Annotated in this window: 43 protein-coding genes and 1 tRNA gene; 26 read left to right on the top strand and 18 right to left on the bottom strand. The window is 38.2% G+C overall.

Annotated elements, in window-relative coordinates; translation table 11 throughout:
- Positions 1–85: 85 nt before the first annotated feature.
- The 4 genes from JHD79_RS15265 to JHD79_RS15280 all read right to left on the bottom strand — a co-directional run bounded on the left by JHD79_RS15265 (position 86) and on the right by JHD79_RS15280 (position 2,427).
- Positions 86–319, bottom strand: a complete 234-nt coding sequence (locus JHD79_RS15265; RefSeq protein WP_199120168.1) for a hypothetical protein — start codon at positions 317–319, stop codon at positions 86–88.
- Positions 320–500: 181 nt separating this feature from the next.
- Entirely contained in the window at positions 501–803 is a 303-nt protein-coding gene (locus tag JHD79_RS15270) for a 6-carboxytetrahydropterin synthase (RefSeq protein ID WP_199120169.1), read from the bottom strand.
- 88 nt (positions 804–891) lie between these two features.
- Positions 892–1,695 carry a ThiF family adenylyltransferase gene (locus JHD79_RS15275; RefSeq protein WP_199120170.1) on the bottom strand — a complete coding sequence of 268 codons (804 nt, stop codon included), beginning with the start codon at positions 1,693–1,695 and terminating at the stop codon, positions 892–894.
- 75 nt (positions 1,696–1,770) lie between these two features.
- Complete coding sequence (locus JHD79_RS15280) at positions 1,771–2,427, bottom strand: TatD family hydrolase (RefSeq protein WP_199120171.1); 657 nt, start codon at positions 2,425–2,427, stop codon at positions 1,771–1,773.
- Between the two features lie 118 nt (positions 2,428–2,545).
- On the opposite strand from JHD79_RS15280, the gene JHD79_RS15285 reads away from it, so the two are divergent.
- Positions 2,546–3,040 carry a thioredoxin family protein gene (locus JHD79_RS15285; RefSeq protein ID WP_199120172.1) on the top strand — a complete coding sequence of 165 codons (495 nt, stop codon included), beginning with the start codon at positions 2,546–2,548 and terminating at the stop codon, positions 3,038–3,040.
- Positions 3,041–3,167: 127 nt separating this feature from the next.
- Here JHD79_RS15285 and JHD79_RS15290 read toward each other — a convergent pair whose 3' ends face one another.
- Complete coding sequence (locus tag JHD79_RS15290) at positions 3,168–4,874, bottom strand: glycoside hydrolase family 3 protein (RefSeq protein ID WP_199120173.1); 1,707 nt, start codon at positions 4,872–4,874, stop codon at positions 3,168–3,170.
- 348 nt (positions 4,875–5,222) lie between these two features.
- Here JHD79_RS15290 and JHD79_RS15295 point away from each other — a divergent pair, with 348 nt between their 5' ends.
- The 4 genes from JHD79_RS15295 (at position 5,223) to JHD79_RS15310 (ending at position 8,027) form a co-directional block, all read left to right on the top strand.
- Positions 5,223–5,846: a porin family protein gene (locus JHD79_RS15295; protein ID WP_199120174.1), complete on the top strand. Its 624-nt coding sequence runs from the start codon at positions 5,223–5,225 to the stop codon at positions 5,844–5,846.
- Between the two features lie 272 nt (positions 5,847–6,118).
- A complete protein-coding gene (locus tag JHD79_RS15300) occupies positions 6,119–6,292 on the top strand; it encodes a hypothetical protein (RefSeq protein ID WP_199120175.1) in 174 nt (57 codons plus the stop codon).
- A gap of 155 nt (positions 6,293–6,447) precedes the next feature.
- On the top strand, positions 6,448–7,620 hold the full coding sequence (locus JHD79_RS15305; RefSeq protein WP_199120176.1) for a PQQ-dependent sugar dehydrogenase: 1,173 nt from the start codon (positions 6,448–6,450) through the stop codon (positions 7,618–7,620).
- Positions 7,621–7,625: 5 nt separating this feature from the next.
- Positions 7,626–8,027 carry a cytochrome c gene (locus JHD79_RS15310; RefSeq protein ID WP_199120177.1) on the top strand — a complete coding sequence of 134 codons (402 nt, stop codon included), beginning with the start codon at positions 7,626–7,628 and terminating at the stop codon, positions 8,025–8,027.
- Positions 8,028–8,192: 165 nt separating this feature from the next.
- On the opposite strand, the gene JHD79_RS15315 is transcribed toward JHD79_RS15310, so the two are convergent.
- Positions 8,193–8,606 (bottom strand): GreA/GreB family elongation factor, encoded by a 414-nt coding sequence (locus JHD79_RS15315; protein WP_199120178.1) that lies wholly within the window; start codon positions 8,604–8,606, stop codon positions 8,193–8,195.
- 557 nt (positions 8,607–9,163) lie between these two features.
- Here JHD79_RS15315 and JHD79_RS15320 point away from each other — a divergent pair.
- A complete protein-coding gene (locus JHD79_RS15320; RefSeq protein ID WP_233164732.1) occupies positions 9,164–9,370 on the top strand; it encodes a hypothetical protein in 207 nt (68 codons plus the stop codon).
- 64 nt (positions 9,371–9,434) lie between these two features.
- A complete protein-coding gene (locus JHD79_RS15325) occupies positions 9,435–10,148 on the top strand; it encodes a hypothetical protein (RefSeq protein ID WP_199120180.1) in 714 nt (237 codons plus the stop codon).
- Positions 10,149–10,333: 185 nt separating this feature from the next.
- On the opposite strand, the gene JHD79_RS15330 is transcribed toward JHD79_RS15325, so the two are convergent.
- Positions 10,334–12,667 (bottom strand): S9 family peptidase, encoded by a 2,334-nt coding sequence (locus JHD79_RS15330; RefSeq protein WP_199120181.1) that lies wholly within the window; start codon positions 12,665–12,667, stop codon positions 10,334–10,336.
- 250 nt (positions 12,668–12,917) lie between these two features.
- Here JHD79_RS15330 and JHD79_RS15335 point away from each other — a divergent pair, with 250 nt between their 5' ends.
- Positions 12,918–13,784 (top strand): urea transporter, encoded by an 867-nt coding sequence (locus tag JHD79_RS15335; protein ID WP_199120182.1) that lies wholly within the window; start codon positions 12,918–12,920, stop codon positions 13,782–13,784.
- 61 nt (positions 13,785–13,845) lie between these two features.
- On the opposite strand, the gene JHD79_RS15340 is transcribed toward JHD79_RS15335, so the two are convergent.
- A complete protein-coding gene (locus JHD79_RS15340) occupies positions 13,846–15,582 on the bottom strand; it encodes a thiamine pyrophosphate-dependent enzyme (protein ID WP_199120183.1) in 1,737 nt (578 codons plus the stop codon).
- Positions 15,583–15,764: 182 nt separating this feature from the next.
- On the opposite strand from JHD79_RS15340, the gene JHD79_RS15345 reads away from it, so the two are divergent.
- A complete protein-coding gene (locus JHD79_RS15345) occupies positions 15,765–17,162 on the top strand; it encodes a hypothetical protein (protein WP_199120184.1) in 1,398 nt (465 codons plus the stop codon).
- Between the two features lie 110 nt (positions 17,163–17,272).
- On the opposite strand, the gene JHD79_RS15350 is transcribed toward JHD79_RS15345, so the two are convergent.
- From JHD79_RS15350 to JHD79_RS15385, 8 genes are all read right to left on the bottom strand, one after another.
- Positions 17,273–20,386 (bottom strand): efflux RND transporter permease subunit, encoded by a 3,114-nt coding sequence (locus tag JHD79_RS15350; protein WP_199120185.1) that lies wholly within the window; start codon positions 20,384–20,386, stop codon positions 17,273–17,275.
- An 8-nt stretch (positions 20,387–20,394) separates the two neighbouring features.
- The gene (locus JHD79_RS15355; RefSeq protein WP_199120186.1) at positions 20,395–21,486 is read right to left on the bottom strand and encodes an efflux RND transporter periplasmic adaptor subunit; all 1,092 of its coding nucleotides are present in this window, start codon (positions 21,484–21,486) and stop codon (positions 20,395–20,397) included.
- A 14-nt stretch (positions 21,487–21,500) separates the two neighbouring features.
- Entirely contained in the window at positions 21,501–22,799 is a 1,299-nt protein-coding gene (locus JHD79_RS15360; protein WP_199120187.1) for a TolC family protein, read from the bottom strand.
- A 105-nt stretch (positions 22,800–22,904) separates the two neighbouring features.
- Entirely contained in the window at positions 22,905–24,269 is a 1,365-nt protein-coding gene (locus JHD79_RS23180) for a HAMP domain-containing sensor histidine kinase (RefSeq protein ID WP_199120188.1), read from the bottom strand.
- Positions 24,269–24,949 (bottom strand): response regulator transcription factor, encoded by a 681-nt coding sequence (locus JHD79_RS15370; protein ID WP_199120189.1) that lies wholly within the window; start codon positions 24,947–24,949, stop codon positions 24,269–24,271. Before JHD79_RS15370 ends, JHD79_RS23180 begins: the two co-directional genes overlap by 1 nt.
- A 385-nt stretch (positions 24,950–25,334) precedes the next feature.
- Positions 25,335–25,422: transfer RNA gene (locus tag JHD79_RS15375), tRNA-Ser, on the bottom strand.
- A gap of 95 nt (positions 25,423–25,517) precedes the next feature.
- Complete coding sequence (gene pyk, locus JHD79_RS15380; RefSeq protein WP_199120190.1) at positions 25,518–26,948, bottom strand: pyruvate kinase; 1,431 nt, start codon at positions 26,946–26,948, stop codon at positions 25,518–25,520.
- 135 nt (positions 26,949–27,083) lie between these two features.
- Positions 27,084–27,506, bottom strand: coding sequence for an IPExxxVDY family protein (locus JHD79_RS15385; RefSeq protein ID WP_199120191.1), 423 nt, complete (start codon positions 27,504–27,506; stop codon positions 27,084–27,086).
- A gap of 153 nt (positions 27,507–27,659) precedes the next feature.
- Here JHD79_RS15385 and JHD79_RS15390 point away from each other — a divergent pair, with 153 nt between their 5' ends.
- From JHD79_RS15390 to rnc, 3 genes are all read left to right on the top strand, one after another.
- On the top strand, positions 27,660–27,896 hold the full coding sequence (locus JHD79_RS15390) for an acyl carrier protein (RefSeq protein ID WP_008508386.1): 237 nt from the start codon (positions 27,660–27,662) through the stop codon (positions 27,894–27,896).
- Positions 27,897–27,924: 28 nt separating this feature from the next.
- The gene (gene fabF / locus JHD79_RS15395; protein WP_199120192.1) at positions 27,925–29,178 is read left to right on the top strand and encodes a beta-ketoacyl-ACP synthase II; all 1,254 of its coding nucleotides are present in this window, start codon (positions 27,925–27,927) and stop codon (positions 29,176–29,178) included.
- Positions 29,179–29,259: 81 nt separating this feature from the next.
- Complete coding sequence (gene rnc / locus JHD79_RS15400; RefSeq protein WP_199120193.1) at positions 29,260–29,988, top strand: ribonuclease III; 729 nt, start codon at positions 29,260–29,262, stop codon at positions 29,986–29,988.
- Here rnc and JHD79_RS15405 read toward each other — a convergent pair.
- Positions 29,985–30,695: a hypothetical protein gene (locus JHD79_RS15405; protein ID WP_199120194.1), complete on the bottom strand. Its 711-nt coding sequence runs from the start codon at positions 30,693–30,695 to the stop codon at positions 29,985–29,987. The two genes, rnc and JHD79_RS15405, sit on opposite strands and share 4 nt — an antisense overlap.
- Positions 30,696–30,766: 71 nt before the next feature.
- Here JHD79_RS15405 and JHD79_RS15410 point away from each other — a divergent pair, with 71 nt between their 5' ends.
- The 10 genes from JHD79_RS15410 (at position 30,767) to JHD79_RS15455 (ending at position 43,191) form a co-directional block, all read left to right on the top strand.
- Positions 30,767–31,525 (top strand): 1-acyl-sn-glycerol-3-phosphate acyltransferase, encoded by a 759-nt coding sequence (locus JHD79_RS15410; protein ID WP_199120195.1) that lies wholly within the window; start codon positions 30,767–30,769, stop codon positions 31,523–31,525.
- Between the two features lie 258 nt (positions 31,526–31,783).
- On the top strand, positions 31,784–32,647 hold the full coding sequence (locus JHD79_RS15415; protein ID WP_199120209.1) for a YicC/YloC family endoribonuclease: 864 nt from the start codon (positions 31,784–31,786) through the stop codon (positions 32,645–32,647).
- Between the two features lie 57 nt (positions 32,648–32,704).
- Positions 32,705–33,271 (top strand): guanylate kinase, encoded by a 567-nt coding sequence (gene gmk / locus JHD79_RS15420; protein ID WP_199120196.1) that lies wholly within the window; start codon positions 32,705–32,707, stop codon positions 33,269–33,271.
- Between the two features lie 30 nt (positions 33,272–33,301).
- The gene (gene nadD / locus JHD79_RS15425) at positions 33,302–33,871 is read left to right on the top strand and encodes a nicotinate (nicotinamide) nucleotide adenylyltransferase (RefSeq protein WP_199120197.1); all 570 of its coding nucleotides are present in this window, start codon (positions 33,302–33,304) and stop codon (positions 33,869–33,871) included.
- Positions 33,872–34,048: 177 nt separating this feature from the next.
- Positions 34,049–34,654 (top strand): RNA polymerase sigma factor, encoded by a 606-nt coding sequence (locus JHD79_RS15430; protein WP_199120198.1) that lies wholly within the window; start codon positions 34,049–34,051, stop codon positions 34,652–34,654.
- A 30-nt stretch (positions 34,655–34,684) separates the two neighbouring features.
- Positions 34,685–35,875 carry a FecR family protein gene (locus JHD79_RS15435; RefSeq protein ID WP_199120199.1) on the top strand — a complete coding sequence of 397 codons (1,191 nt, stop codon included), beginning with the start codon at positions 34,685–34,687 and terminating at the stop codon, positions 35,873–35,875.
- Between the two features lie 125 nt (positions 35,876–36,000).
- A complete protein-coding gene (locus tag JHD79_RS15440) occupies positions 36,001–39,693 on the top strand; it encodes a SusC/RagA family TonB-linked outer membrane protein (RefSeq protein ID WP_199120200.1) in 3,693 nt (1,230 codons plus the stop codon).
- A 3-nt stretch (positions 39,694–39,696) separates the two neighbouring features.
- Positions 39,697–41,166, top strand: a complete 1,470-nt coding sequence (locus tag JHD79_RS15445) for a RagB/SusD family nutrient uptake outer membrane protein (protein ID WP_199120201.1) — start codon at positions 39,697–39,699, stop codon at positions 41,164–41,166.
- A 13-nt stretch (positions 41,167–41,179) separates the two neighbouring features.
- Positions 41,180–42,127, top strand: coding sequence for a substrate import-associated zinc metallohydrolase lipoprotein (locus tag JHD79_RS15450; RefSeq protein WP_199120202.1), 948 nt, complete (start codon positions 41,180–41,182; stop codon positions 42,125–42,127).
- A 29-nt stretch (positions 42,128–42,156) separates the two neighbouring features.
- On the top strand, positions 42,157–43,191 hold the full coding sequence (locus tag JHD79_RS15455) for a hypothetical protein (RefSeq protein ID WP_199120203.1): 1,035 nt from the start codon (positions 42,157–42,159) through the stop codon (positions 43,189–43,191).
- A 71-nt stretch (positions 43,192–43,262) separates the two neighbouring features.
- Here the strand turns inward: JHD79_RS15455 and JHD79_RS15460 are convergent, their stop codons facing one another.
- Positions 43,263–44,912 (bottom strand): glutamine--tRNA ligase/YqeY domain fusion protein, encoded by a 1,650-nt coding sequence (locus JHD79_RS15460; protein ID WP_199120204.1) that lies wholly within the window; start codon positions 44,910–44,912, stop codon positions 43,263–43,265.
- Between the two features lie 193 nt (positions 44,913–45,105).
- On the opposite strand from JHD79_RS15460, the gene JHD79_RS15465 reads away from it, so the two are divergent.
- The 4 genes from JHD79_RS15465 to JHD79_RS15480 all read left to right on the top strand — a co-directional run bounded on the left by JHD79_RS15465 (position 45,106) and on the right by JHD79_RS15480 (position 48,613).
- Entirely contained in the window at positions 45,106–45,525 is a 420-nt protein-coding gene (locus JHD79_RS15465; RefSeq protein WP_199120205.1) for a cobalamin B12-binding domain-containing protein, read from the top strand.
- Positions 45,526–45,657: 132 nt separating this feature from the next.
- Positions 45,658–46,440 carry an enoyl-CoA hydratase/isomerase family protein gene (locus JHD79_RS15470; RefSeq protein WP_199120206.1) on the top strand — a complete coding sequence of 261 codons (783 nt, stop codon included), beginning with the start codon at positions 45,658–45,660 and terminating at the stop codon, positions 46,438–46,440.
- Positions 46,441–46,585: 145 nt separating this feature from the next.
- Positions 46,586–48,001, top strand: coding sequence for a sigma-54 dependent transcriptional regulator (locus tag JHD79_RS15475; RefSeq protein WP_199120207.1), 1,416 nt, complete (start codon positions 46,586–46,588; stop codon positions 47,999–48,001).
- An 84-nt stretch (positions 48,002–48,085) separates the two neighbouring features.
- The gene (locus JHD79_RS15480; protein ID WP_199120208.1) at positions 48,086–48,613 is read left to right on the top strand and encodes a hypothetical protein; all 528 of its coding nucleotides are present in this window, start codon (positions 48,086–48,088) and stop codon (positions 48,611–48,613) included.
- Positions 48,614–48,711 lie beyond the last annotated feature (98 nt).

Below are 48,711 nucleotides of genomic sequence, written 5' to 3' on the forward strand. Positions count from 1 at the left end.
TTATATCGCAGGTCAATTTCAAAGTTAAGATTGCTTAAACAAAATTTAGTCAATATATCTTTCATAATTCTATAAGTTTATCAAATTAAAAATGATGCAGTGGAAAAACGTCTTTTATCTCTCCGCTTTCTTTTCTCAAAATAGCAATATGGTCTTGTATTTCCAATGTACAGCTTGAGAAAATTCTGTCGTCAACATTTTTATCAAAAGAAACTTCTCCATGTAGTTCTTGTTCATTAGATTTAGTCGGTAGACTATAAATTTTTGTGAACTCATAAAAAGGCAAATCATCCTTGTGTTCCAACGCATTTATATTCATCAATTCAGCTCGTTTCTTTTCAATGAAATCGGTCAGGTTGTATAGCCGTTGTACGTTATAATCGATAAGGTGTCTAAAGTCTCCATATCCAAAACCATAGTGTCGTTTTCTTCAACATGATGATTAATCTCGGCAAGCTCCCCACCCATTGCCAAATTTAAAATTATTACCTGCAATTGGCCTATGAAACAAAATGCACTTTTTCGGTAATGGCATAACAACTGGCCCGCAAGGATGCAGGTATAGATTCATTCAATACCAAAGCATGATCATACTTTTCGATGATTTTTTCGAGCACTGTTTTCTTAAGCTGTCCAAAGTCAATCAACATTCCACATTTTACATGTTGAGGGTCCTGGTTGGCATAGCCCGCTACGGTAACCTGTAAGCGATAAGTGTGCCCATGGATATTTTTACAAGGTCCATCATAATTCAGTAGTGCATGAGCCATGTCGAATGTGAATTCCTTTGTAACCCGTATCATCTCATTTTGCATGCCACCAAATTAGCACGGTTAGGACAAGCGAAAAATGAGCTCCATCAGAAATAAAATTTATTTAGCACAAAAATAGTTAGGATTTCTTTTCAACTTTCTGCTTCGCCTTTGCAATGGATTTTTTACTGATTCTTTCTGGACGTTTCTCGATATCGACCTTATGGCCAAGCAAATCTCTGATGACTACCGAAGCACAAACACCACCGAAAGCTGCGGGCAAATAAGAAATGGTACCATAAGCAGACCGTTTAAAATTACTGCCATCGGTCATAATTAGCGATTCCTTCATGACTTCTTCAATAGAAAAAACAGCTTTAATGGTACTTGCATTAGCTAATTTCTTTAAGCGTTTTCGTACATATTGTGCGAAAACACATTGATAGGTGTCAGGAAGGTAAGTAATGCGCAGTTTGGTCGGATCAAGTTTTCCCCCGGCACCCATAGAACTTACAATGGGCAAATTGAATTGCAGTGCAGTAGACAACAGCGTTACTTTGGGCGTAACGCTATCTATACAATCCATCACATAATCAAATTTAGCAGCCAAAATTTCCCTACATTTTTGAGGGGTTAAAAAATCTTGTACCACGTGCAGCTTGAGTTCGGGATTGATTGCCAACAAACGTTCTTTCATGATCTCGGCTTTGCTAACCCCATGATTTGTGGCCAAGGCCGGCAATTGTCTGTTTCTATTGCTGGGATCTACCACATCACCATCTACAATGGTCATTTCACCAACACCACTACGACAAATAAATTCTGCTGCAAAAGAACCCACACCTCCCAAACCAATTACCAAGACATGCTTTTGTTGCAACAATTCAATTCCATCGTTGCCCACTAATAATGCAGAACGCGATAACCAAGCTAAATCAGACATCTTATAAAGTTAAAAGTCAAAAATAAAAAGTTAAAAGTGGCCTGCCAGATGTCAAAACAACCAAAAACAAGACAGCTAAAAAACTAATTGCTTCCAATTGGCAAAAATAACATCTTTTAATTCATCGACACTTATTTTCTTTATTTCGGCTACTCGTTCGTAAATCTCAACAATGTCAACATTCGAATCATCTGTTTCTAGGAAGAAGGGCCGATTAATTTCTTTTAGTACTCTTGCCATTTCATCGGACTTTAAAACTGCCGCACCAAAGGATAGACAGAAACCTTGCGCCATCAGTTGTTGTGCCATTTCATGCTTTTTATTAAAACCATGCAAAATCATTGGCACCTTGGCCCCTAGGCGTTTTTTTAAAGCAATCAACTCGTCAAAAGCCTTTACACAATGTAAAATTAGAGGTTTTTGCAGTTGTTCTGCAAGTAGAACCTGTGCTTCTAACATTTGTACCTGATGACCGATAGGCTCGCCCCTTAGCTTGTCCAAACCACATTCGCCAATCATTTTCACATTCGCCTGACGGGCCAGCACATTGAGGTATTTCATATTTTTAGCCAATTCATCTAATTTACCATACCAGGGGTGTATACCTATGGAAATTGGTTTTGTTTTGGGCATGGCCAAGAATAAACCCTCTGTTAAAGAAAGACTTTGAATGGCCTCAACCTCGTCATTCCTAGAGGCCTTATGTGTATGAATATCTAAAAACAAGCTCATTTTCAAACCCAAAGTTAAGGAAATCTACGCATCAAAAAATTTACCCCACAAAAACAGTAGACTTTATGATTTTATGTATGTTTGTCTACTTATTATTTTATTTAAATACATAAAACCGATGAAAAGGATATTATTTATGTTTATAGCCCTGAGTTTTGGCTTATCCAGTTTTGCCCAAAACGAATCTCAAGGGGTAAAAATCTATAATCCTACAGCCAATGCACAAGCAGATATTGATGCTGCTGTAGCCAAGGCAAAAAAAGAAAACAAACATGTTTTTATACAGGTTGGTGGCAATTGGTGTATATGGTGTATTCGTTTTCACGATCTGGTAAACAATACACCTGAGCTTAAAAACTACTTAAACACCAATTTTGAAACCGTCTTGGTTAACTATAGCCCTGAAAACAAGAATGAAGCCGTACTTAAAAAGCTGAAGAACCCAGGACGTTTTGGCTTTCCAGTATTTCTCATCTTAGATGGCAATGGAGAAGTTATCCATATTCAAAATTCCGCCTATTTGGAAGAAGGAAAGGGACATAGTGTAAAATTAATTACAGATTTTTTGAAGAACTGGACCTATAAAGCTGTAAACCCAACCGCAACAAAGTAAAAGACATAAAACATCCATCATTTCGATGAATAGGAGAGAAATCAATCTGTATCTTAACAATAAGATTTATTCCCTACCTACCTGCGCCAAACAGACATTCGAAATGACGGATGCTTTTTATAAGCGACTACAAACCATCGCTATATTTAAAGAAACTATTTACCGTAATGGGTAATTTACCTGTTGGCACCAGTTTTTTGGTAAACACTGCCGCAGCAGCTTTCTGCATAAAATCTTCTTTTTGATAAGCCACCACAATTGATCTGGCCATTTCTATCCCAGGCAAATTGGCCAGGTTATATGGATTTGCAAAAAAAGCAATCATAGCATTTCTGGCAGACAGGGTAGTCACCATATCTTTTACCTCTTTACCCAAAGGAATATTGTTATTCGGACGATTACGTGTGTCAACAATCGCCATTACAATCTGGTCATCGCCATTAATTTGTTTGATAATTTCAGCTATTGCACTTGCCGAAGCATTTTTATCTACGTTAAAGGTGATAGAATTTTTATAAAAGCCTGATATTTCTGTTTGGAACAAGGTAGGCTGTGCGGTACCCACATTGATAATTACGGTTCTTTTTTTAGGGGTCAAACTTGCTATGCCCTCTCTGCTTTTCAAAAGTGTCATACTGGCATCGGCCAACTGCTGAACCAAAGCGATGCTTTCTGGCCGATTTACGTCCTCTACTACATTGTTTTCCTCTATTACCGGCCTCACATTCAATCCCGCCCAATATTTTGCGGTCAATACCTTCTTCACACTTTCGTCTATACGTGCCATCGTAATGCGCTGGTCTTTAATAGCCTGTCTAACACTTTTAACCGCCACTTTTGTATTTTCAGATAGTTCAAGAATATCATTACCTGCAATAAGGCCCATTACATCAGCTTCCCCATCTTTAAAATACTTTGTTACTCCCTTCATATCCATGGCATCGGAAATAATCAGCCCTTTAAAACCCAGTTCATTTTTTAGTAGGCCGGTGATAATAGGTTGTGATAGGGTTGATGGCAAGTTAGGGGTAGCATCAAGGGAAGGAATATTCATATGGGCCACCATTACCCCTGCTGCACCCTGTTTAATCAGCTCTTTAAAAGGATAAAGCTCTAAAGTATCCAAACGTTCTTTACCAAACTTAAGTTGTGGTAGGTCATAGTGAGAATCAACATCGGTATCGCCATGGCCTGGGAAATGCTTAATACTGACCAACAACCCGCCTTCTTGCATTCCTTTCAGATAGGCGGCACTTTTCTCGGCAACGTTATATTTATTCTCTCCGAAAGACCTAAAATTGATAACAGGGTTTCTGGCATTGTTGTTTACGTCAACATCAGGCGCCAAGTTCATCTGCATGCCCAAACGTTTGAAATCTTTGGCTACTTCCAACCCCATCTTGTAGAGCAGTTCCTTATTCTGCACAGCGCCCAAAGCCATTTGGTAGGGATACGAAATGGTACTGTCCAAGCGCATGCCCAAGCCCCATTCACCATCTGAAGCGATGATTAAAGGCACTTTAGCCTTTTTTTGATATTTATTGGTTAAGACGACCTGCCTAACCGGTCCACCCTGAAAAAAAACCACTCCCCCAAGCTTTTCTTTCCTAATGACTTTTCCTACCGAGTCCTGATAAGCTTTACTTAGGTTGGTATGTGCCCTTACAAAAAATAGTTGCGCTATTTTTTGTTTAGTACTTAATTTATTAAATACCGAATCTACCCAATGAGGCTGCTGCTTTAATAGTTCGAGATAGGTTGGCTGCTGAGCCTTGGCTGTACCTATTACAGCACAGGATAAAATACCCAGCGCATAGAAAAATTTCTTGTTCATTTATGTGTTAAAATTTTGGTTTCCTAAGTAAAATCAAATTGCCTTTTCAGAAAATCTTTTAAAGATGCTGAAACAAACCGATTGTTACCAATAATTGAAGAGAGAAAATTAAAAAAGAAAACCTGTTAGCACTAAATTTAACCGTTCTGATTTTCAATTGTATTGAATTTAATACACTAGTAAAGCATTAGAAATTTGGATTAGGAACCGTTAAAAATTAGTTCTGAAGCATATCATTTCCCTGTTTTTCAGTCTTCAAACATCTTTTTGCCTCACTAGTTTTAAAAGGAGAAATAGATTTTGGCACATTTATTTGATGTAGGTAAACAAATCAAATTTTAGATAGTCATGAAAAAGATAGTTTTCCTAGCACTTGGTTTGTTCATTACAAGCCTTACAGTAAACGCGCAATCAACAGATCAACCAATTAGATTTGGTATTAAAGGGGGAGCCAGCTTCTCTAACATTATAAAAGATGATGGTAACAACGATTTTAAAACCGATTATCTAGTAGGTTTCAATGCAGGTGTTACATTAGACATCAAACTTTTACCTAATCTGGCATTTACCCCAGAAGTTTTATATGCCACAAAAGGTTATAAGCTAAAATCAACTTTTGGAGAGTTTACACAAACCACCCATTTCATCGACGTACCTATTTTGGCGAGCATTAAATTGGCAGAAGGTCTTAACTTAGTTGCCGGACCACAAGTTTCATTCTTATTATCTACAAACAATAAATTTGAAACCGGATTTGGAACTGCACAGCAACAAATTGTAGAAGATGAATCGAACCGCTTTAAAAAGAGCTTGTTAGGTGGTGTAATTGGAGCAAGATTTGATTTGAGCAATCAATTAGGCATCTATGGTCGTTATAGCTTAGATTTCCAAAAGAATAATGAAAATGGTTCCACCACTACTCCTGAATTCAAAAATCAAGGCTTTCAGGTTGGTATAGGCTTAAAATTCTAACCGAACCATTATTTAGGTAAAAAAGTTGCCCCAAAAATCTTACAGTCATTTCCTTAAAAACAAGATAGAAATGGCAGAAAAAGAGATTTTTGGGGCCTTCTTTTGTTCAATTTTCTACAAAAAGATCTTGCATTAGTACTAAGTTTTTATTGCCAGAGAAAAGTCTTACCTGATTTTCTTAAAGTCGGTTTTTTCATTTTTATAAAACAAAATCAAATTGACCAAGTTATTTTCATGGCGCTCTTTTAATCTTAAACTTAAAACTTTAGACCATGAAAGATGCAAATCTCCCCAAAAACAATGGCCACGTACAAGGTAGCAGCATTGCCGATAGAGCCAATTACAATGTAAAACTGGACAAGAAAAAAGTTGGCATTACCAATGCTGGCGGACAACGTTCGGACCAAACCTCTAACAAGGACAACGAAAGAAAAAGAGGTCAATAGTCAAATCTGATCATTCAAAAAAATCGTGTCATTCTGAGGTGCAGAAGACTCTGTTTGTCCCGCAGCATTTAGAATGACACGATTTTTTGTAAAGGAGTGTTTACAACACTTCGTCTTCATCTGAATTTAATATCTTTAAGAAAAATTGTCCCTTTATGAAACATCATTTCTTACTTAATTGGAAACCGTTAAGACTATTTTTAACCTTAGCCATTGCCGTTGCTTCGGGATTACTAATGAGCCACTGCAATATCAGCACAAGTCCAACAGATAGCACAGAAAAAGAACTAAAATCCGAAACCATTGTAACTGGGCTAAATATGCCATGGGCAATGGCCTTTTTGCCCGATGGACGAGTTTTGGTTACCGAAAGAGGGGGGAAACTCCGCTTGGTAAAAGGTGGTCAATTAGATCCCCAGGAAATCACCGGGATTCCTAAAGTTTATTATCGTGGGCAGGGGGGATTACTAGATGTGGTACTTCATCCCAACTACAAAGAAAATGGCTGGATCTACATGAGTTATTCATCTCCTAAAAAAGATGGTGAAACGGGTGATGATAACGGGGCAAATACCGCGCTCATGCGTGCAAAGTTAGAAGGACATACACTGACCAATATAGAACATTTATATAAGGCAAGCCCTAATGTAAAAGCTGGAGTTCACTTTGGAGGTAGAATTTTATTTGACAAAAAAGGGTATGTATTTCTATCATTGGGTGAACGCGGTCAAAAGGAAAACGCACAAAACCTGGGCAAGGCTCAAGGCAAAATAGTTCGTCTACATGAAGATGGAAGAATTCCAACGGATAATCCCTTTGTTAAGACCAAGGATGCCCTGCCCGAGATATGGAGCTATGGCCATAGAAACCCACAGGGGCTCGTCATGCACCCTACTACAGGCGTTATTTGGGAACATGAACATGGACCACAAGGGGGCGACGAACTTAATGTTATAGAAAAAGGCAAGAACTATGGTTGGCCGCTGATTACCTATGGCATTGACTATGATAATTCCATCATTTCCGATAAAACAGAAGCGCCAGGCATGGAGCAACCTGTTATACATTGGACGCCCTCCATTGCTCCATGCGGAATGACCTTTGTAGACAGCCCTAAATTCAAGGATTGGAATGGGGACCTACTGGTGGGATCCTTAAAATTTATGAACCTCGAGCATTTAACCGTAAAGGGAAATAAGGTGGTTAAAAAGGAAGTTATCTTTGACAAGATAGGACGAGTAAGAGATATTAAACAAGGGCCAGATGGAAATATTTACGTAGTTGTAGAAAGCACTGGCTCTATTGTGAAAATTAGCCCAAAAGCATAGTAACGATGAAAATAATTACCGCTGTAGGTTGTGGACTAATATATCTGCTGACTTTTTTGGCTAATCCGCAAGATGACTTAGCAAAAAGTATGACCAGAGGCAAAGCTATTTATATGGAAAGCTGTATTACGTGTCACCTAGGTAATGGTGAAGGTGTAAAAGGAACCTTTCCGCCGCTTGCAAAAGCCGATTTCTTACTGAAATATCCAGAAAAATCTATACATGCCATTAAATTTGGCATAAAAGGACCTATAAAGGTAAATGGCATTACCTATAACAACGCCATGCCCCCTGCTGGCTTAGAGAATGATGAGATTGCCGACGTAATGAACTATATCCAAAATTCATTTGGCAATAAAAACCCAAAATTGGTTAGCCCAAAAATGGTAGAGGCGATTAAAGAATAATAATCATATTGGTTCTAAAATTACAAGGGCCCCAAAAGTTTGAATGTGCCACCATATCCAATTCTATTGAGCATCTTAATTCCAATATAAGTATGGCATTAAGATAAGATCGATTTAGGCGAACAGACTTTTGGGGCCCTTGTAATTAAGAGAATATCTATCTTTTTAAGATACCAAATCGCCTATTTTCGATACCGTTAAGATTTCATAAGACTTTACACCTTCTGGCATTTCCCAATCTAACCTTGCCCCTTCTTTATAACCCAACATGGCAATACCTATTGGAGACAATATAGAGATGGTATTGTTTTTACGTTTTGCCCTTTGAGGCGATACCAGGTGATAGGTAAACTGTTTACCGCTTTCAATTTCCTTAACCTTAACGCTTTTATTAATATCGACAACAGTATCAGGAATATCTTTTCTCAATACCTGCTTCGCATATTTTAATTCGATTTCCAGTTTCATTTCATTGTGCCTGCTCAGCTTCTTCTTGTTCACATAGATTTTTAATAAGTCAAAAATACCCCTAGAAAGGATAATAGGATTTTGATTTGTTTTTATTTGTTGTTCGTTCATGTCTGCTGTTTTTAAGTTTTACATTATTTATTATAGAGCGTTATAAAACACATGCCCCAGCCTTATATGCCGAGGCCAGTACATCAAAATCAGTGGAACAAACAATATGGTATACGAAAAAACACATAGAAGGCTGAATAGGTGTGCAGCTAAAAACTTTATATTTTTATTTAAAACGGAGATTAAAAGCAATTAACATCAAATAGCTTGGCTATATCAGTCAATTAAATTTTGGAAAAATAAAAACATGGAAAAATCCCCAGACCTATACAGAAAAGGTTGGGGCAGGATAACTAAAATCCTTAAAGGCCGAAAATAGATACAACTTTGCCATCATCTATGAGAGTAGGAATAAGCATTTTAATGATTGGCTATTCCTACTTTACAAAGATAGCATTAAAAATGGCTATAAAAGCTTTTATCTCATCAATCGATATTGCCCTTAAAAAAGCAGGTTGCTGGCTAATCTCTACTCCCAAAAATCCATATTCGTAAAATGCTTATTATCTTTACCTAGAAAATATTAGATCATGCCCGAGTTACTTTTACTTTGTTTTATGTTAATTCCTCAATTAGTGGCAGGAATATATGCTAAAACTATAGGTAAGAGTTTTTGGTTTTGGTTCTTTATATCCTTTCTTATCCCTATTATCTCATTGATTATCCTATTAATATTAGATAGCAAAAAAGAGGAAACCAAACCCAAAAAAGGTTATCAACTGGCCGATCATGTTAAAAAAAACAAGGAGAATCAAAAAGAATAACTATTTTTATAAACACCTATAGATCAACACCATTACCATATCTTAAAATTAGCAAAACCAAGCAATGGGCAAAAAACTACTGTTCTTGTTTCTAATGGGATTCTTATCCTGCAAAAAATCTAAGATCAATATAAGTGATTCATCTTTAAAGCTCACTTTTTCCCAGCAGACCATAGCAATAGATAAAGTAGATTCTGTAGTAGTGACGCTTGCGCAACAAGGAAAAACAGATCTTGTAACCGAACGTCTGAACAAATTGGGCAATACTTATTTCTTAGAATATACAGCTACTAAAAATGTCGATAACATTATAAGTATAAGCATTTTTAGCACAGAAGATTCGCAAAGCAGAAGAAAGTATGTCTTAACAAAAGAGAATTTTAACGGCAATGAAATAGTGGCTGCCCCCATTATCGTTAAGCACGACAAATGGATCCCTTATATCTTATTACTGGACAAGGTAAGAGGTGTAGAACTTATGGTATCCGAAAGGCAGGAACATCCTTTGGTAGAGCTAAGCATTTCCAAAACAAAAGATTGGGACTATATCTATCTTAATAGACTTAGCCTGACAATGCTTAATGAAGTAGTAGATACAGAGACTTGGGAAACTTCTGGAAATTTCAAGGGAAAAATAAGCAACACCCACACCTTTTCAAGCTATAGTGAACGTATCAAAAATAAACTATGGCATAAAAGCGATGTGCTATTTATCTTGATGAATACTTTAACTGGCGAAGAATGTTTATTTTATTACATCTATAATCAACGTTACTGAACCGGGAGATTAAAAAGGAAGCTATACAAAAAGAAAGGGAGCAAAAACCTTCATTTGTCATTCAGCACACCTACCTACGGTAGACTGGCAACGAAGAAATCCATATATGGTAATCGTAACCATAGGTGCCTTCTCGTATCGGCATAACAAAACATACTAATTAAGGTCTTTTTGCTCCTTCTTATTTAGTTATTTTCCCTTGATAGTTGATTAGCTCCCCTCAAATTATATTCTTTTGGAGGTTCTGCACCCAATAAATATCTTACAAAATAATCCCACCTCCTGCGCATCATATAAGGATTATAAGGGCCAAAGCCATGCGAACTGTGAGGGAACAACACCAGATCGTAATCTTTATTGGCCCTATTCAAAGCATCGATCACCAGATAGGTATTGTAGGGAGGTACATTATTGTCCATCATACCATGCGCCAGCATTAGCTTACCTTTTAAATTTTTAGCATGGTTTTGATTGGCTTGTGCTTCATAATCTGAATTTTCCAGTAAACCGTTATAACGTTCACCCCAATCATCCTCGTAATTCCTATTTTCATGATTCCCTGCTTGCGAAACACCCACTTTAAAGAAATCAGGATAGCGGAACAATGCCGCAGCAGTGGCAAAACCGCCACCCGAATGTCCCCAAATGCCCACCTTATTGGTATCGATAGGATAAGTTTTTGAAAGTTGTCTAATCGCTGTGATCTGATCTGGCAAGGTGTTGTCTCCCATATTGCCATAATTCATATCATGAAAGCTTTTTGAACGATAAGGATTGCTTGTCCCTTCTATCATGACTACAATAAAGCCCAGTTCGGCCAAGGCCTGATGATCGCCCCTAGCTGCAGAGAATGACCAACTGCCTACGCTCCCACCCTGTGGCCCTGGATAGATATAGTCTACCACCGGATACTTTTTGTTAGGGTCTATTTTCGCAGGTGTAAATACCAATCCATAAAGGTCTGTTTTTCCATCGCGGGCCTTCACATTGACCACATCTGGCGCTTTCCAACCTGTGGCCACCAATCTCGAAATATCCGCTCTTCCCAATTCGGTGATCATTTTTCCTTTTATATCCCTTAGCAAGGTGACGCCCGGTACATTCGGCTGTGAATAAGTATCTACTATATAGTTAAAATCTGGAGAGAAGGATACTTGATGATTGCCCTCTTCCGGCGTTAACAAGGTCATGCCTTTACCGTCAAAACCTATCTTATAAAAATAGGCGAAATAGGGATTACCTTTCTCTTTACCATATCCGGTAAAATAAAGCATTCTGTTCTTTTCATCTACTTTTATCAGTTTGCCCACCAACCAGTTGCCTTTGGTAATCTGATTTTTCAGCTTACCCGTTTTGGCATCGTATAGATACATATGTCCCCAATCATCACGTTCCGAATACCATAAAATTTCGTTACTTTTAGGCAGATAACGCCAATTAATGGCATTTACCCCAGATTCGAAGTAGGTTTTTACCGTTTCTACAAATACCTCTCTTACCAATCCTGTATTGGCATCTGCAATTTGTAGCTTTGAAATTTTATGGTCTCTGGAGGTAGACAAGAAAGCAAACTCACTTCCATCCGCATTCCAATCTACATCTGCCAATTGGCCATTTTCTACAATATCGTCACTTAATGAGCTTCTGTGATCGTCCAATGGGATTTGTAGATCGACGACTTTAGCCTGCTCTACATCAACCACTACCCTGCGTAATTTAGCAACCTCTTTATCCCCTGGCAAAGGATATTTCCAAGCTTTTAAAGTTGGTGATCCTACATTGGTCGTGACCAGATACATATCTTTTAAATGTCGCTGGTCCTGCTGAAAGGTCGCAATCTTCTTCGAATCCGGAGACCAACGAACAATGGGCCTATCGCTCATCTTCCAGCCCGCATTATCTGTGGCGTAGCCATAATCTTTTTTACCATCAAAGGTAAGCTGTGTTTCCTTATTGGTCGCAATATCTTTTAGCCATAAATTCCAATCTTTGATGAAAACTGCTTTTTTACCATCTGGAGATAGCACTTCAAAACCTCTCGACATTCCACCTCTACCTATAGACGATGGCTTTTCTGCACTATGGGATTTCCCCTTACTCAGCTCATTGGTCTGCGAATGATAAGTCCATGGCTGGTCTTCAACCGAAAACTTGAACGTTTTTCCATCGGTTTCATAAGAAAGGTTCTGAAAAGGGAGCTTGCCAGCTTCATAAACCTTACCCGTGGCCTTACCGAGGACCACCGCAAGCCGCTCATGATCGAAAAGTGGCGCTTTAGTTTTCTTTACAGGATCTACCAATAAAAACTCATTGCCCTTATAAGTACTATTCAGGTACCAGAATTTTTCTCCAGCTATCCAATTAGGACGAACAAGCCCTCCATCCACATAGGGCTCTATATTATAATTCAAGAATTTCTCCGCTCTTGCGTAATCTTCTTTGGTTAGGGGCTGATGCTGTTGGGCGTTCACCGTGAAAACTGTTATAAGTACATTAATGGTCAGTAGATATCTCTTCATATGAATGAATTAACTTTTGACCTTAAAATTAATAGTGTTTTTCATATAATTGACTTAAAGTATTAAGAATAATACAGTAAGACAAGCCATTTCTTGATGGCTTGTTAAGCCTTATTTAGATTTTTCTATCCAAATCAAAAAGTTTTTGTACCCCTATCCCTCTCAGATAGCTTAATTTAAATATTTGAAGGCTCATAATTAGTGAAAAAATTCTTACATTATCTGATCATTTAACATTAACGCAGAACAAATGACCAAGCAAAATCTAAGTTTTTTAGATACCATAAAACCTTTCTTTAAAGGCATTGGGCAAATTATGCTGCAGAATAATGCCTGGACAGGCTTGCTTTTTATGGTTGGAATATGCTGTGGTTCCTACGTAATGGGGATTGCAGCCATATTTGCTGTTATTACCGGAACCACTACGGCCATGCTCCTAAAGTATCCCAATGATGAAATAAGTGATGGATTGTATGGCTTTAGTGCTGCGCTAGTGGGAGTCGCTTTAATTTGTTTCTTTCAACCAACTGTAGCCACCTGGGCTGCCATTCTTATCGGCTCGGTCCTCGCAACCGTAATACAACGTTTATTCATTGCAAAAAAGATCCCCGCCTTTACTTTTCCATTTATTTTGGTCACCTGGTTGTTTTTATGCCTTTTTCACTATTTTCCATCGCTCGTAAAACCTCAGCTCGCTTCTAACGATACCAATAATTATCTCACCTTATTTGCCCATGGTTTTGGACAAGTAATTTTTCAGGTTAACATTTGGGCCGGGATCCTTTTTATGATAGGTATTTTTATTAGTCGTCCAATTGCTGCAATCTATGCTATTGTGGGTATTGCATTAAGCAGTATGATCGCCTATCAGCTAAAAGAGCCTGTAAATGATATTTATCTTGGCCTATTAAGCTATAATGCGGTACTATGCGCCATTACTTTTGCGGGAAAAAAAAGAGAAGATCTTATAAGAGGGCTGATTGCGGTCATATTGTCCGTTCTGATCATGATCAAAATGAGGGACTTGAACCTGCCTGCCTTAACTTTTCCGTTTGTATTGGCCACCTGGCTCGTTCTAATCATAAAAATTATTCCGTTAAAAGCGAGCAACAAATAAACGCCCCTATCGAGGTAACACTTGGTTCTATTGGCGCTTTACCATGCGTTAAAAAGCAACGTCAAATTACATCCCAAAGATGTTTATAGTTAGATTTAATGGTATTCATCACCTCATCCATTCGGCCACCCAATATTAATTTACCCATTGTTATGGCATAACCTTTTGCCTGTTCCCACTCTATCTTAGGTGGCATCGCTAAGGCATTGGGATTGGTAAATATATTTACAAGTACTGGTCCGTCTTCCTTCACTGCTTGCCCTATGGCTTCCTTAACGTCTTGTTGATGATGAACATTAATGCCCTTAAAGCCCATGGCTTGCGCAACAAGGGCAAAGTCAGGATTCACCATGTCTGTTTCATTATCAGGCAGGCCACTTACCTCCATTTCCAGTTTTACCATTCCCAAGGCGCGATTATTAAATACAATTAGCTTTATTGGCAAATTATATTGCTTAATGGTAGCCAGATCCCCAAGCAACATAGACAGACCGCCATCACCACACAGTGCAATCACCTGTCTGCCTGGATAACATAAAGCTGCCCCAATCGCCATAGGCATTGCATTGGCCATTGAACCATGATTAAATGACCCGAGAAATTTTCGCTGTCCTGTTGCCTGTATATATCTGGCGCCCCATACACAGCTCATTCCTGTATCTAAAGTAAAAATAGCGTCTTTTGCAGCTATTTCATTAATTATCGACGCCACATATTCTGGCTGTATAAAATCTTCTTCACCAATATTGTCCACATAAGTTTGCAGGTGCTGCTTTACTTTATCATACAAGTTCAGCTGTGCTTTTAGAAAACTGTCATCTTCCTTTTGGTCAATCAGTGGCAATAATACTTCAACGGTATCTTTAATCTTCCCACACAAACCCAACTCTAGCTTTGCCCGCCTGCCTAGTTTATCAGGTTTTTCATCAATTTGTACAATCTTGTTTTTAACTGGCATGAAAGGGGTATAAGGAAAATCTGTGCCAAGCAACAGCACAATGTCCGCCTCATGCATACTATGATATGCAGATGGCAACCCCAATAGACCGGTCATTCCTACCTCATATGGATTGTCATATTGCATCCCCATTTTACCTCGAAAAGAATAACCTATGGGCGCTTGCAGTGCAGCGGCAAGTTTTAAGACCTCATCGTGTGCTTCACGTGCACCGTATCCACAAAATATGGTGACCTTAGGGTGTTTATTAAGTAGCTCTGCCAGGTTTTGCAATTCATGACCAGCAGGCCTTAAAACTGTTTCACAGCGAAAATTCTGCCGAGAGACATTACTTTCTTCAGCTGGCATGGCCGATACGTCGCCCGGTAGGCCAAATACAGCCACTCCCTTATGATGAATGGCATGTTGGATAGCTGCCTGGAACATACGAGGAGCCTGCTCTGGCGTACTTGCTACTTGGTTATAGCAGCTACAATCATCAAACAATTTTATGGTATTAGTACCCTGAAAATAATCTTGGCCAAATTCGGAGGTGTTTATAGTTGAGGCAATAGCAATGACCGGAACACCTGTACGGTGCGCATCATAAAGGCCATTGATTAAATGGACATGTCCGGGCCCACAACTTCCCGCACAACAGGCAAGCCCTTCCAGCTCTGCCTCTGCCGCCGCTGCATATGCACCTACCTCTTCATGTCTTACATGTATCCATTTTATTTTACCATTTCTCCTTACCGCATCGTTCAGGTGATTTAAGCTATCTCCAGTAACGGCATAAATCCTTTTTACCCCGTTCTCTACTAGCATTTCTACCAATTGATCTGCTACTTGTTTGCTCATGGCCTATAATTTTAGTGTTAAAAATGAAGTCCGATATAGACAATTTAATAAAATTTGTCCATAATATCATTAACCACAACCAACTATATTCTGAATAAGTTGTCAAAAATGCTCGCTCTATATAAACGCGAAACATTATTTATACTTAAGTGTTACATCTAATCGATCATACGATAAAAACTATGAAAACACCAATCAATTCACTTATAGACCTGATGATTGCCTTGGAAAGCCATACCCCTCAAGATTTAGAAATACAAACTTCCATACTTTGTCCATATTCCATTGTATTGCCCAAAGGTTTTGGTTTAAGCGGGATTAACCAAGAAAGTTGCATCATCAGTTTTAATAACGGTGATGGCATTGGTCTTACAGCCCATAATAAAGTGGCCAATCTTACCATTCAAGCCAATCCCAATAACAGGGCTATATACACATTAAGCAACCATCCCGATTTAGGTACCTTAACCCTAAAAAACCTGACTGTTTCAGGGCAGGTTCAAATACTGACCCGAGCGGGCACGAATAAAGCAAACCTAATTGCCGATAACATTGACATTGTAGCCTGCGATGCCCGCAGGTACTCAGAACAGCCACAGAAATACGGCGTGAATGTTTATCAAGGCGCTTTTACCGTTTATAATTTCAACAGTGATCCAGAAAGTGTGATCAATGCTACATTAACAAATATCAGCCTAGGTCGAAAAGGCGCTCCCGTAATAGGCACAGGCTTATTTATTTGCGGATTTGGAGACAATGGTGGTTGGGTAATTGCAGATACGATAACAACTGGCGATATTTACTCAAATGGAATGATCCCTTTCGGTCAGCCAGATATAATTACTGCCGGTGTTTTTATGGTAAATGGTACCAAAGTAAAAAACTTACGCCATCATGGTTCAGTAACTACCTATGGCGTAAATGATATGGTATTGGATACTTGGGGACATGTAGAAAAATGGATAGCTGAAAAACACATTACCTCATACGGACCAAGTGGTATCGGTTTCGTAAACTTTGGTACGGTTGATGAATTTGAAGCCCAAGAAAAAATCGAAACCTTTGGCTCGGGTGCACGGGGTTTTAACCAGTATGACGGCACTGTTAAAAAAGCAACTTTTCACTCTATTATTACCCATGGTAATGGTTCTATAGGCATGCAGTTTAGTAAGCCTGTTGGCAGTATCGAAGTAAAAAACGGCATTATTACCTATGGAGCCGTAGGCCAATCGCTTGTTAAAGGGGTAATTATGACTCTTCCCGCAGATGCCCTTAGTGTTAAACCTGGTGGAGAAATTGGGCAACTAAACATTTCGGGAGGGATTACAACTTATGGAGACAATGTACATTCTTATCATGTAGAAGGTGGAATTGTACGTAAATTGAATGTTGATGGAGATATCGTTGCTAATGGTGATCATTCCATTGCTATCGCAGTTACCGATAACGGCGAAACACCTCTAACCAATATCTCGGCGATATCGAAAAAAGGAATAGCTGTTCAGCTCGTTAAAGGAAAGGTGAATGACCGCCTTGGTCTCTCCGCCAAGGGAGCTCAGGGAGATATTGTAGAAGGTTGATGGATTTCTCCAGTTCCATAACCAATCAACCTTTGACAATTTGGGAAAAGAATACCAAAAAGGTAAATGAAATTAATAATCATTTACCTTTTGATCAGCACTAAGTTTAATTAAATATCCTTAACCATCAACTGCTTATCCTTCTTTCGATAGGCAAGATAAAATAATTGTGGAAGCACTAACAAACTCAAAATCATACATATCAACAGCCCTCCAACGATCATAATGGCCAAAGGTTTTTGAATTTCTGCACCTATACCCGATGATAATGCAGCGGGCAACAAGCCCAAGGATCCCATTACCGCAATCATAAAAACAGGCCTAATTCGCTCCTTTACGCCACTTGAAATAGCCTCTTTTAACTCTTTGCCACTTTCAAGGTATTGTTTCATTACCGTAATGAGGATAATACCATCTATGGTACCTACGCCAAATAAGATAATAAATCCAATTCCGGCTGATATACCAAATACAGTCTGTGTAACCAAAAGAGAAATAAAACCTCCTATAAACGCAAATGGAACCGTGACCAGCGAAAGTACCGTGTCCTTTAAATTGCCAAAATTGAGGTATAATAAGAAGCCGATGAGCAATAATGACAAGGGTACAATAAATGTCAATCTGGACATGGCCCTTTGTTGACTTTCAAATTCACCGGCCCACTCTAAACGATACGAGGCTGGAAGTTTCACTAGTTTTGCCACTTTTTTTTGGGCGTCTGCAATAGTTCCTCCCAAATCCCGGCCCCTGATTGAAAAACCAACGGCAATATATCGGCTACTGCCTTGCCTATAAATAAAAGCAGGGCCAGTATGAAAATCAATGGCGGCTATCTCTGAAAGGGGTATTTTTGCATCTCCCGCAGCCGGAACCAGAATATTACGAATTTCCTGATCTGATTTTCTATACCGATCTTCATAACGTACCCTAATATCAAACATACGGTCATCCTCATAAAATTTGGAGGCTGCTTTTCCACCAATGGCCATCTCTACTACTGCTTGCGCATCGGCTATGGTTACCCCATATCTTGCCATTTTGGTTTCACTGAGGCTAATCCTTAATTCTGGAAGACCGATATTTCGAAACACATTGACATCTTCTACACCTTTTATGCCTTTTATCACCTGTGCTATACTGTCGGCAGCTTCTTCAAGCTTTACCAGATCATCGCCATATACCTTGGCCACCAAAGAACTTTTTACACCCGCTACGTATTCTTCAACATTGTCCATTATAGGCTGGCTAAAGCCAAAAACTATGCCCGGATAAACATTTAAGGTATTTTGCATCTGTTTCAAAAGTTCATCTTTACTTATATTCGTTTGCCAATCTTCCTGATCTTTCAACTGCACATGAAATTCGATATTGAAGAACCCAGTTGGGTCGGTGCCATCATTTGGCCTACCCGTTTGGGTCAGCACAAAGCTTACGGGTTCAAACCTTCTCAATTTTGCCTTCATTTCATTGGCCAAACGGACTGATTCATTCAAATTGACACTATTGGGCAATGTGGCCCTAATGTAGATCGAACCTTCGTTAATTTTTGGAATAAACTCGGCCCCTATTTTACTAAAACCTATGCAACTTGCCAACAAAATTAACAAGAACAGTCCTATTGTAATCTTTTTACGATGACTGGCAAGCTGACATAATTTGTAAATACCATTCACAAACCATTCTGTTAGCGGATTATGACGGTCTACCACATTTTTTCTAAGCAATAATTTACACATGACAGGGACATAGGTCAAACTAAGCACCAAGGACCCCAATAGGGCATAGCCTAATGTAAATGCCAAAGGAGAAAACATTTTGCCTTCCACTTTCTGAAAAGTAAAAATGGGCAATAAGGCAACGATTAAGATAACTTGGGCAAACAATATCGATTTACCTACTGTTTTTGCCCTACTACCTATAAAATCATCTTTTTGCATGCTATTGAAAGCGGGCATCCCCATTTCTTTAGCTTTCTTATCCAAGCCAACGAAAACAAACTCGACAATGACCAAGGTACCTTCCAATAAAAGCCCAAAATCTACCGCACCAATAGAAATCAAATTGGCAGATAGGCCCTGCAAACGGAGCATGATCAGCGCAAAAAGAAAAGCAAGGGGAATTACGGTAGCTACGATCAAGGTAGTACGCCAATTAAACAGAAAAACGAATACAACAATAGATACCAATAATATACCTTCAATTAGATTATGGGTAACCGTATTAATGGTCTTGTCAACTAATGTGGTACGGTCTAGAAAAGGCACGATCTTCACATCTTTAGGCAAAATTCTATCGTTTAGGTCATTAATGCGTTCTCTTAAACGACCAATAACCTCATTTGGATTTTCACCTCGCAACATGATCACTATTCCCTGTACCAAGTTCTGATCATCGTTAAGGCCAACTTGGCCAAGCCTTGGTTTTCCTGTTATATTTACAGTAGCCACATTTTTGATTAGTACGGGTGTGCTTTTCACGTTTTTAATCAAAATGTTTTCTATGTCAGATACTTTATCCAATAAGCCAATTCCTCTAACGACATAGGCTTGGCTACCTTGTACAATGGCATCACCACCAACATTAATATTGCTTTTACTAACGGCCTCGAAAACATCCAGCGCCGACAGGTTGTAATTGGCAAGCTCAACAGGATTGACCTTGATCTCGTAACTCTTTTCCTCTCCACCAAAACTTACAATATCTGCTACGCCAGGCACAACTAGCAGCTCTCTTTCTATTACCCACTGCTGTAGGGCGGAAAGCTCACGAATTTCTTTATCTTTTGCTTTAATTACATATCTAAAGATCTCTCCCGTGGCTCCAGAGGGAGGTTCAATTTCAGAATCGGCACCTTCCGGAAGATCTACGTTTCGCATTCGATTTGCCGTATACTGTTGTGCATAAAAATCCGTAACTTCTTCTCCAAAATTCACGGTAACTACAGAAAGTCCAAACAGGGAAATGGAACGTATATCCGCCTTGCCCGGTATGGTGTTCATTTCTTTCGTAATGGGTAAGGTAACAAACTTCTCTATTTCTTCAGCACTCCTGCCAGGCCACTGGGTGATGATCCTTGACCTTGTGCTGGTAACATCGGGATAAGCTTCAATTAAGGTATGTTTTACTGCTACAATACCCGATACCATCAGCATAAAGACCATGAAAAGTACAATCACATGGTTCTTTAGCGAATACCTTACTATATTCTCTATTATTTTTGTCATGGCTGCCTTTATCTTTCTTTAATTTGATTATAGATGAGCAATTGATTTTGGCCAATTACAGTAGTTCCTTCGCCTATACTACCAGGTTCTACATAAAAATATTTCTTGTCTTTGGCAATTGGTGTGATGGCTATGCGCAATACAGCACAGTCTGTTTCATATTTCAATAGGTGGTAGCTATTATTATCGAATATCACAGCATGTTTAGGTATAGCTACAGCAAGTTGCTTAGTAGGCTGATAAACATTCACGTTAACCATCATAGAAGGTTTAAGTTCTAGTTTGCTATTATCTATTTCTATAATTGCCTTTAGCACCCTTTCTTCGGAATCGAAGGTGTTAGATAAACGTGTGACCTTACCTTTAAAAACTTTTTCTGGGTAAGCTGTCGATTCGATTTCTACCAATTGCCCAACCTTCACCTTTTCCAACTGCGTAACATATACATTGGCCATTACCCATACCTTTTTTAGATCAGAGATGACGAAAAGATCATCCTGACCAGTATCTATTTGTGTACCTTGGGTAACTTTTTTATCTACAATATATCCATTGGCTGGCGCCTTCACAATGACTAGAGACTTTTCAACGTTGGCCCCTTGTAATTTAAGTGTTTCTTCTAAGCGAATGACTTCTGCCTGTGCGGCCGCAAGCTCATTTTTAGCCTCTAAAAGTTCTCTTTCGGCAGCTACCCCATCATTATATAAATTTTGCGTTGCGCTAACTTTACGTTTCAAAAGTATAATTTCCGTCCTAGCCTTTAATAGCTCAGCTTTCTGGCCGCTTACTTCTGCAGTCCTTACGGTTAACAAAGGTTGACCCTTGTGCACATAGTCTCCCAATTTAAAATTAACGGCTTCTATTACACCACTTATCAACGACTGGTAACTATATAAATGGTCTTGATCATAAGCTACACTTCCAGTCAGCTCCAATTCCTGGTTAATAGGTATAGTTTTCAGTGTATCTAACTTGATCAATGGTTTTAGTTCTTTAGAAATAACACATCCCCGATCATCATCGTGCTGGGTTGGTTGCTCATTTTTACAAGCCGATAAAACTGCAATAAGTACAGTGAGGTAAACAGTATATTTTTTCATTTTTGAATGGTGTTTTAGAGTTCGCTACCAACCAGGTAGTTGAGGTCTTCTTTTTTAACATTGATATTTTTAATCGCTTCATAATACTTTTCCTTGCTTTCTCTAAAAGATTCAAAGAAGTCCAAGAATTCGATAAGGCTAATATTATGCTGTGAGAAGTTTTTAGCGATCGACTTTGTTAATGTATTAAGCTTATCTAGGTAATCTTTGTCAATGCTTTCATATAGGGCTATAGCTCGATTTAAATCGGTCCATGTTTTTACGATGGCATTATTCAGCTCGGAAACCTTATGTTTTTCCATCAGCATGCTTTTTTCTACCTCATATTGTGCAATGCGGATATTTCCCTTGTTTCTATTGAAAAATGGCAGGTCCATCGAAAACCCTAGCCCAACAAAATTTAACATTACGCTACCGTTTCTATCGTAATTGGCATTTAGCGTAATATCTGGTATACGGTTCGCCTTTTCAATAGCCAACTGCGCCTGGTTCACTTTTATCTGGGTACGGGCAGACTGTAACAAAGCATTATTTTCAGAAAGTGAAATGAGTTCTCGTAACCTGTAAGATTTCCATCTTTCAATAGATACATCATCTGTGTTATCTATAATGACAATGGCACTTTCAGGATTTATAAACATGAGTGTCTTCAAGGTTTTTTGAGCTTCGGTCAACTGTTCATTAAGCGAGTTTATTTCACCTTGCAAGGAAATCTGCAAGGCCTTTAACCTATATAGTTCTACCTCTGCTATATGGCCTTCTTTAAGTTGCGATTGCTGTGCCTTTAGCAGTTTATTGACCTCTAAAAGCTGGAATTCCCAGTTTTTTTGTACACCCTGAATGTATATTACCTCTGTAGCAGTTTGTCTGAACTCTGCTTTTAGTGCTTGCAACAAGTCTTTAAATGTATGTTGTGCCAGCTCTTTATTCTTGATTTCCAGGTCAATATTTTTCTTTCTTTTTCCTGCGGTATATATCAGCTGCTCCAATTGTAGGGTGAAATTTCTATCTCGCCAAAAATTGCCAAACAATGGGGGTATATCATCGGTTGTTGCATTTTTATATAGCTGTACTTCACCTAAGCTGAAGGTAGGGTTAGGCCAAACCTTTGCCTGTAATATTTTGGCATCGGCCTGATCTATATTTAATTTTTCTGCAAGCAATGGTAAGTTGTGCTGTAAGAATACCTGCTCTGCTTGTTTAATCGTATAGGCTAACGTATCCGTTTTTAACTGTCCCGTAGCTTTTACAGAACAAAATAATAAGCAGGTGACAGCAAGGCTCCAATGGCCAACTGTGCGATTTTTTTTCATGGTGTATCTAATCCTTTTGATGTCGCAAAGCTATCTTCCCAACATGAAAGCGATCTTCAACCCACATTAAAATATAATTAATTGAAAATAGCTAAGGGTAAATGGCTAAAATTGGGCAGGAAAGGAAAGTTTAAAAGTAGTCCCATGCCCTGGTACAGAATCAAGATGAAGATCAACATGGTGCATATCCAAAATCTGCTTTGTTAAATAAAGACCTATGCCATGGCCACCTATATTCATATGGGTGCTGTTCCTGTAAAACAATTTAAAAATATTTACCTGTTCATTAGGGCTCATTCCTATTCCCTTATCGATCACACTTATCACAAGTTTTTGAGAAACAGATTCGGCAGTAACCGTAATTGGAGCTGAATTGGAAAACTTTATGGCATTGTCTATAAGGTTACTGAAGGCCACAAACAACAAATCACGATTGCCCTTCACCAATAACAGCTGCTGCAGATCTTCAACAGATTTAAATACGATGGAGACCATGGTCTCTGGATATTCGATTTTCTTTTTATCCAATATATCCCATAATACTTCATCTACCCTTAGCTGTTTCATTTGTTGGTTTTCGGGAATTTCCAAGCTCGAAAGCATCAATAAACTATCCAATATTGATTTCAGGTGCAAAGCTTCATTTTTCAACGAAGCCAATATCTCTTTATATTTCAGGTTACTTCTATCCTGATGAAGTGCAATTTCTATATCTCCAATCAATACGGTTAAAGGGGTTTTCAATTCGTGCGAAACATGTTTAAGAAAATGTTGCTGTATACCCATGCTACTCTCTATCCGCTCTAAAAAATAATTGAAGGCATTGATCAGTTTTTTCTGTTCATTATTTCTACCGGGAGGCACATCCAATCTCATGCCCAAGTTATTAGGTCTGATGGCATTTACCGATTCGATGAGGCTGGCAAAGGGTCTAAAGGTCCTTTTAGCCAATAAATAAGTCATGAAAAAGTGAATAGACACCCCAAAGGCACAAAATGCCCCAAGCATCCAGCGCAAGGTCATCAGTTGCTGGCGGCCAATGGTATCTATCCCAGAAGCAATAATAATAAAATCACCTTCATTATCTTTATAGAAGAGGCCCAGAAATTGCCTCCCATTCTCTGTAAAGGTCTGCGTTCCATGTTTCGCTATTGCCTGAAGCCTATTCTTGGAGATCACAAAGTCTAAACTATCATTCACATAAACTGTCTTTGTATCAAAATGATAGAGCCGAATGGTTTCATTGGTGATTTTTCTATATCTCTTATCAATTTCCTTATATCTTTTTTCACTGAGCTCATCCTTTTCCAAGTAATAGTCGGCTGCCAAATTTGCTCTTTCATGTAACTTCTTGTTATACAGCTCTATTGTATTATAGCGAAAAAGCAAATAAGTACCAAAAGCCACAAAACCTAAGGTAATTGCAAAAATAAAAATTGATCTTAAGACGAGCTTTTGTTGAAGTTCCACTATTTTTCCTTTAACATATAACCTGTACCCTTTATGGTATGTATTAAGGGTTTGGCAAAACCTTTGTCAAGCTTCTTTCTTAGAAAATTAATGTATACATCAACAGTATTGGTCGTATAATCAAACTGTATGTTCCATACAGATTGGGCAATAGCTATCCTTGAAATCGCCTTTTCCCGATTCTTCATCAGAAATACCAATAGCTTAAACTCAAGTTGTGAGAGTTCTAGACTTTGCTCATCTCTCATGGCACTTTGTTCGTCCATATTTATGGTTACACCACCATATTTTTGAAATTCGACCACTCCCTTGCTAAATTCTATTCTTCTAATTTGGGCCTGTATCCTCGCTAAAAGTTCATCAAACAGGAATGGCTTTGAAAGATAATCATCTGCCCCACATTTCAGTCCCCTTACTTTTTCTTCAGGGCTATCTAGTGCACTTAAAAAAATGATTGGAATAATTATTTTTCTTTTTCTTAATAACTTACAGACCTCAAAGCCCTCCATACCGGGAAGCATGACATCTAAAATAATGAGATCATAATTATTGGCCATCGCCTCTTTTACACCGGTAAACCCTTCGCTTACCACCTTAACCTGAAAAAGATTTTCAATAAGTCCTTTTTCGATAAACGAAGCAACCCTTACATCATCTTCTATTAAAAGTATTTTAATCATGTCTTGTCTTTTTGGTACACATCATTTTCTATAATTATTAAATTGGATAGAACTGGAAAATCAAAATAGCCCCAGTGAAAAACGATTGACCAAAATTAATGCTACAAGATTAAAACCCGATTAAACTGACATTAAGATGCGATAGGTGCGATTTGGCAATGAGCATTAACATGATATATTTAAAAACTCATCTGATAAGATTACTGCTTTTCTTTAAGTAGCACCTTAAAATTAACCCAGTGTTGAAAAAAGAAAAATTTATGGATATCTCTATAAGATATAAACTAAAAAACCCGCAAATATTGAACTTGCGGGTTTCATCCTCCTGTAAAAGACTATCTTAATGATATAATTAACATGTTCAAAGGTTAATCTCAATCATCAGCGGAGAGAGAGGGATTCGAACCCTCGATACCCTTTTGGAGTATACACACTTTCCAGGCGTGCTCCTTCGACCACTCGGACACCTCTCCGTTTTATAGGGGCTGCAAAAATATACTTTTTATTCGTTTAACAAAAATGCCTTAGCAAAAAACTAAGGCATTCTTTAAAATTATATATTCAAGGATTACTCTATGACAGTAATTTTAAGCATATTCGTTTTGCTTCTTCTCTCTAAAGGAATAGCTGCCGTATTGATAATGACATCTCCTTTTTTGATCAATTTTTTCTTTTTCAAGAACTCATTTACCTCCGTTATGGTGTTATCTGTGCTCTCAAACTTATCATAATAGAAGCCCCTTACCCCCCAAACCAAACTTAAGGTATTCAAAAGAGATTCATTACTTGTAAAGATAAATATTGGTGCTTCTGGGCGGTGGCTAGCAATTTCGAAAGCAGTATAACCACTTAATGTCATGGATACGATACCTACCGCATTAGTTTGTTTTGCCAAGAAACAGGCCGAATCACATACTGCATCGCTCAAGAAACTTTCTGCCTTAGGCTTGATATATTTTTCGGCATTAAACGGATAATTATTTTCCTCAATATTGTTGATGATCTTCTGCATGGTCTCGATTACGATCAATGGAAACTCTCCTACCGAAGTCTCTCCACTAAGCATTACCGCATCTGCACCATCCAACACAGAGTTAGCTACGTCATTAACTTCGGCGCGGGTTGGACGTGGGGTAGTAATCATACTTTCCAACATCTGTGTAGCAATAATTACAGGTTTAGAGGCTGCTTTACATTTCTGAACGATCATTTTCTGTAGCAAAGGAACTTCCTCCATTGGCATTTCCACACCCAGATCTCCACGAGCCACCATAATGGCATCAGAAACAGCCACAATCTCATCTATGTTGGCTATCGCTTCTGGTTTTTCAATTTTTGCTACTACACGGGCGGTTTTACCTTTTTCCTTAATGATATCTTTTAGTTCAATAATATCTCCGGCATTACGAACGAATGATAAACCGATCCATTCTACGTCGCTTTCCAACACAAAATCAAGATTTTTTCTGTCTTCAAGAGTTAAAGATGGAATAGACACCTTTGTGTTTGGAAGGTTTACCCCTTTTCTAGAGGTCAATATGCCTCCATGTACCACTTCGCATACCACTTCATCTTTATAATTGGTTTCCAATACCCTCATCTGCAGCTTACCATCATCTAAAAGAATAATTTCGCCTGCTTTTACATCTTGTGGAAAATTTTCATAGGTGATGTAGATCCGTTCTTCATTACCTATACATTCTTGTGTAGTGATGACGGTTTTATTTCCGTTTACCAAGTGGATTCCTCCATCTTTTACCATGCCAATCCTAATTTTTGGACCTTGTAAATCGGCTAGGATGCCCACATTGTATTTATGTTTTTTGTTGATGTCCCTAATGGTATCGATCACAGCCTGGTGATCTGCTTGAGACCCGTGCGAAAAGTTTAACCTACATACGTCTAGGCCCGCATTGAACATACTATACAAAACATCTGGTTTGGCTGATGCCGGGCCCAAAGTGGCAACAATTTTAGTTCTGGAATGAAAAGGTTTCATTTATTATCTTTGTTATAATGCAAAACAAGTGCAGAAACTTACCGTAAACAACCTTGTCTCACCTAATTGTTTATATTATTTTCAGTTTGATTAAGATTCAAATATAGTGTATTTACTACACTAACAGTATAAAATTTACATTACCAAATTTTCCTTCGATTTTAATTTCCTTACATCGATCTGCGCAGCCACCTGTATATCAGGCATTTTATTAAGTCTTCCGATCACTAAATTTAAATCTTCCTTATCTATATATTGATGAATAACCATAAAAAAATCGACCTTGTTCATCTCTGGAATCAAAAAACCTTCACTATTTCTATTGCTCAATAAATAATATTCCAGCTCTCCCTCTTCCACAAAAAAGTAGTACTTTGAAAAGGACAAGGGCTCTTCGTCATCGGCATTAAGAAATATCTCGTGGTCATCGATCTTACATAGCTCAAAGTTAAGGGCATTATTAATTTTATGGCATAGTACATAATCTTTCAGAGATGCTGTTATGGCAATCAAAACAAAATCAAGGTCAAGTGAGAGTTTTAAATAAGTTTTGTTCAAAATGTATTTTTTTGTTAGGATTACGAAATTATAAAACTAATTTTACTTTAGGTTTTAAACACATTAAAATTGATTGAGAAATAAAAACATTTGAAATGTGTTAGAATTTATTTTTCTTTGCACAGAATTATTTAACCATTAAATTATAAAATTATGTCAGATATTGCTTCAAGAGTAAAGGCTATTATCGTAGAAAAACTAGGAGTTGACGAAAGTGAAGTTACGCCAGAAGCGTCTTTCACAAACGACTTAGGTGCAGATTCTTTGGATACTGTAGAATTAATTATGGAATTTGAAAAAGAATTCAACGTTGCAATTCCTGATGATCAAGCAGAAACTATCGGTACTGTTGGTCAAGCAATTGCTTATTTAGAGAAAAACGTTAAGTAGAAATACTTTTTCCGTACAATACGTATAAATGGGATTAAAAAGAGTAGTAGTTACTGGGTTGGGTGCGCTCACTCCTATTGGAAATAGTGTTCCCGAATTTTGGGAAGCATTGACAAACGGGGTGAGCGGCGCTGCGCCTATCAAGAGTTTTAATACTGAAAAATTCAAAACAAAGTTTGCCTGCGAGGTAAAAAACTTTAATCCAGAAGATTTTTTGGATAAAAAGGAAGCCCGCAAGTTAGACCCTTTTGTTCAGTATGCACTGGTTTCGACCGAAGAGGCTGTTAAAGATGGTGGATTTGATTTTTCCAAGCTTGACACAAGCCGCATTGGTGTAATTTGGGGTGCTGGAATTGGAGGATTAAAAACTTTCTTGGATGAAGTAACCAGCTTTGCAAAAGGTGATGGTACGCCCAGATACAATCCTTTTTTCATTCCTAAAATGATCATAGATATTGCTCCGGGGCACATCTCTATGAAATATGGCTTAAGAGGGCCAAACTTTGCCACTGTATCTGCCTGTGCATCATCAACCAATGCCATGATCGATGCCTTTAACTATATCCGTTTAGGCACTGCCGATATTATTATCAGCGGAGGGTCGGAAGCCATTATAAATGAAGCGGGCATGGGCGGTTTTAATGCCATGCATGCCTTATCTACCCGTAATGACGATCCTGCAACGGCATCTCGTCCATTTGACAAAGACCGCGATGGCTTTGTGGCGGGTGAGGGTGCTGGTACCATTATTCTCGAAGAATTAGAGCATGCTAAAGCACGTGGAGCTAAGATTTATGCTGAAATTGTAGGTGGTGGTATGAGTGCAGATGCACACCATATTACTGCCCCACATCCAGAAGGGCTTGGCGCTAAAATGGTAATGAGCAAAGCACTGGAAGATGCGCATCTAAAGCCTAGTGACATTGACTATATTAATGTTCACGGAACCTCTACTCCACTTGGAGATGTTCAAGAAGCTAAAGCCATTGTTGATCTATTTGGAGAAGACGCCTACAAATTAAACATCAGCTCCACTAAATCCATGACTGGTCATTTACTGGGTGCTGCTGGCGCAATTGAAGCTCTGGCTACGATCTTGGCGATTAAAAATGACTTGGTTCCACCAACCATTAATCATTTTACCGACGATCCTGAGTTTGATCCAAAATTAAACTTTACCTTTAACAAGGCTCAAAAGCGTACAGTAAGAGCTGCGTTAAGCAATACATTTGGTTTCGGTGGGCATAATGCATCAGTGATCTTCAAGAAATACGAAGAATAGTCTAATTTGTTTTATAAAGGTTTTTGTATCGTATAACAGATACAATTACTTTATCAGCGCTTAATTTTGTGAAGCTAATTAATGTCTTTGTTCAGCATTTATAAACTATACCTATCGCCACATAAAGAGTTTGTAAAAAAACTAAAAAATGTGCTTGGATTTGTTCCGGGCAATATTTCTCTTTATAAAATGGCATTTAGGCATAGGTCTGTGGCCAAAGTATTAAAGAATGGCAGCAGAAGTAGCAATGAAAGACTCGAGTTTTTAGGCGATGCCATTCTTGGCGCTGTAATAGCCGAACTGCTTTTCAAAAGTTATCCTTACAAAGAAGAAGGATTTTTGACCGAAATGCGGTCAAAAATTGTAAATAGGGCTAATTTAAATCAACTTGCCCGAAAAATGGGATTTGATCAACTGATTGTTTTTGATCATAAAACAGTAAATGTCCAATCCAAACATCATTCCATGTTGGGCGATGCCTTTGAAGCGTTAATAGGCGCTGTCTATTTAGACAAAGGCTATAATTTCACCAAAAACTTACTGCTTAAAAGAATTGTAAAACCCTACATAGACATCCATACGCTCGAAATTACTGAAACCAATTTTAAAAGCAGGCTAATCGAATGGTGCCAACGTCAAGGCAAGGATATTTCTTTTGATGTAGTGGAAAATGATGAAGGCGAAAGTGCCAAGCTATTTACCGTACACGTGATCATTGATAATGAGACCTACGGTGTGGGGAGAGATTACAATAAAAAGAATGCAGAGAAGTTGGCTGCAGAAAAGGCTTGTGAGGCTTTGGCCATCTAGTGTTTTATGGTATCCCTATATTTTTTATAAGAATCATTTATCCATTTTACGGCGTCATACTGCGTCCAGTTTTTGGCCTTTTCATAATCTGGTCTATAGTTGACCATAAAGTCTTCCAACTCCTTCCCTTCTAACCCTGTATATTTATTAATGGTGCTTTTGTTAAACAATTGGTCTACATAGCCATCCTGAAGTTCACTTCTATACATCCGATTAAATCTTCTGGCCTGTCTTGGGGTTTTACCGAACAGTTCATAGAAAAAAGTCAATGGACTACCAAACAGCGAACCTATAGGTGGCTTTCCTTCATAAAATGAACCTTTTCCCCTATAATCCTTTTTAAGTTCTTCTAAGGCCTGCCTCTTAGCTTGTCCAGTTACCACAACCTCATTTAAGGTAGCCCCCTTATTTAAGTACAGTACCAAGTCTTTATTGGTCTTTACGACCACTTCAAGATCATTAAAATTTCGCTTTGTGATAAGTAGGGTGTCTCCTATAATAGCTTTTATGCTGAAAATGCCCATATCGTTACTGCCCGTAGAAAATCCGGATCTTTTATTTTTTACTTCTGCCAATGCTATCCGTATTTTCGCTCCATTTTCAAAAAGCACACCGCTGAGCATAAAATCCTGCTGGGCAAGGACATCCTTACTAGTGCACAGCGTAACCATAAACAAAGAAAATATCACTGTAGCTTTACTCCACATTGCAGCATTATTTTTTAATTTGTAAACTTAACAAATGTTTCCGTAGCATATAGGTTAAAAAAAGTTAATTCATGTCTAAATTTTTATCTGCCATATACTTATTTTATGCCTCAATTATATTTATTGTGCTCATGTTTGTTGCACTGCCTTTTGTTCTTTTATTCTCTGCAGTTCTACCGCTATCCAAAGGCAAGAAGGCAATTCTATTTATTTTAAGAACCTGGGCCCTGTGCTTTAGTCTGTTCAGCTTCTTCTGGGTAACCACAAAGGGTAAAAAAAACATCAACACCTCAAGGTCGCACATTTATATTGGCAACCACGGATCTTACCTAGATGCGGTGGCAGTATGTTTAACCATTCCCCAGTACTTTAGTGCCCTTGGCAAAATAGAAATTACGAAAGTTCCTGTTTTTGGTCTTATTTATAAAAGAATTGTAGTGCTAATTGACCGTAGCAGCAAGGAAAGTAGGGATATATCTGTAATGGCATTAAAAAAAGACGTTGCAAATGGGCAGTCTATACTCATCTTTCCCGAAGGTACCATGAACCAAACAGAAAGCCCTTTAAGTGATTTTTTTGATGGTGCCTTTAGGATTGCCATTGAAACACAAACGCCTATCATTCCGTTTGTGATGGTCAACAACAAAAAATTATTGCCCCGAAAAAACCCATTAAAAGCGAGACCTGGATTAATTATTTCTATTTTATTACCCGAAGTAAGTGTAACCGGACTAAGCCTAGAAGATGTTCCCGCGTTAAAGAAGAAAGTTTACGATTTGATGGAGGAAGCTATCTTAACGAATAGTCCAGTTAACACAACCGCCATTTAGTACAGGTGATTGTGAATTAAACCTGATGGAAGCGAATATCCTTTTGGTTGTCCTGACTTTAAACTTCGTAAGTTTTAAAACTTACGAAGTTAGATTTGCATTTGCGTTCCCCAAAAGATAGCAGCGTACAGCAGGATTGCCCAAACAGCAGAACTACTGACCTACATTTTCAAATTAATTATAGGCCATAACTAAAACCTTAAGTCTTACTCCTTTCAGCTAAAATCCTTTTTATTATCTTTGCACATGATAAAATCAATGACAGGCTTTGGCTTGGCCTCTACAGATAATGCGAACATTAAATTTGCTGTGGAGATAAAATCACTTAATTCGAAGTTTTTAGAATTAAGCTTAAAAATTCCAAAGGCTTTTTCAGATAAGGAACTTTTATTGCGTAACCTATGCAATAAAGAAATTGAACGTGGCAAAGTTAGCATCGGCATCACCGTTGAAAGACCAGAAGAGCTACAAAAAGGAGCTTCAATAAATACGATTTTATTAACCAAGTACTATAAGCAGTTAGAAGAAATTAATGCCGCTTTGGGAGCCAATACCACCAACCTATTGCAAACTGCACTAAATTTTCCGGAAGTAATTGCCTATACGGAAGAAGAAGCAAGTGAGAGTGAGTGGGAAATTTTGAATGAAACCTTTTTAAGGGCACTCAAAAACCTTAACCAATTCAGGCTGGACGAAGGCAGGGTATTAAAAGCAGATCTAGAGCTTAGAATTAAAAATATATTGAGCTTTTTTGCCCAAGTTGAAGCTTTAGCCCCCCTAAGGGTGCCACAGGTCAAGGCTAGGTTGAGCCAATTTCTGGAAGAATCTGTAGGGAAGATAAATATAGATCAAAACCGTTTTGAACAGGAACTGATCTATTACATTGACAAGTTAGATATCACCGAAGAGCAGACCCGCTTAAAAAGTCATTGCAATTACTTCATTGAAACCCTAAAAGACAAAGATGCTAATGGTAAAAAGCTAGGGTTTATTTCACAAGAAATAGGACGGGAAATCAATACCATGGGAGCTAAAGCCAACGATGCGCAGATACAGCAGCTCGTAGTTGGTATGAAGGAAGAACTAGAAAAGATTAAAGAACAATTACTAAATGTGTTGTAGCGATAAGCGTTAGGCGATGAGCGCCCAACGCAGAACGCCCAACGCAAAACACATATTATGCAAGGCAAACTCATCATATTTTCTGCGCCATCAGGAGCTGGCAAAACCACCATTGTAAAGCATCTGCTTACTAAATTTCCCAATTTAAGCTTCTCCATTTCTGCTACAACAAGAGAACTGAGAGGTAGCGAAACCAATGAAAAAGACTATTACTTCATCAGCAAAGAAGAATTCCTGCACAAAGTAGCCCATCAGGAATTCGTAGAATTTGAAGAGGTATACAGCGGCACATTTTATGGTACTTTACGTTCAGAGATAGAACGAATTTGGAACGAAGGCAAGCACGTCATCTTCGACATCGATGTAGAAGGCGGCCTACGTTTAAAAAGAAAATTCGAAGAAGATGCACTGGCCATTTTTGTTCAGCCGCCTTCCTTAGAAGTGCTAAAAGAGAGGTTAACGGGCAGAGGGACCGATAGTGAAGAAAAACTACAGGAACGATTTGCCAAGGCAGAGAAAGAATTAAAATACGCAGATAAATTTGACGTTATCCTTAAAAACTTTGATTTAGAAACGGCCTGTGCCGAGGCAGAGCAATTAGTTGGCACGTTCCTGAAAGGCTAGAAAAATATTGAATTTTGACTTTTAACTTCTATGATTGGTCTTTTCTTTGGGTCATTTAATCCTATTCACATAGGTCACTTGGTAATTGCCAATTATATGGCTCATTACACCTCGCTTAAAGAAGTTTGGCTAGTTGTTTCGCCACACAATCCCTTAAAACAGAAAAGTGGCCTGGCCGATATGTATGACCGCTTGGAAATGGCTCGTTTAGCTACAGAAAACGCACCATACCTAAAGGTCAGTGATATTGAATTTAAACTTCCACAACCCTCCTATACGGTAGATACTCTCGCCTATCTGAAAGAAAAATACCCTGAAAAAGAATTTGCACTGATCATGGGAGCAGACAACCTTAGCTCTTTCAAAAAATGGAAGAATTATGAAGTATTGCTGAGCCATTATAAGATATTCGTCTACCCCCGTCCAAATGTAGATACGAGCGAATGGAATGACCATTCATCTATCGTATTTACCGATACTCCCCAAATGGACATTTCCTCCACGTTCATTAGAAATGCCATAAAGCAAGAAAAAAACATCCAGTTTATGGTGCCCGATTCTGTAATCGATTTTATGGATAAAAAAAGTCTGTACAAATAAACATTCGCTCTTTAGCATTTCCGATGATTTTAGAAGCCCTGTTCTGACATTACCGCTAAACACCTGTATAACAGCAAACTCGAATCAAGGCAAACTTATTAAAAGTTATAGCTTTTTTAAATTAATGTAATATATTTGAAACAAACACAACTATTACCCTAAACCTCACCGCTATTTATGCGCAATTTTTCTGACGACGAAAACTCGATTCAGCTGCTGAAAAGTGGAGATATAAAAGGATTCGATTTTTTATACAGAAAATACAGAGCTCACTTATTTGCCAACATCTACCGGCTTGTAAAAGATGTTGACCTTTCCTCAGATATTTTGCAGGATGTATTTATGACCATTTGGCAAAACAGGGAAAAAATAGACTTGGAGAAATCATTTCAAAGCCTGTTGTACAGTATTGCAAAAAATAAGGTCTATGATTTCTTCCGAAAAGCATCAAGAGATTTAAAGCTACAAGATCAGCTCCTCACTTCGTACAAGGAACATGAATATAATCCCCTGGAACAAGACCTGCATCTCAAAGAAGATATCAAGAACCTAAAAGAGGAAATTGAGAACCTGCCCGAAAAATGTAAAGAAGTCTTTAAACTCTGTAAGATAGAAGGCAGAAGCTATGAAGAGGTTTCCAAATTGTTGAATATTTCTTCTGCTACAGTGAACAATCACATCGTTAAAGCAACCAAAATCTTAAAGCAAAGATTTGCCAATTTCCATATTGTTTTATTTTTTTTATTTTTTTTTGAAGGAGAGATAGTTGATTTTATTCTTTAAAGCGTATTAGTATAAAGAAAGCACTTCTTTATGCAAGATATAGAACAACTATTTAAGCGTTATATACAAAACAAATGTTCAGCAGATGAAATCAGGACATTAATTGAATATTTCGGCAATAATGTAAACGAACTGGAACTAAAAACGCTCATAGAACAGCAGCTATTTACAGAAATTGATGAAAAATCAAACGAACAAATAAACAATAGCGGTATTTTTGACAAAACCGATCTTTTTTTCAAAAAAACCCTTTATCCAAAGCCATTTTTCTTAAAGCTGCCAGCAAACAGCCTATTCAAATATGCAGCCTCTATCGCCATATTTCTTGTTTCGGGATTTCTGCTCCTTAATTATCCAAAGAAAACAGTCAAAGATAGCAAAGCGAACCAGTTTGCCACAATTAGCCCGGGCAGCAATAAAGCAATATTAAAACTTTCTGATGGCTCTACCATATTACTTGATGGGCAGAATGAACAAGGGCTTATAGCCGATCTCAACTCTAAGATTCTAAAAGTTAAAGATGGCTTGCTCATGTATACTTCTTCTGCGGAAAAAGAAGATACTGAAGGATTACTTCTCAATGAGCTAACCATTCCTGCAGGCGGAAAATATGAAGTCATTTTATCTGATGGCACCAAAGTATTCCTGAACTCTCTTTCATCATTGAAATATCCAAAAAACTTCAATGACAAGGAACGAGTGGTTGAACTTAGTGGAGAAGCCTATTTTGAGGTTACAAAATTGTATAAGGGAAACAAAAAAGTTCCATTCATTGTAAAAACCCAAAAACAAACCATAGAAGTTGTAGGCACCAAGTTCAACATTAGCTCTTATGCCGATGATTCATTTCAAAAAACAACACTGATTAGTGGACATGTGAATGTGATCGACAATAAAAACCATCAAAAATACAGCTTGGAACCAGGCGATCAGGCCTTAACCGACAACAACGACCACATTAATGTTAGCCAGGTTAATGTAGAGCCTTCTATTGCCTGGACCCAAGGGAATTTTATGTTCGATGATGTTTATCTCAGGGAAATATTAAAACAACTGGCCAGATGGTACAATGTTCATGTAGATTATAACAACATTCCGGAAACCCGCTATAATATATTGCTATCAAAAGATGAAACCCTAAATAGCATCTTAAAAATACTAGAAGACACCGGAGAATTAAAATTCAAAATTGTAAATAATACCATTAAAATCATAAACTAAAGTAACCAGCCTATGTAACAACCTGAACCTATCAAAAAAGTTAACCGATTATGCGCCAACATAACCGGTTATGATTAAACAAACTTATTAATCCTAAACAAATTACATTTAATCTAAACAAAAGTATGAATTTAAAAATTCACACCAAATCTCTGTTTGATGATATACGGAGTCGTGTGGTTTACAGAAACCTCTTCTTTAAATTTACTTTAGCCATGAAGTTAACTACACTGTTAATATTTATTGCAAGTATACAGATATCTGCAAAATCGTTTTCACAAAAGATAACGCTCAATTTAAAAAAATCCTCATTGAATGAAGTGCTTCAGGAAATAAGGAAACAGAGCGGTTATAAATTGGTTTATAACACCGATTTGCTAGTTAAAGCAAAGCCGGTAAGTATTAATGTAAAGGAAGCGACGGTAGATGAAACATTGAAAATAGCCCTTACCAATCAACCTTTTAAATATAATATTCAAGGTGAAACTATTTTAATTAACCCAGATACCAAACCTGTTGAAAACAACTTGCCCAAAAACGAAGCGAAACAACTTATTCCGATATCCGGAAGAATTGTTGACGACAAAGGCGAGCCACTTCCCGGCGCCTCTGTGACTGAAAAAGGCACAAAAAATTACGCCATGGCCAATAATAATGGCGAGTTTAAAATCAATGTAACCCGAATCGGTGCTACCCTGATTTTCAGCAGTATAGGCTATATTAGCCATGAAGCGGCCGCTGAAGCTAGTATGAAGGTTGCCCTAAAAAGTAATGTGCAAAGCTTAAGTGATGTGGTAATTACAGGTTATCAGCAGATCAAAAAGGAATCTTTAACCGGATCGGTAACCAAAATAAAAGCATCAGACATTCAGGTAGCCAGTATGGGTACTCTTGACAAGATGCTTCAAGGCCAAGTAGCCGGTGTAGCGGTGGAAACTGCTTCTGCAGTATTTGGAACAGCTCCTAAAATCCGTGTACGCGGAAGTTCGTCGCTATCAGGTATAAATGAACCTTTATGGGTTTTGGATGGCGTACCACTGGAGGCCCCCTTAAACATTGCACCCTCAGAACTATATTCAGGTGGAGCTAGAAACCTATTAGCAAGTGCCTTATCTGGTGTAAACCCTGAAGATATAGATGACATTACCGTACTTAGAGATGCAACCGCTACAGCTATGTATGGCACCAGGGCCGTAAATGGGGTTATTGTAATTACAACGAAAAGGGCGAGAAAGAATATGGCCCTAAGCATTAACTATAGCACAAATGGTACGCTAACGTTAAAACCTTCCATTACCGATTTTGATGTATTAAACTCCTATGAACAAACCGTTCTAAACGAACAAATATTCAAAACCTACCAGAACTCCCTAATGAGTTTTTCTGCACAAACTTCTGGCGCCTACTCTAAATTGATCTATGATAGGAATGTTAAATCTTTAACCGATGAACAGTTCAGGGCCCAGGTAAGAGACTTGAAAACAATCAATACCGATTGGTTCGACTATCTATATAAGAATTCTTTCATGCAACAACACTCCGTTAGTGCAAGCTATGGTGGCGAAAATGCATTTGGAAGGCTATCCGTTAGTTATTATGATGATTTGGGAAAAACCATAGGTGAAAAAGTTAAGCGATATACCGTGAATTTAACCTCTGGCTATCAGTTAAACAAAAACTTGTCGGCCGATTTTATGGTTAAATATTCTAACAGGAATCAAAATAACCCGGGAACTCAGGTAAACCCATTTATATATGCTAGGGATGCCAGCAGAAACATGAGACCCTATGATATATATGGTAATCCCGAATATTATAAGAGAGGCTATACAGACTTCAATATAATCGAGGAGATCAACAACAATTATATAAGGCTTAACAATAGTGATTTTTTGGCACAGGTTGATGTCAAATATAAATTTACCGATAATTTAAAACTTAATGGTTTATTTAACACAAGGGTGGCAAACAATGATGTGAACGAAATCCAAACCGAGTTTTCTAATTACGCCAATCAATTCAGACAAATGGGAATTATTGATCCCGATGGCTTTCTACTCTCTATTAACGATAGAAATCCAAGACTCTACAGAAACCCAGCAAACGCCCTATATCTACCTACAGTAAGTGTATTGCCAGAAGGCGGTATCTTAGATAGGGAAACCACTACTTCTAAATTTTATACCGGCAGGCTTCAATTAGAGTGGAATGCATTAAATAATTTCAAAGGTCATAACATTACCGCTTTAGCAGGAGCAGAAATAACTTCTAATGAACAAAACGGATATTTTAACCGTGGATATGGCTACCTCAGCTCTAGCAGAACGACCACACCAAACTATCTGGCCCTACAAAGGTTGATCCAGGCCACCGAACTTCCCGAAGATGAGCGAAGAATGTATAATGGCAGAAACCTATTGGCAGGTACCAATTACTACTATACAGAATACAATAGACATACCGTATCTTATTATACCAATATCTCCTACAACTACAAGAGTAAGTATGTGGTAGACCTTTCCCTAAGAAATGATGCGGCCAACATTACCTCTAGCAGATTTACCCCAACTTGGGCAGCAGGAATTTCGTGGAACCTGAGCAATGAGAATTTCATGAAATCTATAGAACAGACCCTATCTAACGTTAAGCTTAGGGCCTCTTATGGACTGAGAGGTAATGATGGTGCGAGAGGACCTGCATTGGTAGCCTACCTAAACAACATTACCAGGGTATATCCTGCATATAATACCACTGCGGTAGGTATTCTAGAACCAGAAAATACCGATCTACAATTTGAAAAAGAGCACATTTTAAATGCTGGAGTTGATTTTACCCTATTTCAATATGCAGATGTAAGTGCGAATGTTTATAGAAGAAATAATTTCGACTTGTTAGGTAACAGACAAGTAGCCCCTTCTCTAGGTTACTCCAACAAAACCTTCAATTGGGCAAATATGCGCAACCAAGGGGTGGAGTTAAGCATCAACCTACGTCCAGTTAAGCTCGTATCCGATTTAAGGTTGAACATGATGTTCAATGCGGCTTATAATAAAAACGAAGTGTTATCAGATCTTACTGGCAGCAACCCTACCATTTTCCAGATTGCAACCTCTAGAGGGTATGCTATGGAAGGAGGACCCGTTTCTGGTTTATATGCTTTTAAATTTGCAGGTCTGTCTAGCGATGGTTTACCTCAATACTACAACAGCAAGGGAGAAGTAGTTTCAACTTTTGTTGCCAACTCGACCAATATTAAAGACTTGGAATACCAAGGAAGTAGAGACCCTAAATACTCTGGAGGTTTTACCCCTACACTGAGGTATAAAAACATGTCATTAAGTGCTGCTTTTGTATTCAATGCCGGCCATGTGGTAAGATTGGCTGATTTCTACAGAGGTGGTTCAATTACCAGCCTATTTAGAGACGACCAAAATACACCTGGAGATTTTGCTTACAGATGGACTTCACCTGGAGACGAAAAGTATACCGTAATTCCTAGACTGATTACCGATACCGATATTGAAAACTATAACAATGCCGGCTTTTTCAACGAGTCCATATTTACGGCCTATAACTATAACAATATGCGCACAGTAAACGCTTCTTACCTAAGGTTTAGGAATCTTAACTTCCAATACAGTTTCCCCGAGCTATCTAGAAAACTAAGAATGCAAAATTTCGCTATTGCACTTGAGGCATCGAATATAGCTATTTGGACTTCTAAAAGACTTAAAGGACAAGATCCTGAAACCTTGCTCGGCGGACTAAATATTCCTCCAGTAAAATCATTCACTATTTCACTTAATGCTAGTTTTTAAGGTATGAAGAATAAATTATTTAAAATAGATAGATCAATTTTAAAACTTAGCTTGATACTAATGGCTTTTATAGCCCCATTAACCTCATGCAAGAAATTTCTTAACGAACCTATAGACAATAGGTCATCTATCGATCAGTTAAAAGATCTAGAAAAGGCAATTATTGCCTTAGAGCCAGGATCTGACCATCATTTTACAGATTTAATGTCTGATGATTACTCTTATAAAGATATTGCCGGACACGTAGTAAGGGATGCTTCTGAAAAGCTGCGCCCAATCTTTACATTCGATATTAATAGACAGAGCATTAATAAGAATGAGATGTTGGCATCAGGAATGAATCCCAACTCTTCTTTTTTACGCTACTACTTTAGAATTAACAATGCCAATTTGTTGATTTTTCAAGCCAACAAGCTTAAAAGTGAAGGTGGTGATCTAAAAAGAATAAACAACATTATTGCACACTCGCTTGCCATTAAGGCTTATTGTAATTTTATGCTCGTCAATCTATTTGGTAAGCAATACGATAAGGCTACAGCCGCTCAAGACCTGTCAGTGCCTTATATTGGCGAGTACAACTCTAGCGCTGTAGTCAATAGACCAAGAGCTACAGTAGAGTTTATCTATACCAAAGTAGAAGAAGACCTCTTAAATGCCATCAGCCTGATGGATGAAAAAAATACGTTCTTCAACAGCAAATTTTACTTCAGCAAAAGAGCTATCTATGGTTTGCTATCTCGGTTTTACCTGAATAAAAAGGATTGGAAATCAAGCATAAAGTATGCAGATTTAGCTTTACAAATAGACAGGCTTCCTTTAAACGTAAAAACGCTAAGAACGGCAAGTGCAAATAATAGCGACTTGTATAGCAGGTCATATTTTGACCCCGCCAATACCTCTTACCTCATGATGGGGAACAACACTTACCAACTATTTGCCTATTTCTGGTCTGGATTTTATCCATATCCATTAAATCAGTTTATTGGCAACAGCTTTACGGCGGGAGAGATGATACAAACAAGTGCGCTCTTTGCAGATTATATTCCCATCAAGTATATTTATTTCTATTCTGCAGCAAACAGAAATATGAACTTGCCTTTAATCACTGTAGATGAGGTCCTGTTCAATAAAGCCGAGGCAACCATACAAGATGAAGGCCTATTTAACGCAACAGTAAAATCAGACCTAACCGCAGTTATAGACAACCTACCTTTTACAACTGCAGCCGCCAATGCCCTAAAAACTGAGCTTAATGGCATCACCACTAAAGAAGCTGGCATCACCTACATTTTAAAGCTAAAACGTTTCAGGTTTTTTGTAGAAGGTATTAGATGGTTCGATATCAAACGACATAATTTACCTGTTACCCATAATTACAATGGAACTGACTTTAAGATAGACGGAACCAACCCTTATGATTATGTCATAAAGCTACCGCTTGAAGAAATACAATTTAATGGTGATGTACAATAAATTAAACCTTAACATGAAAAGAAATTTAAAATTTAAACTAAGCTTTATCATATTAAGCTTACTCCTCTCCATTTCTTGTAAAAAGGAGAAAAAACTCTCCGCCGAAATAGAACCGGCAGTTTCTTTTGCCAACACCCCTCTTGGCCAGAAACAGAAAGAGTTCTTTGACAAATACGATGTATTATTTGAATACAATTGGGATAGAAATGTATTTGCCAGAAATGCCATTGCAGATCCAGCCAGCATCAATGATGTACTGCCCTATATGGAAATTATGGAAGAACTGTATTTCAAGGCATTGGCCAATGTTGCAGAAAATGGATCCTTTGTTAAAAAACAAACGCCCTTAACCGTTTATTTAATTGGTAGCGGGATCAACTATGGCGGTTCTGAAAGCTTCGGAGAAAGTACTTCTGGTCAGGCTGGTAACATTCAGCCCAATAGGCTAACACTCGGCGGACTGACCAATTTTGGGGTGGCGCTAAGAAGAAAGAATGCCGATGCCGCATTTTTAAATATGATTTATGAAGCGGCAACATTCAGTAATCCCGGAGAAGCAGGTTTAATTGGGTTTTTATATCATGAATATACCCATTATGTAAATGTGAGAAATGATATCCCTGTACCATTTGCATTAGCCGCAGCAGCAAATTATTTAAAAGGCACAAATGCATATCAGAGCACAACTGCTGCAACCGCTTATTCAAAAGGCTTTTTCATTCCTTATGGTATGCAAAACGAAATGGAAGATTTCGCCACCTATGTGCAGATCATTGTTTGGAAAACCCCGGCACAGATACAGGCCACTTATTTAAAAAGTACAGAATCTACCAAAAAATACCAATATGTGCTTGATTACTATAAAAACCTGGGGCTTGACCTTAACAAGTTGAGGGAATACCTACAAACCCAAGAGGTAAAAGATCGCTTAATTACCATTAAAAGGAAATATGAGCAATAATTAATTAGGCAATTTAATTGAAACATAAAATGAAAATTATAGCATTTATAAAATACAGCCTTTCAGTGGTTATCTTACTGGCCTTATTCAGCTCTTGCGAGAAAGCCCTGGACAACAGTGTTCCAGAAGGAACCGAAAGAAGGGGGTTTTACAATGCCCAGATCAAGTCTTACATTACAAACGACTCTGTTTGGGTAACACAAAAACTAGATAAAAACTCCCTAATATTTAAGGTAGGATTTGGCTTTCAAAAAGATAAGTCGGTAAATCTTTACCGAATCCAATATACCACATTAACCCTAATAGAGGAATTAAACTTGGCAAAAGCCATATTTACTAGCCCAGCCGATATTGCAGATATCAATAGTTTAATTACCACATACTCTTCATTAACAGATGCAAATGCAAGAAATCTAATCTTAAACAACCCGGCCAATATTAGTTTCCTTACCAGAACACAAAAGTATTTCCCAGTGACCATGATTGGTCCTTTCGGAAGGGTTAACATCACCGAAGATAAAAACACCTATGATGTATATGGCGATTTTAATTCTTCATTGACTTTCTTTAACTCCAGCTTTTTGTCAGATCTAAAAATATCCAAGAATTTCGATTTCGATTTTTTGGTAAATAACTACAATAGAGATAGCCTAGTGATGACCAGTTATTATAGTCAAAACTTAAATCGTGTTGCCACGATAAAACCAGTTGCATTGAATACCATAGAAACACATTTCAATGCCCTGAATATTATCAATGCATTAACATTTGCCTCTGAGATTAAAGTAAATGGTCAGGTGCTAACCGGAGAAAGCGTAGCCTATATTAAGAATAACTTTAATGAAACCTACGATAACCTTAATAAGAATTTAAACTTTACGTTGAAAGCTGGGAAAACCTTACCTGCCAGCTTTAATGGACTTACCGCACTAAAAGCAACTGAGGTTTTCTATAAGCTTGGAGAAACCAAACCTGCTGTTGGTACTGTTCTGGCAAGATTCAAAGCTTACAATCCCGCTACGAAAGGCATCACTGGTGTAGACGTAGAAGTCATTGTAAAATAGTAAAATAATAGTGTTAGTTAATTAAAAAGGTTCGGGATTAAACATCCTGAACCTTTTTATTTTGGGGAAAATTATCCTTTCCAACTATCTTTTAAGGAGACCACCCTATTAAAGATCGGCTTATCAGCAGTAGAATCTTTATCTACACAGAAATAACCTTTACGAATAAATTGATATCTATTTTCTAAGCTTGCTGTTGCAAGGTAGGGTTCAATATAAACCTTATCCAACACTTGCATGCTCCCGGGGTTCAAATAATCTTTAAAATCTCCCTCTTCCGCATCAGGCGACTCTACGGTAAATAACCTATCATACAATCTAACTTCGGCTGTTTTTGCATGAGCTGTACTTACCCAATGAATGGTTCCTTTCACATTTATTCCACTGGTATCGCTTCCACTTTTTGATTCTGGGAAATAACTACAATGTACTTCTGTTACGTTTCCATGCTCATCTTTGATAAAATTGTCGCATTTTACGATATAAGCGAATTTCAAACGCACCATTGCTCCTGGCGCCAGCCTAAACCACTTTTTAGCAGGCTCTTCCATAAAATCTTCGCGTTCAATCCACAGCTCCCTGCCGAAAGGGATTTCACGCGTGCCACCTTTATCTTCCGCTTCAGGATTGTTTTCTCCAATCAAGACCTCTCCATCTCCCTCATAATTGGTGATCACCAATTTGATAGGATCTAACACTGCCATTACCCGGCTTGCTTTTTTATTAAGGTCCTCTCGAATACAAAACTCCAATAGGCTAAGCTCTATGAGATTTTCTCTTTTGGCAATGCCAATACGCTCACAAAATTCTCTTATACTTTCTGGTGTGTAGCCTCTGCGTCTTAATCCGCTGATGGTAGGCATACGTGGGTCGTCCCAACCGCTAACAAGCTTTTCATTAACCAATTGCAACAACTTACGTTTGCTCATTACCGTATAAGTAAGGTTTAAACGGGCAAACTCGTATTGCTTGGATGGAAAAATTTCTAATTTCTCGATGAACCAGTCGTACAATTCTCTATGGGCAACGTATTCTAAAGTACAAATGGAGTGTGTAATTTGTTCAATGCTATCACTCTGGCCATGTGCAAAATCATACATCGGATAAATACACCAAGTATCGCCAGTACGGTGATGATGGGCATGTTTAATGCGGTATATGATGGGGTCGCGCATTAGCATATTCGGGCTGGCCATATCAATTTTTGCCCTTAAGGTACAAGCGCCATCAGGAAATGCACCATTCTTCATCTTTGCAAAAAGATCAAGGTTTTCGGCTATGCTCCTTTCTCTATATTGATTAGGAACTCCCGGCTCTGTTGGCGTACCTTTCTGAGCCGCAATTTCTTCGGCAGTACTATCATCTACATAAGCCAGGTTTTTTTCAATCAATTTTACGGCATAGGCATGCAGCTGACCAAAATAATCAGAAGCAAACAACTCATTTTTCCATTGAAAGCCCAACCACTGGATATCTTCCTGCTGACTGTTCACATATTCGGTCTTTTCTGTAACCGGATTGGTGTCGTCAAACCTCAAGTTGGTATAACCTCCATATTTCTGGGTTAGGCCAAAATTCAAGCATATTGCCTTCGCATGTCCAATATGCAAATATCCATTGGGTTCTGGCGGAAAACGTGTCACTAACATTTCGTACTTTCCACTTTTTAAATCATTCTCTATGAGTTCTTCAATAAAGTTCAATGATTTTTCCTCGCTCATATAATCGTATTGTTTAAGCCTCAAAGTTAACAAGATTTAGGGTATTTTAAAGGAACAGGAAGTAAACAACAAAGAGCAAAGAGGCTATCACTCGTAACCTGCAACATATAGCCCAAAACCGAACTAAAAAACCGAACAACTAACTAACCAAATAACTATTTTAATTACATTTACATCAGATCAAGTATTGCATATGAACAAAACTTTAAATCGACCAATTAGGGTGCTGGTAGCCAAAGTGGGTTTAGATGGCCATGACAGAGGAGCAAAGGTAATTGCAACCTCGCTTCGAGACGCCGGCATGGAGGTGATTTATACTGGTTTAAGACAAACTCCAGAAATGGTAGTCAATACAGCTTTGCAGGAAGATGTTGATGCTATCGGTATTTCTATCCTTTCTGGTGCCCATATGACTGTTTTTCCAAAAGTTATTGAAATGATGAAGCAAAAAGAGCTTACAGATGTTTTAGTAACTGGTGGCGGTATTATCCCAGAGGGAGATATGAAAAAACTGCAAGGCATAGGCGTTGGAGAACTTTTTCCGCCAGGAACAGCCATGAAAGACATTGTAACCTATATCGAAAACTGGGTGTTAGAACACCGAAATTTTTAGAGCACATTTAAAAATAAGCCACATAGACACATAGAGAACAGCTAAGGTAAAGGAAAGTAGTTTGTATGAAAAAACTATGTGTCTATGTGGTTATATTTGTTTTGAATAGAATTTAAACCCTTTTTAATGACTATGGCATACCAACAAATCCTAACGACAGTAAAAGATCATACATTTTACATCACCATCAATCGTCCGCAAAAGTTAAATGCACTGAACAAAGAAGTGCTAACCGAACTGGCAGATGCGATAGCTTTTGCAAACACGAGTGAAGATATACAAGCTGTGCTGATTACTGGCGCTGGTGAAAAGGCTTTTGTAGCCGGGGCCGATATTTCAGAGTTTCAACATTACAACCTAGAAGAAGGGAAACAACTTGCCAAAAATGGACACGATCAAGTATTCAACGCCATAGAAAACAGTACAAAGCCGGTCGTTGCAGCTATCAATGGTTTCGCACTAGGCGGAGGATTGGAATTAGCCATGGCCTGCCATATTAGAATAGCCAGCGAGAATGCCAGACTAGGCTTGCCCGAAGTAACCTTAGGCTTAATACCTGGTTACGGAGGCACCCAACGCCTAACCCAATTGGTGGGTAAGGGGCATGCCTTCGAAATGATATTTACTGCAGAAATGATCACGGCAGATAGAGCAGAAAAAATAGGTCTGGTGAACTATGTTGTACCACAAGAAAACCTGCTGGAAAAGGCCAATGAAATTTTAGGAAAAATCAAATCTAAAGCACCACTGGCAATTTCAAGTGCCATAAAAGCAGTAAATGCTTCTTTTTCTAAAGAAGTAAATGGCTACCAAGTTGAAATAGAGGAATTTGGCAATTGCTTTAATACCCAAGACTTTAAAGAAGGCGTAGCTGCTTTCCTTGAAAAAAGAAAAGCCAATTTTAAAGGCAGATAGATTTTTTTGGGCATCATTTATAATGATCAGATCCATACCTCATTATACCACCAAAATTAAAAGGTCGCATCAAAAAAGTGTAGAAAATATTTCCCAAAAGTTTTTTTTGTTTATATTTAGCTGAAAATACTCAATATATAGATGTATGAGGAAAATATTAATCGTTGATGATGAAGTCAACATCGGCTTATTACTTTCTAAATTCTTAACTAGAAATTCTTTCAATGTAACCAGCGCTACAAGCGGAAATTCTGCCATGGAATATTTGGCCAAGGATAGCTATGATCTTGTTTTATGCGATTATAGACTGGAAGATACAGATGGTAAAGAGATGTTGGTGAAGATCAAGGAAAGTTACCCAAAAACTGGTGTGATTATCATTACAGGATATTCAGATATTAAGTTGGCCGTTGAGCTCATTAAACTAGGTGCGTATGATTATATTACGAAACCTTTATACCCAGATGAGATCTTAAATACCATAAATAAGGCTATTGAAACACAAATTGCCTTAAACGCCAGTTTACCGGAAACTACTCCGCAAGAACAAGAAAAAACCAAATCGAGCAAAGCTAATTATGTGCTTACGGATGAGTTTGTAATTGGTCAGAGTGCTGCTTCTAAAGATCTGATGAAACAGATTTTACTGGTGTCGCCTACCGCATATAGTGTAATCTTGATGGGCGACAGTGGAACAGGAAAGGAATCTGTAGCCAAGGCCATTCATTTGAACAGCCCTAGGAAAGACAAACCTTTTGTAGCCATGGACTGTGGGTCTTTGACCAAAGAATTGGCCGGGAGCGAGTTTTTTGGTCATGAAAAAGGTTCTTTTACAGGCGCCTTATACACCAAGATAGGTCATTTCGAGATGGCCAATGGGGGTACGCTCTTCTTAGATGAAGTAGGCAATCTATCTTATGATATACAAGCCGCCCTACTCAGAACGGTGCAAGAACGCAAAATCAAAAGAATTGGAAGTACAAAAGAAATAGATTTAGACGTTAGGATTATTGTAGCCACCAATGAAAATCTTCAAGATGCCATATCCAAAGGCAAGTTCAGAGAAGATCTTTATCACCGCTTCAATGAATTCTCTATCAACCTTCCTCCCATAAGCCAAAGAGGTAAAGATATCTTGGCATTTGCCGAAACCTTCTTACAACTTGCCAATCAGGAGCTCAATAAAGATATTAAAGGATTTTCTCCAGAAGTAGTGGAATGTTTCATGACCTACAATTGGCCTGGCAATGTGAGGGAGCTAAAAAATGTAGTGCGTAGGGCTACACTACTTACCGAAACAGATGAAATCCAATTAAAGGCGCTCCCCCTGGAAATTTCGACTTATGCTAAAGCGCCCATCTTAAATGCTACATATAGCGCCGAGCCAGAGAGGACCAAACCTAGAGATTTAAAAAATGCAGCACTTGAAGCTGAATATGAGACCATTTTAAAAGTGTTGAGAGAAGTGAATTTCAATAAGACAAAAGCTGCTAAAATATTAAATATAGATAGAAAGACACTTTATAATAAGATGAAGGCGATAGACCTTGATAATAGATAGGCCGTGCTCAATTTCTTCAAAAAATCTAGTGCATTCCGATTTAAAAATCGGTACAACATTTCAAAAAAAATACTATGGATAGTCATGTTGGTCTGTATCGCCCCATTGCTATCCGTAGTATTGTCAATCCTATTTGCAACCAAGGGGAATGAAAATTCTATCTCATTATTTTTTAATGTAAAAACGAGCTTCTATACCAACGTTTGGACTACATTTGGCATTGCCGCGGCCCTATTCACGGGAATTTTAGCTTTTATCGACTATTTCATTCGCAAGGAGCTAACCATCACGCTATTTGGTTTTGCCCTCTTTATTTCCGCTATACTAGACGTTTACTACCTGCTCATTCTGAATGAAAACAATATGCCCCTCAACAGGGGTCATGATTTTAGTCAAAACTTTTATTTCATATGGCTGGTTAACCGCTTATTTTATTCGCTCACCCTATTATTAGGCACTATTTTTTATTTAAGGATAAAAGCTAAAAACCTGAGAACAAATGAACAAAAAACCAAAATTATTCTAAGAACTGCTATAGTAAGTGTTCTTTCGTGCATAGCCTGTATTGGGGGGGGGGGGGGGGATCTGACGCTGCCGACGATCGAGCCATAGTGTAGTTCTCGGTGGTGGGCGGGTCATTAGAAGGGGGGGGGGGGGGGGGGGGGGGGGGGGGGGGGGGGGGGGGGGGGGGGGGGGGGGGGGGGGGGGGG

It is taken from the genome of Pedobacter sp. ASV28 (assembly GCF_016428855.1).
Lineage (GTDB): Bacteria > Bacteroidota > Bacteroidia > Sphingobacteriales > Sphingobacteriaceae > Pedobacter.

Coding starts and splice junctions, on each gene's coding strand:
- JHD79_RS15265 (WP_199120168.1), bottom strand. CDS start 319: ATGAATATAAATGCGTTGGAACACAAGGATGATTTGCCTTTTTATGAG.
- JHD79_RS15270 (WP_199120169.1), bottom strand. CDS start 803: ATGATACGGGTTACAAAGGAATTCACATTCGACATGGCTCATGCACTA.
- JHD79_RS15275 (WP_199120170.1), bottom strand. CDS start 1,695: ATGTCTGATTTAGCTTGGTTATCGCGTTCTGCATTATTAGTGGGCAAC.
- JHD79_RS15280 (WP_199120171.1), bottom strand. CDS start 2,427: ATGAGCTTGTTTTTAGATATTCATACACATAAGGCCTCTAGGAATGAC.
- JHD79_RS15285 (WP_199120172.1), top strand. CDS start 2,546: ATGAAAAGGATATTATTTATGTTTATAGCCCTGAGTTTTGGCTTATCC.
- JHD79_RS15290 (WP_199120173.1), bottom strand. CDS start 4,874: ATGAACAAGAAATTTTTCTATGCGCTGGGTATTTTATCCTGTGCTGTA.
- JHD79_RS15295 (WP_199120174.1), top strand. CDS start 5,223: ATGAAAAAGATAGTTTTCCTAGCACTTGGTTTGTTCATTACAAGCCTT.
- JHD79_RS15300 (WP_199120175.1), top strand. CDS start 6,119: ATGAAAGATGCAAATCTCCCCAAAAACAATGGCCACGTACAAGGTAGC.
- JHD79_RS15305 (WP_199120176.1), top strand. CDS start 6,448: ATGAAACATCATTTCTTACTTAATTGGAAACCGTTAAGACTATTTTTA.
- JHD79_RS15310 (WP_199120177.1), top strand. CDS start 7,626: ATGAAAATAATTACCGCTGTAGGTTGTGGACTAATATATCTGCTGACT.
- JHD79_RS15315 (WP_199120178.1), bottom strand. CDS start 8,606: ATGAACGAACAACAAATAAAAACAAATCAAAATCCTATTATCCTTTCT.
- JHD79_RS15320 (WP_233164732.1), top strand. CDS start 9,164: ATGTTAATTCCTCAATTAGTGGCAGGAATATATGCTAAAACTATAGGT.
- JHD79_RS15325 (WP_199120180.1), top strand. CDS start 9,435: ATGGGCAAAAAACTACTGTTCTTGTTTCTAATGGGATTCTTATCCTGC.
- JHD79_RS15330 (WP_199120181.1), bottom strand. CDS start 12,667: ATGAAGAGATATCTACTGACCATTAATGTACTTATAACAGTTTTCACG.
- JHD79_RS15335 (WP_199120182.1), top strand. CDS start 12,918: ATGACCAAGCAAAATCTAAGTTTTTTAGATACCATAAAACCTTTCTTT.
- JHD79_RS15340 (WP_199120183.1), bottom strand. CDS start 15,582: ATGAGCAAACAAGTAGCAGATCAATTGGTAGAAATGCTAGTAGAGAAC.
- JHD79_RS15345 (WP_199120184.1), top strand. CDS start 15,765: ATGAAAACACCAATCAATTCACTTATAGACCTGATGATTGCCTTGGAA.
- JHD79_RS15350 (WP_199120185.1), bottom strand. CDS start 20,386: ATGACAAAAATAATAGAGAATATAGTAAGGTATTCGCTAAAGAACCAT.
- JHD79_RS15355 (WP_199120186.1), bottom strand. CDS start 21,486: ATGAAAAAATATACTGTTTACCTCACTGTACTTATTGCAGTTTTATCG.
- JHD79_RS15360 (WP_199120187.1), bottom strand. CDS start 22,799: ATGAAAAAAAATCGCACAGTTGGCCATTGGAGCCTTGCTGTCACCTGC.
- JHD79_RS15370 (WP_199120189.1), bottom strand. CDS start 24,949: ATGATTAAAATACTTTTAATAGAAGATGATGTAAGGGTTGCTTCGTTT.
- pyk (WP_199120190.1), bottom strand. CDS start 26,948: ATGAAACCTTTTCATTCCAGAACTAAAATTGTTGCCACTTTGGGCCCG.
- JHD79_RS15390 (WP_008508386.1), top strand. CDS start 27,660: ATGTCAGATATTGCTTCAAGAGTAAAGGCTATTATCGTAGAAAAACTA.
- fabF (WP_199120192.1), top strand. CDS start 27,925: ATGGGATTAAAAAGAGTAGTAGTTACTGGGTTGGGTGCGCTCACTCCT.
- rnc (WP_199120193.1), top strand. CDS start 29,260: ATGTCTTTGTTCAGCATTTATAAACTATACCTATCGCCACATAAAGAG.
- JHD79_RS15405 (WP_199120194.1), bottom strand. CDS start 30,695: ATGTGGAGTAAAGCTACAGTGATATTTTCTTTGTTTATGGTTACGCTG.
- JHD79_RS15410 (WP_199120195.1), top strand. CDS start 30,767: ATGTCTAAATTTTTATCTGCCATATACTTATTTTATGCCTCAATTATA.
- JHD79_RS15415 (WP_199120209.1), top strand. CDS start 31,784: ATGACAGGCTTTGGCTTGGCCTCTACAGATAATGCGAACATTAAATTT.
- gmk (WP_199120196.1), top strand. CDS start 32,705: ATGCAAGGCAAACTCATCATATTTTCTGCGCCATCAGGAGCTGGCAAA.
- nadD (WP_199120197.1), top strand. CDS start 33,302: ATGATTGGTCTTTTCTTTGGGTCATTTAATCCTATTCACATAGGTCAC.
- JHD79_RS15430 (WP_199120198.1), top strand. CDS start 34,049: ATGCGCAATTTTTCTGACGACGAAAACTCGATTCAGCTGCTGAAAAGT.
- JHD79_RS15435 (WP_199120199.1), top strand. CDS start 34,685: ATGCAAGATATAGAACAACTATTTAAGCGTTATATACAAAACAAATGT.
- JHD79_RS15440 (WP_199120200.1), top strand. CDS start 36,001: ATGAATTTAAAAATTCACACCAAATCTCTGTTTGATGATATACGGAGT.
- JHD79_RS15445 (WP_199120201.1), top strand. CDS start 39,697: ATGAAGAATAAATTATTTAAAATAGATAGATCAATTTTAAAACTTAGC.
- JHD79_RS15450 (WP_199120202.1), top strand. CDS start 41,180: ATGAAAAGAAATTTAAAATTTAAACTAAGCTTTATCATATTAAGCTTA.
- JHD79_RS15455 (WP_199120203.1), top strand. CDS start 42,157: ATGAAAATTATAGCATTTATAAAATACAGCCTTTCAGTGGTTATCTTA.
- JHD79_RS15460 (WP_199120204.1), bottom strand. CDS start 44,912: ATGAGCGAGGAAAAATCATTGAACTTTATTGAAGAACTCATAGAGAAT.
- JHD79_RS15465 (WP_199120205.1), top strand. CDS start 45,106: ATGAACAAAACTTTAAATCGACCAATTAGGGTGCTGGTAGCCAAAGTG.
- JHD79_RS15470 (WP_199120206.1), top strand. CDS start 45,658: ATGGCATACCAACAAATCCTAACGACAGTAAAAGATCATACATTTTAC.
- JHD79_RS15475 (WP_199120207.1), top strand. CDS start 46,586: ATGAGGAAAATATTAATCGTTGATGATGAAGTCAACATCGGCTTATTA.
- JHD79_RS15480 (WP_199120208.1), top strand. CDS start 48,086: ATGTTGGTCTGTATCGCCCCATTGCTATCCGTAGTATTGTCAATCCTA.